Here is a 57,671-nt window from a genome sequence, read left to right as displayed (position 1 = left end):
TAACACCGTCTTTTCTGCCTCCACATTTTGAATACTCATGGACGCCACCCGCGCTCCGCTAAAAAGCGCTGCAACTCTTCCTCTGACGGTGCATTCTTCTCCCACTCCTCACACCTCGCCAAAAACTCCTCCGTCTCCCCCGTACTAACAGACGACTCCTTCTTCCGAAACTTAGCCGTATCCGCCTCAACTTCACACACTTTCGTAAAACCTTTCCCGTGCCAACCTCTCAAAATCCCCTTCACATAAGCAACCGTCCGCTTATTATTCTCAAACGCAATTTGAAGAGCCTTCAGCACAAGCTCCTCAGACAAATCTTCCATCCACGCACTCAGTTCCTCCACCGCAAACGGAGACAAACTACCAAAATGTTGCTCATAAAAAGAAAACACGCGACTTCCCGTTTCTTCCACTACAACCTCTTCTTCCTCTGCCTCCTCACAAATCGGATCAGCATCATCCACAGCCAAATCACCAGGCATACCGAAATGCGCTAAAAGCATCGGAACATTCAGCTCCTCCTCTACGCACTTCTGAAGAAACATATGTACAAACTCCTTATTCTTCACACCCTTAAGCTCACGAAGCACACACTTCTCCACATTCGTATTCGTCACAGGATTATAACGAAGCCAATTCAAAACGAATAACTCCCGAGTATCCGCATCATAAAGAATCTTCCCATAATCAATGAAGCGCTGCACAAGCTTATCAACAGTCTCCCGATTATAACCAGTCTCCATCTCAGCTAACCGCTTCGGAAAAGGAAAAATCCCGCACTGCGTCGTCTTCGAACAAGTCAACAAATACACATAAAAATACCGCTCCTCCGGCGTCAAATCCAAAACAAAATCATCCTGCCAAAAATTCACCTGCACATTACGATACACCGCCATCCTAATTCCTCCCGTCTCCGTTCAAAAATGAAAACCTCTTCATAATATATATGGGAGACTGAGCGGGTTTTTGGCGTGTTATTTTAAATTTTTTTTGACTACTACTACGGTGTTTGTTGTTGTTTTTGTTTTGTTATGTTTTTTCTTAGTGATTTATTACTTGGTAGGGGCTTGTAAGGGGCTTATGGGGGACTAGTTATCGGTTACTTCGATTAGGAAGACTCGATCTGAGAAGCCGCCTCTTTCTTTTGCTTTCTTTTTACGGATGTTGTTGATTTCTTCTAGTGTTGTGCCTTCGTGTTCGGCTAGGGCGTTGATTAATTCTAGTAGGTCGGATAGTTCTTCGAGTTTATCGGGTTTTGTTTTTGCTTCGATATATTCGGTTAGTTCTTCTTGTGTTTTTTTGCAAAGTTCTTTTATGTATTCGTCTTCGGATAGGATTCTTGTTGTAGGTGTTTTTCCATTAGCTTTTATGATTTGTGGGATTTTATTTCGGATTAGTTTGTTGTAGGTTGGCATGTGGGTTTCCCTCCGTTTGATTTTTCTTCTATTATAATGGAAAAGCAGTTTAACTAGGGGTTAAACTGCTGCATTGCTTCTTTTATATAGTTTTCTTCTTCAGTTGTGAAGAGGGTTGGGAATTCGGATCGTGGAAGATTTGATTTTTGGATTATATCCTCTATATCACTTTGAGGTGTATCAAGATAGTTCGTTACCTCTTCAATTAAGCTGAAGAATTCCTTCAAGGTAACTTGAACTTCATGATAACTCGGATCCTTCTCTTCTTCCTTATACTTTTTCAACTTCCCTATCACATCCATAAAACGCCGATCAAACTTTTCTTTTAGTTCCTTATTATTATAAAAAGCTCGAACACTATCCGTTGAAAGGTGTTCCTCCAACCATTCCTTATTTTCCTTCTCCCATATAAAAGTTTGCAAAAACGAAGAAAACAAAGCGACATCCACTCGTTCTTCCTTTTGAAACTTCTTCGTCATCTCATCCATATGCGAAAGCACCTTCGCAATTCTTTCTTGCTCCGCCAAAAGCAATTCCCTTTGAAAACGTATTTGTCTTAAAAATTCTTCCGTCTCTATATCACGCTGCAATATAATATTTTGAATTTCCCCAAGCGAAAAACCGAGATGCTTAAACGATTGAATTTGCTGCAGCACATACAAATCATCTTTCGTATATAACCGATGTCCACCCTCAGTATAATCGCTTGGCTTTAATAAATTAATCTTGTCATAATAACGAAGCGCCCGCACCGTAACATCCCCAACACTTGCAAACTCACTAATCATCCACGCCATACCATCACCTACTCCGATAACTTCTCTTTCACATACTGAATCATATGAGAAAAACTCATCTCATTCTGCCTACAATATTGAAACAAACCTACAACAAGCAATACAAAAGGAACATTCCCTCTATAACGATTTTCATACTCACTAGTACCATCATAAAAGCACTCATACTTTCGTCTTCGTAAAACGATATAAATCGCAATAAATAACACTGCGACCACAATAAAAATCCGCTTTCCCCTTATCTCCACTTCTTTTTTCATCACCTATTCTCCTTCTACTACATACTTATCTTCTTTAAATAACGGAATTCGAATGTAATAACGATAAGGTTCATTGCGCATTACTTTCCACACAACAATAATTACTTGAATTACCTCAAAGACAAATACACCCCAAAACAAAACATCACTAATACGTGAACTAATATTAAATAGAAAAAAGATTAACAAATGAAAGTTAAATGCTTTTCGGCAATGAAATTTGTACACCTCATTTTTCCGTGCCAGCGTAATGTACATGAATAGCGGTGAAAAGATTCCTATTGCGGCTGAGAGTAATAGCATGATGATGGTGTTTCTTTTTTCTTTTGTGGTGGTTTTCATGATTGGTTGCTTCCCCCCTTTTTGTTTTGTCTTCTTTAGGTTAGGGGGTGACGTTGGGGTAGGTGCAAGGGGAATTTTAATTTAAAAACAGCAACACTTATTTCAGTGTTGCTGTCCTTCTTTCAAAATATGTATGAAGACGATATTCACATATCTCCTTCGTCCATTCAAATAAGATCTCTTCATCTTCTTTTCTAACATCCATATTTAGAGAAAAGAAGTTTTCATCAAATGATAATAAACCTTTTGAGCTACCACTCCATTTTGTCATTGGCATTGTAGCGATTAGTTTACTAACTTTTTCTTCATCATATTCCCACATACGTTGTGCTTGCTTGTCACTAAAATCTATTTTCTTGCGGTATTCTTTTTCCATTAAAAACTGATGGAAGAATGGTGCAACTTCTTCTGATGAGATAGGATGGTACCATCTTTCTTTTCCACGTTGCAACATCGCCAACAATAATAGCATTTTATAACTTTTTGCCATTCCTGTTTTTTCAACTTCTTGCAACCACGCTTCACAATGTAAAAACACTGTTTTTTCAAGTTCTGTTAATTCATCATTCCATGCTAAAAAGCCAACATATGATTTAAACTCTTGGCGATATTCTTTACTCTCTTCTATACCAAGTTTATGTAATTCTAAATATGTAGGTCGACGTCCAAGATCCATTTTTACAGTTTGATAGCTATGTTGCAATTTTTCTTTTCTCGGCATTTTCTTTTTCAGTAATTCATCTAATAACTGCTTTGCTTCTAATTCAAATTCTACTGTACATCCATCTGGCAATATATTTTGTGTACCATTTCCTTTCGTCTTTCCATCATCCACTCGAAGCATTTGTATCTTTATATCTGCATTTCGATAATTTGCAATTAAATCAATTACAACACAATACTCCTTATGCTCATGCAATCGTAAACCACGACCAATTTGTTGTGTGAAAATTGTTAATGATTCTGTTGGGCGAACAAATAAAAGTGTATCGACAGATGGAATATCAACACCTTCGTTAAATAAATCTACTGTAAAAATAGCATCTAGTTCATTATTATCCAGCTGTTTAATCGCATCTTCTCTCGAAATATGTTTTGTTTCCGAATGAAGTGAAATTGTACTATAACCGTTCTCATTAAAATATGTAGATAAAAAGACTGCTTGCCTAATACTAGAGCAAAAGACAATTGTTCTAGTTTTTTTATATTTCTTCCAAGCTTCTAAAATATTTAAGGCGAGTTCCTCTCTCAACTGCACTTGCGCAAGTTCCTCACGATCATACTTATTGCCTATCCAACGTATTTGTGAGTAGTCAGTATCATCATGTACTCCATAATAGTGAAATGGAGATAACCATCCACGCTGAATCGCTTCCATAAAATCAATTCGATATGCAACGTTCCCATCGCAAATCGAATAAATATCACGAAAATCATTTCGATCTGGTGTTGCCGTTATTCCCAATAAGAAATTAGGATCAAAATAATCTAGTACTCTTTGATAACTGTTAGCTGCAGCATGATGGAACTCGTCTACAATAATAAGGTCAAAATCATTAGGTGAGAAGTTTTCTAAGTGACGCTTTCTACTCAACGTTTGAATAGATGCAAAAACAACATCCTTCTCGCCTTCCTTTTTCTTTCCATTATAAATCCCCGTAGTCTTATTATCGATTACACGTAGAAAAGATTTTTCTGCTTGATTTAATATTTCTTCTAAATGCGCAATAAATAAAACTCTCTTAAAACGTTTTGCAAAAAAAGCAGCTAAATAAGTCTTACCAAGTCCTGTTGCCATAACAACCATCGCTTTGTTGTATCCTTCTTCCAATACATTCTCTAATTGTTCCAATGCAGGTAATTGTGCAAAGCGTGGTGCAATCTTTGTTTCATATACAGCTGATTCCTCTAATTCAATTTCTACTCCTGATCTCGCAGTATAATCCTCTTGTCCCGAGGGAATCATCATTTCAATCTCTTCTTGCTTTGTCCAAGTTCGGACTAAACTTGAATGAGTTGTATGAAATTCTTCATACTCTTTACGATATTGTTTAATTGTTTCTATATTAATAGGCTGAGTTACTTCATTCATATGAATATGTAAAAATTGATCAATTGCCTCCGAAAAAGCTTCCTCTCCAACACTCTCTTTCACAAGCAAGCTCCATTCCACACCACTTGTTAGCGCGGAACGAGACATATTAGAAGAACCAACAATCATAACTCCGTCGCTCTCATGCTCAAATAAATAAGCCTTCGGATGAAATGATTTTCCTGCACTCCTCCACAGTCGAATATCAATATCAGGATGAATTTCATACAAATTCTCTAACGCGTCTGGTTGCGTAATATACAAATAATCTCCTGTACAAATCTTAATATCTACATTCTTTTCTGCTGCTTTCCGCAAAAAAGGGGCTAAAACATCTACGCCTGATTTCATAACAAACGAAGTTAAAATATATATCGATTTTGCATCATCCATATAGCGCTCTAGCTTATGGATCAAATTATTCGTAACGAGCTGGACATTAGTCATCATGTACCTCAACTAAAAAAATTCTTTCCTGAAAACCACCACGCTTTTCGGCCTTCTGTTTACGTACTTGCTCAACATCCTCTAACGTTACGCCTTCATATTGTGCCAATGCATTCACTAACTCTAATAAATCAGCTAATTCTTCTACTTTATGCTCTTTACTTTCAGCCTCTAAATACTCAGCTAGCTCCTCTTGTGTTTTCTTGCTCACTTCTTCTATATATTCTTTTTCATTCAGTATTCTAGTTGTGAATGTCTTTCCGTTATTCTCAATAATTTCTGGTATGCGATCTCTTACTAATTTGTTGTAGGTTGGCATTTGAATCCCTCCAGGATTAGGGTTTTAATGCTCTAATTATACCATATAAGATTTAGTCCTTTTCTTTCTGTTTACATGGGATAGCTACTTAAACCATACATTTTAATCCAATAAATAAGGCTGTATCAAAAACATACTACGATGTCATTTTGATACAGCCTTATCTTATCTACTAATACTACTATCACACTAATCATTTTTGAGCTATACAAGCATTAAAAATTCAATCTACCTACAAAACATTACTATCCTTTAAATAATCATAAAGCTTATTATCAACCGATTTCTCCATAATCATATTCATCGTAACAACCGGTAGTTCTTTTCCATTTTTATCTTGCATTTCAGTTTGTTCTACACTTGCTTTATCAGGTCTCGCTTTTCCTAAATAGTAAAAGTCGCTTCCCTCGTCATCATCTTTTTTCACAAAAATATGAACATCAATATTATTTTCTTTAGCGTCAATAATTGCTTGAACTTCCTTCGATTTTAATGTTCTATTACTTCTTGTATACCATTTAAGAACATCTTGATTAAGGAATTCATCACCGTAGTCCACACTGGATTCTACCTCATCATTTTTATGGTATGTAATAAATATTGGACAAGTATAATATTTTGTCTTATAACCATACATAGTTGAGCTCTCATCATTATGCCAATTTAAAAGTTTACACACATCTTTTCTTGAGTATTTTTTATATACAGTAAGGTTACTATCACACTCATAGTTTTTGCTCTTTTCCTTCGCACTTCTAACGATGTCCATAACCATATACTTAAAGTATTCATTTTGTTCTAAGCTTTTTCGAATAGAATCATTAAACATATATGTCTTATTGTTCTGTAAAGAGATAATTGGCTTTTCTCCATATTTCTTTTGACTGTTTTGTGAGAAAAACTCTAATTCAAAAATTCGTTGTACTGAAGTAATCGTTTCATCATCTGTTAAGCAATTAGTTTCTTCAAGTTGTTTTATATACTCATCCTTATCAACTTTTTCTTGCTTTAATAATAAGTCTAACAAAACGATTTCGTTTTTACGTTTTCCATTTAATACTTCCAATGAAAGCATTGTTAAAACTTTGTTTTCGTACTCTGTTAATGTAGGCACAGCTTCTTTCATTTTCAATAGGAACTGATAATAGTTCGAATATCCATCTACAAGTACAACTGGATCAATAGAATGGTTTACTATAAAGTCATATAAATATGGAATTTTTCCTATTCTATTTTTCAACTCACCAAACGCTTCCTTTAATACTTTCATTGCTGTTAAATTACTATTATTAATAGCTTTAAAGATTTGTTTTTTCGCTATCTCCTCAAAGTTAACTGTTGAAATACCTTTAATATAACTCGTGTCATTTGTATATCTGCGTATATTATCTTTATTTTGTGATCTATCTCCTGAAAGGGCAATTGGAATTAAATAGTTGTTTTTATAGTTTCCAATGAAATCAATAATCGTAACAAAATCTTTTGAATCATGTTTTCGAAGTCCACGCCCCAATTGCTGTATAAAGATAATACTTGATTGAGTTTGTCTTAACATAACAACCTGATTCACACTCGGAATATCAATTCCTTCATTAAATATATCTACCGTTAAAATATAATCAAGTACGCCATTTTCTAATTGATTCACGCGCAATTCTCTTTCCTCTTGAGAATGATCTCCTGTTAATGCAAATGTGCGAAAACCTCTATTATTTAAGGCGTGTGATAATTGTTCTGCTTCATCTTTTCGGCTGCAAAACATTAATCCTGTTACCTTTTCACCAGAAAAACCGTAATATTTTACTTTTTCCACTATATGATCCACTCGCTCTTCCGTAACAAGTTTAGATAAAACAGTAGTGTCATCTATCTTTTCACCATTATATTCAAAATCAGTTACTCCAAAATAATGGAAAGGACAAAGCATATCTTCTTCAAGTGCTTCTTGCAATCGAATTTCATAAGCAATGTTGTAATCAAATAGCTCATAAATATTAAAATTATCTGTACGTTCAGGTGTAGCGGTCATTCCCATTAAAAATTTCGGTTTAAAATAATTAATAACTCTATGATAAGAACTAGCACCTGCTTTATGAACTTCATCTATTAAAATATAATCAAATAACCCAGGATCAAATTGCTGTAAATTTTCTTCTTTTGAAATGGTTTGGATCGTCGCAAATAAATATTTAGCATTTATTTGTTTATTTGACCCTGATAAAATTCCAAAGTCCTCATCTATCCCACCAAGAACTTTTTGAAAATCGGATTTCGCTTTATTTAATATTTGCTCTCGATGAACAATAAATAACATCCGTTTAGGTGAAAAATTTCTGACATCAAATGCTGAAAGATATGTCTTCCCCGTTCCTGTTGCAGAAATAACTAAGCCTTTTTCTTTTCCAGCGTCTCGAATAGCTTGTATTTCTTGTAACGCAGCTTGTTGCATTTTATTTGGGGTAATTTTCAAAGCTTCTTCAATTGAATTATGATATTGACCAGGTAATTCTATAACTCGATCTAGTAACTTATTTTCTACAGCTTGCTCATATATTGTTTCGTAATTTGCAATCAACTCTTCAGTTAATAGTTGAGAATGCTCCCAGACTTCTTCAAATTGATTTTTAAAATGCTGTACTATCTCTCCATCTTCATGCGATGTTAACTTAACGTTCCATTCATAGTTTACCTTCAAAGCATGTGCAGTCAGATTTGAACTACCGACAATTAATGAACAATGTGTTTTGTTATCAAATATGTATCCCTTTGAATGAAAACCAGATAAATTTGTTAATCTTACTTCTACATTTTCAAGTTTCATTAACTCTCTAAACACTTTTGGTGTATTAAAGTTTAAGAATGTAGATGTTAATATACGTCCTTTAACCCCTTTTTGTTTAAGATCAAGGAAATGTGATTTTAAAGTCGCTAGCCCACTTTCCGTAATAAAAGCCACCGAGAAAATAAACGCTGTACTATTTTCAAGCTCTTCCAGCAATGAGCTTAAAACATTTTCATTTTTTTTCGTATTGTTTACTAATAATTTCGGCTTATATATTCCAGGATGATTATGTTTTTGATCAATAAACCCTTTATATAAAGACCCCTCTAATTTTCGAATAAAATTCTCCATATGATCACCATTATGACAATTTTTTATATTAATTGTATTACTCACTGATTTAAAGTGCAAATTTATTACAAATATAAAAAACTATCCGTATAAAACGAATAGTTTTTTCAAATTACTTTACAATCGATTCTTTTGATAATTTCTCAATAGTCGGGATATCCGCAGGTGCCCACTCTAAAGCTGCTAATTCATTCGGATATAACCATTTAATTGCTACATGCTCAGTTAAAACCGGACTTCCTTCAACAAGTTTACAATAGAAAGTTTTTAAATGAACGATACCAAAATCATATTCATAGGCTGTATAATCAATTTGTTCACCAATTTGCACACTACAATGCATTTCTTCATCAATTTCACGCTTTAACGCCTCTTGAGGTGTTTCTCCCTCTTCTATTTTTCCACCTGGAAATTCCCACATAAGAGGTAGCGATTTAGCTGGTCCTCTTTGTGCACATAAAATTTTCTCATCTTGAACAATTACCGCTCCAACAACATAAATATTTTTCTTCATTATGTCCTCCTTAAATCTCACAGAAACTCTATAATTTACGTTTCCACATCTTATAGACTGAAAAATGCCTTTTATATCTTTTAACGACTAATAAATTTTTAATCAGTGAGACAGACTTTATCTATTCCTATCTGGTACCTTAAATGTAATTAGCCTAACACTCTCATCTCTTTTATATTATATAGAAGTAACTACAAAAATAAAGCATGATTGAATACTTTCCTCTTAAGCCTCTTTTCTCACCATCTCTTCATACCTAAAACTACTCTCCTCCAAAAACCCCCTACTCTCCCCACTCCCCTTATAAAAACTCTCCCAACCCCGCTCCCTCAAAGTCCCCTTCCAACTATCACTCTCAACCATTCTTTTAATCACATCATCCCAATAAGCAACCTCTTCTTCCGTCATATCTTTCGGGCCCATGATCCCTTTCCAGTGCTGGAAGATGACGTCGATTCCTTGTTCTTTCCACGCCGGGATTTCTGGTAGTCGGTCTAGTCGTTTTGGTGCGGATACGGCTAGTATTTTTATTTTGCCGGCTTTGTATTGTTTTTCGGCTTCGGATAGGGTCATGGTTGCGGCGCCTATTTGTTTGTTCGTTAGGGCGTTTATGATTTTTTCTTTGTTTTCGTAGACGAAGAATTGTAGTTCGGCAGGGTTTATACCGAATGCTTTGCTTACTTGTACGAAGGATAGGTGATCGTCGTTTCCTAAGCCTGGGGCAACGCCGAGTTTAAAGTTTTTCTTGTTTTGTTTTAGTTGTTCCATGAGTTCGTTTGCGTTTTCTATGTTTGAGTCTTTTGATACAACAACGACTTCCCAGTCCGATGCTAATGTTGCGAGCGGTGTGAAGTCTTTATAGGTTAGTTTACTGTGGCCTAGTAGGTTGTTCGTTATGAGTAAGCTTGAGTTAATCGCTAGTACGTGACCGCCTTTTTGTTTCGTATATTTCCATCCGACATCACCGCTGCCACCTACTTTGTTTGTGACAGTGATCGGTTTTGTGAAGATTTTTTCTTCTTTTAGCGTTTTTTGCATCGCTCGTGCTGTTAAGTCCCATCCCGCTCCTTGAACGTTCGGCGCAACGATTTCTACTTCTTCTATGTTTACTGTATTCGTTTGCGTTTTTTCCGAAGAACAACCAGCTATTACTCCTGTCATAATCCATATACATAGTAATAATCTTTTTTTCATAGTCCTCGTCCTATGCGATATTTTCGTTCTGGTCGTCCGATAATGCCGTATGTGTACTCTACTGTGCATTCGTTTGTCACTACTAAGTATTCTAAGTATCTTCTTGCGGTTGTTCGGGAGGCACCCATTTGTTCTCCCATTTCTTCTATTGTAATGCCCTCTTCGAATCCTTTTATAATCCCTTTCACTTTTTGTAGCGTTAACGGATCCACACCTGTCGGTAAGTTTTTTATGTCTTGTGTTTGCGAAATGCCGAAGAAGTTATCGATAAGTGCTTGATTCACTTCATTGTTACTATGTAATAGTTGCTTCTTTCTTTTATAGTCTTCAATTGTGCGAACAAATTTTTCTAACGTGACCGGTTTTATAAGATAGTTGCTTACACCATTTCGAATTGCTTTTTCTAACATATGATTTTCATTTGCCGCAGTAACCATAATGACGTCAACGTTTGGAAAGTCTGCATGAATTTTCGGCAATAAATCTGTTCCGATTCCGTCTGGTAAATAATTATCTAATAGAAGTAAATCGATTTCTTCCCTTTGTAGTAGTTCCATCGTTTCTTTTGCGTTCAATGCTTTTCCAATCACTTTTACGTCCTTTATTTTTGATAAAAACTCTTCCTGAATTTGCGCGACGCGGAAATCATCTTCTGCAATTGCAACCTTCAACATATGCCCATCCCCCTGTTTGTCATGTAATTTCTCTCAATGTTTTCGGAAGGTAAATTGTAAAAATAGCTCCCCCATTTTTCTCGTTTTGAATCTCAATTGTTCCCCCTAGTAGATCTACCATTTCTTTTACGTTTGCTAGTCCATAACCACGATTGTTTCCTTTCGTTGAAAAACCTTTTTGAAAAATGGTCGTTATTTTTTCTGCCGGTATCCCTATCCCGCTATCTATCACTTCAAACACAATATCGTGCCCAATATCCGTAACGAAGAAGGAAACATTCTCTTCCTCTCGTTCGCTCACCGCATCAAACGCATTGTCGATTATGTTTCCAAGAATCGTAATAAGGTGCGAAACTTTTATATGGTCTGGTAACGGATGAAGTGCACTATCTCCTTCAATATGAAAATCGATTTTCTTCTCAGATGCTGTTCCGATTTTCCCTAATAAAATAGCTTGTACTTTCGCATCATGAATTTGATGAAATAAAATATGGTTTTGGCTTTGATGAATATTAGATTCTTGTTGGATAAATTCAATCGCTTCTTTGTAATGTCCTAACTGAAGTAATCCCGATAAGACGAAAAGCTTATTTGTAAATTCATGTGTTTGAGCGCGTAAATCCTCGGAATACTTTCTTACCTCAGATATTGTGTTCACAAGGTTTTGCAGTTCTGTTTTATCTCTAAAACTACATACAACGCCTACCGTACTGTTATTTTCAAGTATCGGCGTCCTATTTAAAATAAACACTTTATCTTGAAACGCGATTTCTTGATCGTTTTCTAACACTCTTTCCATATTAAATTCTGGTAAAACTTTTGAAATGTGCTGCTGCATATAATCATCATTTACATGTAGCATTTCTTCTGCCGACGTGTTCATCATCGTAATAAAACCATTTTGATCAATGGCGATAATTCCTTCTTTTATAGATAGTAATATCGCACTTCGTTCCCTGTATAACGCCGCGATTTCATTCGGTTCCAAACCGAGTGTATCTTTCCGAATGCTACGTGCTAAAAGAATACCGCCAACAATTCCAGCTAGTAATACAGCTAAGGAAAAGAGTATAATTTCTTTCGTTCTGCTCAGTATGTTAGATTCAATACCTTTTATTAAAAACTCTACTGTCACAACACCTACTACTTGATCGTAGTCTCCGTTATGAACAATAATGGGCGCCTTCGCCATTAAAGCAGGACCACTTTCCCCATTTCCTTCGAGCGTATAATAGCCACCAAAAGTGAGTGCTTCATAGTTATATGGATTGTTACTCTTTGTGCCAATTAACTCCGAATTAGAATGGGAATACATAACCCCAGAGCGATCTTCTATAATGACATAATCTGCACCAGCTTGCTCACGAACTTGTTCCGCAATGGATTGAATCGTACTTTTATGCTCGTTATTTTGAAAGGCATCTTTTATAGCTGGCATAAAAGAAAGAGATTTAGCTGTTTGCAGTGCTAGCTGCTCCACTTGGCGCTTCGTATCAACGGACTGAATGTAAACAAATATTCCCGCTAATAGGAGAACGACAAATAAAATTAACGCGATAATTAAGCTTACTATTTTCGTTTGCAATGATACTTTGCTTGATTTTTTCATGCTTCATATCCTTTGATAAAATATTCAAAACTATCAATCTCCTTTTTCTATTATTATGACAAAACTGAAAATGAAGCAACTATTAAAAATATCCATGTACATAAAGTACAAAAAGAATAAAATTGTCATAATATTGCGATTCCATTCTATAGACAGTACAATTCAACTACAATGAACACGCTTTCATATATACCTTTTATTACTAAGCAAGAGGAGGAATGAGTATGGCTCAAGCAAAATCTAATCGAGTCGCCGGCAATATTTTCAAAGGTTCAGTCGGCAATTTAATTGAATGGTACGACTGGTACGTTTACTCTGCTTTCGCCGTTTATTTTTCAGCAGAGTTCTTTCCTAAAGGCGATCCAACGAGCCAATTACTGAACACAGCGGCTATTTTCGCAGTTGGATTTTTAATGCGTCCTATCGGAAGTTTATTAATGGGACGTTATGCAGATCGGCACGGACGCCGGGCAGCATTAACGCTTTCGATTACAGTTATGGCCGGTGGTTCTTTAATTATCGCCTGTACACCTAGTTACGAAAGCATTGGGATTATGGCACCAATTATTTTAGTTCTTGCCCGTTTACTACAAGGATTATCACTTGGCGGAGAGTACGGAACTTCCGCAACGTATTTATCTGAAATGGCTAGTAGTGGTCGCCGTGGTTTTTATTCAAGCTTCCAATATGTAACGCTCGTTGCTGGACAAATGGTTGCGTTAGGTGTTCAAATTGTTCTTCAGCAATTACTAAGCGAGCCGGATATGAAAGCTTGGGGATGGCGTATTCCATTCATTATTGGAGCGATGGGCGCAGTAGCTGTATTATGGCTTCGCCGCACAATGGATGAATCAGAGCAATTCTCAAACATAAAATCACAAAAACGCGAAAACGCAGGAACCATTAGCACTCTTATGAAACATCCGAAAGCAGTATTAACAGTAGTCGGCCTAACACTCGGAGGCACTGTTGCATTCTATACGTACACAACATATTTACAAAAATTCATGGTAAACACAGTCGGCCTTCCGAAAGAAGTTGTAAGCTGGATTAACTTTGTCGCACTACTTATTTTCGTTGTGCTTCAACCGATTGCGGGGCTATTATCCGATAAAATTGGACGCCGCCCACTATTAATAGCTTTCGGTATTCTCGGAACATTACTAACAGCACCAATCTTCTTCTTCATGGAAAAAACGACACAACCAATCGTAGCGTTCTTGCTTATGATGGTCGGTCTCATTATCGTTACTGGTTACACATCGATTAACGCAATTGTAAAAGCAGAACTCTTCCCAACTGAAATTCGCGCACTTGGCGTAGGTTTACCATATGCGTTAACAGTTGCGATATTCGGTGGAACAGCAGAATTCATCGCATTATGGCTAAAGAGTATTGGAATGGAATCGCTATTCTACTTCTACGTAGCTGGATGTATCGCGATCAGCTTTATTACGTATTGGCGTATGGATGAGTCATCGAAGACTTCGCAGATTGAGGCGGAGCTTGGTGGTGGGGATAGTTTAGTTAATAATAAATCTAGTTAAAACTATGTATTCTATGATCTTCGTTTATCTGAAAAAGTATAATTCATTAATGTGCAACTCAAAAACCTCTACTTATATGTAGAGGTTTTTAACTTTATAACAGCAGATAAAAAACACCTTATCCTTTAGCAATTGAACAGTTAAAAAAGAACAAGTTGATTTACGGGACAGGTCTGTCAAAAATCAAAAAGAATTCATCGATCAATTTTTGGAACTTGCAGCATAAGATACACTTCCATTAAGAATCTATACGCTTTATTACCTTTTATTCTATTTTTGCACTAGAACCTTCTTTTTTGCTTTGTTCTTTGAGATATGCTTTTTCTTCTTTTGGAGTAGCTAATCTTTTTGCTTTTCCAGTACTTTCTCCACCTGCTTGCTCCCATATGTAATTATGTTCCTCAACCGCTTGAGAGAAATCACCTTTTTCCCAACGATTTAAAATCTCAACATATTTTTCTTTTTCAATTATTTTATCGCTTTGATCTAACAAGTGACGAAGCTTTTTAATATTCTCAGGAGACATTACGATAAAACCAATCTTTTTATCAGCTATTACTTTTTGATGCAACATTTTGTGCATAGAGTCAATTATGACACCCTCAGAGTTGACCAAATCGTCAATTTCCTCACCTTTGGCATCAACGGTTCTCTCTTGTATTTGCTTATTGTCACTTCCGGGGTTGAAAAACATTCCTACCATATATCCTATAAATATACCAAATACCACGATACTGACTACAATCATCAAAAAATTTTTCCATCTACCCACTTGCAATATCACCTCTATAAAGCACTTTAATATTTGCACTTTGTAGTAATTGGAGCATAAACTTAACAACTATTCTATATTTTGTATCTTGTTCAAGAACATTACAATCATTTTTCATCTTTTTTTCTCTTCCTCCGATAAAAAACTTATGTTTTCAATCAATCTAATAACATTGATTTATATTGAAATCAGTTAATATAGTAAAATTAGGAAATAGTATAAAAATAAATCTTTCTATATAAAGAGCCATTCCAAATCAAAAGATAGTACAACGAAATGTTTAAAGAACAATGTATGTAATGGGCAACAAAAAAATCCTTACAATTATATCGAACACAACTCCGATTATATCAACATTTCAGCACAACATATCGACTTACCGAAAAATTCCGCGGAAACTAGCAACCTACAAGAACCCCCTCTAAAATAGTTGTTATATATAATCAAAAATGTAGAATGAGATTGAAGATAAAAAATATTTTTAGGAGGTTATCATGACATTTGATGAATTGAAAAAAAACAAACCAACAACATCATGGGTTGAGTATGATGAAGATGGAGAATTTTTTACTGAAGAAAATATAAGTGCAACAAATAAGGTTCTTGATACTTACATTAACAATTTACAGCAATTAGGAGAGAACCCAACCGAAGTCGCAATAATGCAAGTTGTTAAAGAGGTAGTTATTAAACTAAATGAATTAAATATCGAACATGACCATTTTATCGAAACAATGGAAAGAGAAGATCTCTATGAATTTATCGATACAGCAGCACGAATAGCTGGCTTAGAATCCGAAGAAGATATAACAGAAGAATGGCGAGAATGGTAAACAAGCGCAATTTTAATAATGAAATGCACGGTGGTATAAAAAAGGACACCGTTTGAGATCCTAAGCTTAATAGGAAAATCAGCGAATTAGCTACCAATGGCTTCATAAAACAGATGCCATTGGTAGTTCTATTTGAGCAATCTAATCGTTTACCTTTAATCCTTAAATCCCCAACCAGAGACTAAATAGTTTTGAGTTTTGTTTATTGTAACGCGGATTACCTTCTTCTTATCATTTTTAGAATAACCTTCTACATCAATAAAACCATCACGTACTCCATGTAAAATCTCAACTTTAGTAACTACAAGATCTATATTTTCTTTATCCTTCATATGATTTATTGCTACTTTTGAAGCTTTATCTTGAGTAATATTTTTGCTATACATTGCGTAAGATGTGTAGCCTATTATTAATAATAAAATTGTAAAAATAGCAATATTCACCCTATTTTTCTTCTTCAATATATCCTCTCCTTAAGAAGATTTATAATATAACTATAAATCTTTTTTGAGGGGATGGAAATATAAGAGGTTCAGTTTCAAATAAGAGCCTTTGCCATTTTGCTAGTAGTAGTTATGGTGATACTTTTACAGAATTTATGAAATTTAGAAACCTGTAGAAATAAATGATGCAGTTCTTCATAACTCCCAAAATAACTTTGATGCAACTGTTTACTTTTCTTGGTTCTTGGAAAGGGCCAAATGTTATTACCCCTCAATCCAAACAAAAAAGACCACCAAAAGGCAGTCTCAAAACTCAATCTTATTCCCTATTCCCTGCTCCACCGCCTTCTCATACAAATACTTCGCAACAATTATATCCACTACCGCTAAACCAACCGATTTAAAAATAGTAATCTCTTCATCGCTTTCGCGGCCAGCTTTTTCTCCGCTTATAATTTGTCCAAGCTCTGCGTGGATGTCGCTTGCTTCAAATAAACCTTCCTGTATCGGAACTTGAAGGTCTCCTGTTTCTTCTAATGCTGCTTCTTTTGATTCGACTACTACTTTTGTTGCGCTTGCGATGGCGTGAGATGGTAGTTCTTGCATGTTTGGCCTGAATGAACCGACGGCGTTTACGTGGACGCCTTTTTGTAGTTTTTCTGAGAAGACTGGTGTGGATGCGTTCGTAGTTGTGACGATGATGTCTGCTTCGCTTATTGCTTCATTTGGATTTGTGTGAACGTAAGCAGGTTTACCAAATCTCTCTTGTATATATCGCGCAAATGCATACGCTTTTTCTTCTGTGCGATTGTATAAAATGACTTTTTCAATATCTCTAACCGCACATACTGCTTCGGTAATTCCCTTCGCTTGTTCTCCTGTCCCGATAATACATAAAGTTTTTGCGTTATGACGAGCTAAATATTTTGTCGCTACTCCTGATAAGGCGCCTGTTCGAATCATCGTTAAGTAGGATCCTTCTAAAAGTGCGAGCGGTTCTCCCGTTTGAAAGTCTGATAGCATTACAATCCCGTTTATCGTTTTCTTTCCTATCTTCTTGTTCTGCGGGACTACTGTTACTACTTTTAAACCGAGTGCTTCAAGTCCTTCCGCTACTGAAGGCATAATTAATGCCGTATTTTTCTCATTCGCAAATGGTAGTGAAGTACGTATTGGTGTGATCGTTCTTTCTGCGGAAAATTCTTGTAAAGCAAGCGCCGCGTATTCAATGACTTCATTCATATTTACTAAGTTTCTTTGTTCGTTCGCGCTTATGACTAACATATTTATTCACCCCCTCTTCTTATCCTAACAAAAATCCCCGATTCAAATCATCTCTCGGATCTACAACGAACTGATGAAATCCTGTAATAAATGCATTCCCCGTTACTTTCGGAACGACAGCTTCGTATGTATCTACCGCTGTTACCGACAATACTTCTCCTTCGAATTTCCCATCAGTAATACATTCGTGGACGAAAATTTCTCCCTTTTGTAAAGTATCTTTTGCAAAAAGAGTTGCAATTCTTGCGGAAGTTCCTGTGCCACAAGGAGAACGATCTACTTGTCCATCAGCGAAAATTGTTACATTTCGTAACGTAGCGTCTCTCCCTTTCGGTTCATCTGAAAAAATAACGCCGTATATTCCTTTTAACCCTTCTTCAAGCGGGTGCTTTACTTCCATTCGGCTCTCAATGTAGTGCTTAATTTTACCGCCCCACATTTGAATAGCAGGTAAGTCTTTGAAATCGACTTTCAAACCAAATTCTTTACTATCTACTACCGCGTAAAATGCTCCACCAAACGCGATATCTACTTGAAATTCATAGTCATCTATTTTAATAGGAACGTCTTTTTTGTATACAAATGAAGGAACGTTTTCAAATGATACGGACTCTACTTCGCTACCATTAAATTTTGCATACGCAATCACTTCACCAGCAGGGCTATCAATAATGAACTTTTGTTTTTCACCTGTCACTTCAAACATACCTGTTTCAATTCCTACTGTAATAACAGCGATAATGCCATGCCCACACATCGTACTCCAGCCTTCATTGTGCATAAATAATACGCCAAAATCAGCGTGAGCACTTGCCGGCGGTGTAATAATACAACCGTACATGCCGTGATGCCCTCTCGGTTCATACATAAGAACCTCGCGAAGATGATCCAAATGTTCCATACAGTATGCACGTCTTTCTAACTGCGTTTCTCCTTTTATTTCTGGCACGCCGCCTGTAATAATTCGAAGTGGTTCCCCAGCTACGTGCGCATCAATCGTTGTATATATTTTACTAACCTTCATTTCAATCTCTCCCCTATATGTTGATACTCTTTTTATTGCAAATATCATGCCAACGCGTAGGGTATAAATTTGTATACATTGTGTAAAAAAACATACAACACTGTCTATTTTTTTATACAGTAGACAGTCGGTGAGTATTAACCCCGAATCAGTCCTGCACTCACAAAATCCAAAACAAAAAACCCCGAAAACTCAGGGTGTGATGCTGTATAGACGAGGTTATCATCCCTTTTAAAATAAGTTTCCAAAATCAAATTTATATTTCACTCGGCAATTTTTCCCACTCACTTAAATACATGACATCTTGTTTTACGTTTTTCTTTTCAGGGAGTAAACATAGAAATTCTAAAGAATTACCGTCAGGATCATAAAAATAAAGATTTGCAGTAGGTGTCCAGGTTTGGACCATAGGCTCGGAAGGTTCAAGACCAAAAGCGGCCCTTGGGTTTATTCCTTTATTAAGAAGCCATTCCCTTGCATGAATGATTTCTTCATAGTTAACCTTGAATGCAAAGTGACTTGTATGGAATGCTTCTTCTGATACCTCCCAAATACCCAGCATTTGTTCCCTCTTATGTTCCTTATCAAACCAAAAGAATGCTACACGTCGTTCTTCAATAGTACGAGCATGAAATAATCCGAGTTTAGTATAAAACTCTTTTGCCACTTCTAAATTTTTCGTTTTAACATGTGTTTCATATAAAGTACCTGGAAACAAAGCATATTCCTCCTTTATATTTTCAGAAATTCTTACTATAAAGCCTATTTTAAGAAGCTAAAAATAGAAGTGATATCGTATTCTTTTCAATTTTGTAACCCTAATGCTTAACAAAAAGTTCTCGTTTTCACTCCCAATAACCACCAACTAAAAATAGATGCCCCCTGATTCACCACCCGATTCCACACCTCGCCTTATCATCCAACTCCCCCACAAACGAACTCTCACCAAAATTCAAAATAAAAAAGCCCCCGAAACATCGGAGGTATATATTTTAAGTAAACAGTCTAATTAAAACGAACTCTCAATTTATGAAATATTATACAATTTCCATAAAAGGTTTGATTACTTTCTACTATTTAACTATTCCCCTTTACGATAGTACCCATTTGCAATATATACATATAGCATTCCGAAAGGGGCAATAAGCGGGCTAAGCATATAAAGCATTAAAATCTTAAATGCCTTCCACATCAACATAAATAGCAATGGTAAAATAATAAAATGGCCACCCATAAGTGTATTTATCAAGTCATCCCAAACAATTGTTGCAAAAGGAAATAAAAGTCCAGCCAATACAATATATATTGCCAGCGAAAATGAAACTTCACTTACATATAGTAAAAACCCGGATACAGCTATTGAAATAATATATGATTTTACCAAATACTGAGTATCCACCCCATAAAACATTTTTCTGATAAATTGTATCATTTCGGAAATAGCACCTCCTAACATTCCATTTTATTCCTTATTTTAACATATAAAAGTCGCTTATTGATGTTTTAATTAGAATTTTCAGAAATAACTTTAAAGAAACAACTAAAAAACTATTGATTTTCGAAATGAATTTTTATTAAAACATTCAAGAAATTCATATGTTACGAAATAAAGAGAGAAGCTATTTTGACAAAAGGTTATTAAAATAACTTCTTATCTAACAGATTAAATTTTCATTAAAATCTAATCAAACCCTAACCGCCACCACATCCGGCACCCGCCTTACAATCTCCTTACCAATCTTTATACTAGCCGTTGCCGCTGGAGACGGAGCGTTGCAAATATGCAGAGAATTAATGCCAGGAATAATGCAGAAGTCATCAACCATATTGCCGTTTGATAAGATGGCTTGTGCCCTTACACCTGCATGCGTTGGGACGATATCTTTTTCTGTTAGTTCTGGTATTAAGCGCTGTAAGCTTTTTAGGAATGATTGTTTACTGAATGAGCGCACCATTTCTTTTATGCCTTCTTTCATGTTTGGCATCGCCATTTTCCAGAAGCCTGTGTATGTCATTGTTTCCATGAAGTCTTTTATGTCGAAGTCTTTTTTTGTGTAGCCTTCGCGCTTGAAGCTTAATACTGCGTTTGGGCCTGCGTGTACGTCTCCGTTTATCATTCTTGTAAAATGAACACCTAGAAATGGAAATTCAGGATTTGGAACTGGGTAGATTAAATGTTTTACGAGATGACGTTTTTCTGGGACGAGTTCATAGTATTCACCGCGAAACGGAACGATTTTCATATCTGTTAATATGCCTGTCTTTTTCGCAATGCGATCGCTATGTAAGCCGGCGCAGTTAATGAGAAATTTCGTTTTAAATGTTCCTTTGCTTGTCTCAATTGTGACGGCGTCTTTCTTCTCTGTAATACGCTCTGCGGCTGTTCCTACATGTACTTCTCCGCCGCTTTCCTGAATGAGGCGAGCAAATGCATAACTGACTCCTTTATAATCAGCAATCCCGCAGGAAGGAACCCGGATTGCGCCAAGCCCTTTTACATGCGGTTCAATTTCAACTAATTCTTCTTTATCTATTTTTGCGATATGTAAATCGTTTTGTAAGCCTCTCTCATATAAGTTATGTAAAAGAGGAAGTTCTTCTTTTTCTGTTGCGACAATTACTTTTCCACACATGTCATAAGCGATGTCATGTTCTTCACAAAATTGGACCATCGCTGCATTTCCTTCTTTTGCAAACTTCGCTTTATAACTTCCTGGTTTATAGTAAATGCCAGAATGAATGACACCGCTATTATGTCCAGTTTGATGATGTGCGAGTTCCTTTTCTTTTTCAATGATTGCAATTTTCGCATGAGGGAATTTTTTCGTTAAAGCCATTCCAGTTGAAAGGCCAACAATTCCTCCGCCAATAATTATAAAGTCATACATCCTACTTCCCCCTTAATAGTATAAAAGGCAGGTCTCTTTGTAAGACCCGCCGTACATATTATTTAGAAAAACAACCACGTTGACGCATTAGTTCTCTATATAAACCTTTATTTTTTTCGAATGCCGCTCTTCCGTGCATCCAAAACAAATTATTTAAAAGAACTAAATCACCAACTGGTAATTTTAATGCATGTGTTGCTGGTGAGTTTTCAACTGAATACGATAAATCTTTTAGATAGTTTGCTTGTTCAATATTATCTGGATACGCAAACTGATCAATAAAGCAAATACACGGTGCGTTATTTACATCAAAAAATGTTTCACGATAGACGATTTCTTGCGAGTTTTTACTTGGTGGTGCTTTATACGTAACTTTAACAGATGCGAGCGAATGATTTCTAAATTTCTGAAGATCTTCCCAATCGTCTAAATGTAGTAAACGTGATTCCCCGCCTACTGCATTTTGCTCTTCAATCTTCATCATAAGAAGCCAATCTGTCGGCTCATCAACGAATGTTCCATCTGTATGAAGTGTAAATAATCGGTACGCTTGGCGAAGATAGGAATCACTACTATCCGTATCTTTCACATTAAATCTAGCATAATACGTTCCTGTCATCGCATCAAAGTTTGGCGTTCCAATTAAATGTGTTAATGCTGTCGCAAATTTCACGTAATCTGCTGGATCTACCGTTTCGCCTTGTACCCCAATCGTAAATCCGCCCGTTTCACGGTCATGAATAATGCCGCGAATGTTATCCATAAATGATTGCCCAAAGATCTTTCTCATTCCGTCAGCAAGATTAAATCGAGAATAAGGAATGTATTGTAATGACTGCTCTGAATACTCTTTTACCTCTTCAAAAAATTGCTTAAGCAACTGCTGATTTAATACGATATGATATAAACGTTTATGCTCTGGATGAGGAACAATTTCATACCCCTCATATTTTTTTGCAAACTTCATCTTCGCACTTTGTTCTGTAATAATCGACATTTCAATTCCTCCCTAAATGAAATATGAAGAACGTATTGACGCTTTTTACAGACAGTTATCCTTATCTTCTTTATGCTGAGATTCGGTCTTACTGCCCTAACAGCAAAAAGCCAGTCATACGTATCCACGACATAACAATCGCAGATACATACAACTGGCTCATAATTACGAGTGTTCTTTAATCTCTTAAAGTACAATAATAATAGACAGTTCATATGAAAATATGTGTAAAACAGATAGGCAAGATCGAATTTAGAGAAGGCTAATTTCTCGAATGGATCTTATTAATTAAATGATAATTCAAAATATTCTAACTGTCAATTCGTTTTTTATTATTTTCTCTACATACTTTACACATTTTACAAATCCCTTTGCTTTCTGCACATCCTCTTTTTTTCGTCTCTTGTTTTACAACCTGCACTTCATTTAACTTTTTCATATTCCTTGCCTCCTCAATATAAAAAGCCAGTCGTATCCCTTTAAAAGAAATACAACTGGCTCTTGTTTATGGTAGTAAAGTGAAACTTTGATCAGTGGGGACGTAGTTCATCCCCACTGATCATTAGTTTCACTAATCGGACATTTACGGGCAGTTAATCTCCAGCTATGTTTATGAGCTGGAGGTCTTACTGCGCGTTAATGTCGGGTAAACTAGACAGTTTTTATGGTGTTGTTTCCTCGTACTCACCTTGTGGCTGTTCATCATTTAAATAACTTACATATTGGCGGTGCAAATCTTTTACTGCACTAACTATCGCATTTTGCGCTTTTCCTTGATAATGATCCGTAATATCTTGAACGATTTCTTCGATACCGTCTCGTAAACTATGTCCTCTCAAAATTTGAGCGACGAAGTCTCTACCGTGTTCTGTCGCAAGCGTACATGATGCTTCAATAATGACATGATATTTATGATCTGCCTCAATTGTAATTGTTAATGTTTCATACATACTGCGAACAGCCATCCCTTTCGGAAGTCTCGAATGTCCCGCCATAAAAAATGTCCCTTTACGCATATTTCATCCTCCGTTACTATGTTTTTTAGTATTTATACTTGATCTACGTAGACTGTCTTGATTCTCGTGTAAAATTCTTTCGCCGCTTTTCCTTGTTCACGCGGTCCAGCACTAGAGTTTTTCATTCCGCCAAACGGAACTTGCGGTTCTGCTCCTGCAGTTTCTGAATTCACATGAACCATTCCAACTTCCATATCATCAATGAACCTTTGCGATAAACTTAAATTGTTCGTACAAATCGATGCACTTAGTCCATATTCTGTATCATTCGCTAAAGAAACTGCTTCTTCATAACTATTCACTTTAAATAAACATATAACTGGTCCGAAAATCTCTTCTTTTGCAATACGTGCATCCCCGTCTACATTTTCAAAAATAGTCGGTAACACGTAACAACCATTCTGTAATTCTATTTCGTTCGGTACACTGCCTCCATACAGTAAAGAAGCCTCTCCTTTTCCTACTTCAATCATCGATAAAACAGATTGCTGTTGTCCCTTTGAAACGCACGGGCCCATAAATGTATTTGGATCTAACGGATTTCCAACTGTAAGAGCTACCGTACGCTGCAACAGTCGATCCTTAAACGCTTCATAAATACCCTCTTCGACTATTACTCTACTTGTTGCGGTACATTTTTGCCCGGTTGACATAAACGCACCTTTTATCGCAATCGTTACCGCCTTCTCAATATCGGCATCCTTTAATACAACTAACGGATTTTTCCCACCCATTTCTAATTGAACCTTTTTCCTCGTTTCAACGGCTGCTTTTTGAATGATGTTTCCAACGTGATTAGAACCAGTAAAAGACACCGCCTGTATATCTGGATTTCCCGTTAATTCTGCTCCAACTTCAGATCCTTTTCCGAATACGCAATTGATAACTCCAGCTGGAATACCAGCCTCATGAAAAGCATTTACAAGATGGTACACCGATTTTGGCGTCACTTCCGCCGGCTTAATGACAATCGTATTTCCGTATATAAGTGCCGGCGCCATTTTCCACGCTGGAATGGCAATTGGGAAATTCCATGGCGTAATTAATCCCACCGAACCTACAGCTACACGTTTACTGTAAAGCATTGTACTTTCATTAGTAGACGGGATAATCTCTCCGATTGGTTGATTTGCTTCTCCTGCATAATATTCAAGAATGCTAATCGCCCGCTTCGTCTCTCCTATTCCTTCTGCAATCGTCTTTCCTTCTTCATTCGTTACATCCTGACCGATTTCATTTACCTTTTCTTTTAAAATAGCTGCCGCTTTCCATAAATAACTCGCTCTCTCTTGAAACGATAACTTTTGCCATGTATGAAAAGCTTCTTTCGCTGATGCGATTGCGACCCTCGTATCTTCTACTGAACTAAACGGAAATTCACCTAATACTTCCCCGTTATGCGGATTATAGTTTTTTACATATGCATTCGTGGAAGGTTCTTTCCATTCACCGTTTATATAATTGAAATACTTCATTCCCCTGCCCCCGCCGTTTTTATTTTGATAGTTTTGCAATTGCTGCTTCTAAAATAGTAAGTCCTTCTTCAAGCTGTTCATCCGTTATAACGAGAGGTGGTAAGAAGCGAAGTACGTTACTATAAATACCTGCGCTTATCGTAATAACCCCTTTACTATGCGTTTCTTTCATAATCGCTTTCACTTCTTCTGACGCTGGCTCTTTCGTCCCTTTATCTTTTACAAGCTCAATGGCAGTCATAGCGCCAAGGCCTCTCACATCACCAACTATTTCGTATTTCTCTTTCCAGCTATGAAACACTGTCATCATACGCTCGCCAATTTCTACAGCACGATTTACTAAATTTTCTTCTTCAATTACATCTAAAACAGCTAATGCAGCCGCGCAAGCAGCCGGACTTCCTGAGAAAGTACCACCTAATTGACCTGGTCCAGGTGCATCCATCAAATCTGCTCTTCCTGTTACTGCGCTAAGCGGCATACCAGCAGCAATTGATTTTGAAAAAGTCATTAAATCAGGAGCTACGCCGAAATGATCCATTGCAAATAAACTTCCCGTACGAGCAAAACCAGTTTGAATTTCATCTGCAATCATAATGATTCCATACTTATCACAAATATTTCGAACACCTTGTATGAACGTAGTCGTCGGAACGATAAACCCGCCTTCTCCTTGAAGCGGTTCCAAAATAATCGCAGCGATAGTATCACTTGCTACTTCCTCTAACATAAAGCGTTCGAAATATGCTAAAATTTGCGCGTCTACTTCTTCTTGCGTCAATCCTTCGTCAGCGCGGTAATAGTACGGATATGGTAATTTGTATACTTCTGATGCAAACGGACCAAATCCATGTTTATATGGTTTCACCTTACTTGTCAGTGACATCGTTAACAGTGTACGCCCGTGATATGCACGCTCAAATGAAACAATCGCACTTCTTCCAGTAGCTTTTCTAGCAATCTTCACCGCATTTTCTATCGCTTCCGCACCGCTATTAGCAAACATCGTTTTTTTCTTACAATCACCTGGCGTTAACTCATTCAGTCTTTCCGCCAGTGTAATATAACTTTCATAAGGTGCTACGTGAAAACAACTATGAATAGAAGATTCTACTTGATCTTGAATTGCCTTTACTACTTTCGGGTGACAATGCCCGACATTTTGCATACCAATTCCGCCTGCAAAATCGATTAATTCATTGCCATCTACATCCGTAATAATTGCGCCTTTTGCTGACTGCACATACAACTCTGTAATATTGTAAGGCCCTTCTGGCACCGCATTCTTTCTTCTTTCATGTAATATGCTAGATTTTGTAGTTGTAATATCCTTCTTCTCTTTCAACATAGTATATACCCCTTTTCTTATTCTTTTTCTAGGCTAATTTCCGAATCTTTTATCATCGTAAACTCATTCAACTTTTGCTTATCTATTTTTCTAACCCTTAAAAAGTAACTGATGATTACTAGGATCGTAGCTAGTAATGTCATGTAAAACTGCATTCGCATATCTGCTATAAACGCTTGTGAAACAAATATCGTAATAATCATCAAAAGCGTTGCATATGTGAGATAAGGGAATAACCACATCTTCACTTTCAGCTTCCCAGCCCCTTCGAGTTCCCTTTCTCGTCTTAACTTGACATGTGAAACGGCAACGAACATATACATCAGCATCGTTACCCCGCCCGAACTATTCGCTAAAAATGCAAACAGTTTATCAGGAGATATAAATTTCAACATCGCGCAAATAAATGCAAATACGATACTCGCATAAATTGCGATAACCGGCGTCCCTCTACTATTTAATTTTGAAAAAGCAGAAGGAGCATCACCTTTTTTTGCAAGTGAAAATAACATACGCGAACTCGTATAAATCCCTGAGTTCATAACAGAAAGTAGTGATAAAAATACAACACCATTCATAATTTCTGCGGCTGCAGGTACTCCTGCCATATTAAATAAACTTGCATACGGAAGTTTTAATAATTCCTTATCCGTCCACGGAATAAACAGAACTAAAATCGTTACTGATCCGACGAAGAAAAGCATAAGACGCCATACTACACTATTAATAGCTCGTATAACATTCTTCTCTGGATTTTCCGATTCTCCGGCTGCAATCGCTGCAACTTCACTCCCTGATAACGAGAATGAAATAAACACAACGCTCAGTAAAACAGGAACAATTCCGTTCGGGAAGAAACCGCCGTGTTCTGTAATAATAGAAAGAGTCGGTCTATCTACCCCTGGAACGAGACCAAAGAACATCGAAATTCCTAAAATTAAAAACGCAACAATCGCCACCACTTTAATAAACGCTAACCAATATTCAAACTCACCGTACAATTTTACTGAATACACATTCGTCATCGTCATTAATAGAACCATACATAAACTCGCGATCCATGCTGGAATCGAAGGAAACCAATTATTGATCATTACGCCTAAAAGCACCGCTTCAATTGCGATAATAATGACCCAGTTAAACCAATATAACCATCCGATCGTATACCCGGCCCACGGTCCAATTGCTTTGTTCGCATACGTTGCGAAAGAACCACTATCAGGATTTTCCGCTGCCATCTCTCCTAACATCCGCATCACGAGCACAACCATTAAAGCACCAATAATGTAGGACAAAATCGCTGCCGGCCCCGACGATTGAATAATCGTTCCACTTCCTACAAACAAACCGCCCCCGATAACCCCGCCAATTGAAATCATTGTTATATGCCGTGTTTTTAAATCTTTCTGTAACTCCTTTTTCTCTTTAGCCAAACAATTCACCAGCCCCTCCATTAGCATGAACGTGCGCCACACCCCATTGATAACGCTTTCTTTAAATCCTCTCCTATTTTAAGTAAAAAATAAAAAGAGCCAGAAAAACAACGCATACAACCGCATTGAATTTTACTGCCCCTATCCTTATGGCTCGTCCTCCTGCTAAGGAAGTTCAAGTGGAAAGAAGTTCCGCTATTTTCTTTTCAAAACATATACCCGGGCTTGCAGAGAGGCTAATCACTGTCATCCGATAATAAGTTAATCATAATACAAGTAGACAGAATATTCAATAATCACTTTCGCAAATTTCATGAATAATAAAGAAAATTCTCTCCCCCCACCACATATACTGTTCAAAAGCAAAAGGAAGTGATCCAATGTACTACGGAACAAAAGGTTGGTACGTAGCTGAACTAAAGAAATTAGGCGTGCGCTATCATGAAGGACGCAAACTAGAAAGTTACCGCGGACACGTCTTGCGTAATTTACTCATTGCACAACAAGAGAAATTAAAAGAACAGTAACATTCTAATGTAACGATATCGGCGATTCTCGGAATATATCAGCGATTTTTTAAATTTATCAGCGCTTCAACACAATATATCGGCGGTTTTTTAAATTTATCTATCTACACTACCAACCAATCACACATCAATACAAAGCAAAAAAGGTCACCCAAACGGGTGACCTTCTTTTCTTATTCACAAACAAGAATTTGTCTAGTAAATGATCCTTTTCTTGTGATACAGTGATCTGTAATTTCAAATCCTGCTTCATGGATCATATCGTCCATTGTTTCCATCGTGACAACGACTACTTTTTTAGCGATGCGACGCGCGCTTGAAAGAATCGAGAATTGATCTTCTGGTGTTGCGTGCGTAAATAAGTCATATGGCATATCGATAATTGCAACGTCGTAGTTCTCAGTAATCTCCTCGATTGGGCCTTTTGTTACTGTTCCTTCAAACCCAAAATGCGCGATGTTTTTTCTCGTTCCAAGAACCACGAGTGGATTTATATCTCTACCAACGATATTTATCCCCATAGAAAGTGCTTCTACTACTACTGTTCCAATGCCGCAGCACGGGTCAATCGCTCTTACTCCCTCTGGATTAGGCACCGCAATATTTGCAACTGATCTCGCAACACGTGTGCTAAGAGAAGTCGAATAGCTATGTGGTTTTTTTATGTGATGATACCAAACTGGTTCGCTTTCTACATAGTGTCCGAAGTACCAGCGTCCTCCAAGAGGAACAATCCCGAATACACGCTCTGGATTACGAACGTCTGCTTCTCCTTCAATATGCATGCCAAGGTCTCGTTCAATGAGACGTCTTTCCCCATATTCAATTTTATTTTCTCCAACCAGGTCATTGATTTTAACGAAGATAACTTTAAACGACGCCCCCGCCAAATCAATTTGTTCCACTTGTTTTAGAATACTTTCTAAGTCGTCTCCTTCATACATAACCTCAACGCGCTCTTTCATAAACGCACTTCTACTCGGATCAATTTTGACATTACTTTTCAGAATATTAACGTGAGACTCCATTCCAAAGAACGAGCGCATTTCCAAGTAACATAAAGCACGCTCCTCCTCGCGAAATGCATACGTATATATACATGCAGGTGTTTTACTATGATTATTCAATCTATGATCATCCTCTATCGTTTAAAATTGTTATGATTACAATTGCTACAATACTTTTTCGTATAAAATTAAATGATATCACATGCCGGAAATAAAGAGAAACGTTAATAAATAAAAGAGACTGCCTTTTGGCAATCTCTTTTTATTTATTAACGGAAAGAAGATACGCTATTACCTTTTGCTTCGTAATAATCTAAAATACCTTGATAAATCGCTTCCGCTGCAGCTTGTCTCTGTTTTGGTGTAGCAATTTTATCTGCATCACTTTTATTATCTACAAATGCTAATTCTGTTAATACAGCTGGCATTGTATTTTCTCTAGTTACGTATAAGTCCTGATGTTTCACACCACGATCTTTTGTTCCAAGTGCTGCTACAAGACGGTCTTGAATTTTTTGTGCTAATAACTTACTGTCTTCTACATGCGGATTCGTTACTTTTGCTCTTGCTGACTGATAATATAATGTTTCTGTACCTTGTCCATTTTTCTCTGCAGAACCATTAGCGTGAATACTTACAAAAATATCTCCATTATGTTCCTGAGCAAACTCTACTCGTTTTTTCAATGAATCTGTTGAGTTTACTCCTGGACGTGTATTATCTGTACGAGTAAACATAACAGTAAATGGTGCCTTTTGCTCAAAGATTTTCTTTAATCGTAATGATACATCTAATACAGTTTCACTTTCTTTCTCATAATAACCAACATTACCTGAGTCAATTCCACCGTGACCTGGATCAATAATAATTGCTTTACCTTCTAAGAAGTTCTCTTGTTTTACTGGATTTAATTGATTTTTATCAACCCACTGGAAACCAGCGCCTACGCGGATACGAATCCAGCTGCCACTCTCTTCCATAACCGTTACTGTTTGTGCATCATATGTACCTAGCACTTTAGAACTATGTGAAGCTGTTTCATAAGTAGTAAATCCTTCATTAATCGTTTCTGTTTTTTCTTTTAGAGGTGTCCACTTCTCACCTTTACTTGTTACAATTTTCAACCAGCCGTCCGCTCTTTGTTCTGTCACTTCAACCATTTGTGGCTTATGCTGAACGTCAGTAATACCAGATGATAATGATGGTTGATGATATGTAATAAAGTTTCTGTTCATATACATTCTTTTTGATGTATTTGTTTTATTTTCATCAGCCTTTGCAATGAACTGAGCTGCTTCTGCACGAGTTACAGTTCCTTCAGGATTCCAGCCATTTCCCGTACCATTAGAAATCTCTAAGGCTACTAAAATATTAGCTTGTTTCTTACCCCAATGAGGTTCCAAATCTTTAAACTGTGTTGGAAGTTCTCCAATAATTTTCTTATCTAATGAGTATGCTTGTACTAACATAGATGCCATAGATGCACGGTTAATTTGGCTTGATGGATTGAATTTACCAGTACCATCCCCATTAATTACACCTGCTTTTTCCACTGCAGCAATGTAAGGGGCTGCCCAATGGTTTTGTGCATCTTTAAAAGATGGCTTTGCTTTTGGATCAACTGGTAAACCAAGAACGACTGCTAAAATTTTTGCAGCTGATCCTCTATCTACTGCTTCAGATGGAGAAAACGTTCCATCTGGCTTTCCATCAAGCGCTTTTTTTCCTACTAAATAATCAACTGATTCTTGCGCCCATGTAGGAACATCCGAAAACTTCTTCGCTGCTGCGAAACTACTTACTGGAGACGATAATAAACTTGCGGCTAAAATACCTGCCGCGACTGCACGATACTTCATAAAAAATAATACTCCTCTCGACAATCATCTTTTTAATAACGCGTAATCTTAATATATAAATTTCGACAAATCCGAACAAAAAAAATTAGTGCGCCTCTATCATTTTATAATACTCGAATTATGTAGTAAACCTACTTTCTTAATATTGTAAAATAAATTACAATTAATTTACTTTTTATTAAATAAAGTCGATTTCTCTGCAAACAAAAATAGGCTACTAGAAGTAGCCTATTTCTTTTCTTATTCTGCAATCATCTCTGATAATACATATGCATAAACAAGTGCTTCTGTATGTGCAATCGAACTTTCATGTGTACGCTCAAATGCATGAGAAGAATCAATACCCGCTCCAATTAATGCATGTTTCACATCAAATCCAGCGTGAATCGCAGCTGATGCGTCCGATCCATAGTACGGATAAATATCTACTTTATATTCAATATTGTTCGTTTTCGCAAGCTCTACTAAATGTTTACGTAGTGCATAATGATACGGACCACTAGAGTCTTTTGCACAAATAGATACTGTATACTCGTTAGATGCTTGTCCATCACCTAACGCCCCCATATCAACCGCTAAATATTCAACCGTTTCTTCTGGAATATTAGAGTTACCACCGTATCCAATCTCTTCATTGTTAGAAATTAAGAAATGAGTTGTATATGGTAATGTTACGTTTTCATCTTGTAATCTCTTAATTAATTTTAATAGAATCGCAACACTTACTTTGTCATCTAAATGACGTGATTTTATGTATCCACTCTCTGTAATTTGAACGCGTGGATCAAATGAAACGAAGTCTCCTACTTCAATTCCTAATTCACGTACTTCATCAGCTGAAAATACGCGCTCATCAATACGAACCTCAATATTTTTCTCATCGCGTTTCGCTTCACCTGCATCTTTATATACATGTACAGATGTTTGGTGCATTAAAATCGTTCCTGTATACGTCTTGCCACTTGATGTTTCAATTTCGCAATATTCCCCTTCTACAGAGTTCCAGCGAAATCCGCCAATCATAGAAAGACTCAGACGACCGTCAGGCTTAATTTCTTTTACCATCGCACCTAACGTATCAACGTGTGCTGTTAATAAACGGTGCTGTGCATCATTTTTCCCTTTTACTGTTAAAATAAGAGCCCCTTTATTGTTACGCTTCGTTTCTACATTCCACTCACTTACATAGTTTTCAATAAAACGAATAATTTTCTCTGTATTTCCAGACGGACTTGGAATAGAGACAAGCTCCTTAATCAATTCCATCGTTTCTTTCGCATGATGTGCCATTGTCGTTTCCTCCTCATTTTTTCTATTATTTAGTATACCGAATTTACTATAAATCCTCTACTCATATAGCTTAATTTTCTAAATTATAGTAAAATTCACTTTAGTATACAAAAGGAGTTATAAAATATGAATATATCCAAAAAACATGCACACATTGTACTCACTTGGTTTTTAGCATCATTATTTTGTTTACAAGTTTCTTATGCAGTTCATACTACTACTTCTATTACAATTGGCTGGGTATTAACAGCTATCTTCTTCATTATTAGTTTATTTGCAACAAAAAAGCATAGCGTTAATGCGTAACGCTATGCTTTCCCTATAAAACTATTCTTCTGAAACATCTAATAAATAAATGCCTCTTTCAAACCCGCCACGCTCTATTTCTTTTTGCTTACGAAGACGTTCTATGTCTTCAATTGTTGCACCTTCTGCACGCGCTAATGAAATGATCACTTCCAGTGCATCCGCAAGAGAATCAAGCGCATGTTCACGCTCTTTCATAGAAGCAAATTCACGAATTTCTTCTGTTCCAATTTTCGCTAAAGCTTGTATGTATGCTTGTCCTGTTAATTTTTGTGCTGTATATGTTTTTCCAGACATTAAAATCTTCTCTGGAACACGGTCTCTTACTAACTTGTTATATGCTGACATCATTCATCCTCCTATGTTTAATAGCATCCGAGCTCTGCTGTATAGAAAAACCATTTCTTCGTCACGCATGCACTAATCATATCAATTCCTGATCCTTTTGCTCTTACGTGCGGAAAGAAATAGTGCTCTGATCCTTCTTCTTCCTTACCATATAAAGTTTGGTACTCAGCTGGAATTGCTTCTTTTTTCACAACTTTTTCTTTCGTCACCCCGCCAGAAAACGCAACGCTTGGATGTCCTTCAAAAAACAAAGCAGCTCGCACCGCCATAGATGGTGTACTATGCAAAGCATAATATGCTATTACAATCATGCTGATAACACCGATAATTTTTTTCATATATTACTCCTTAAAAAAAAGTGCTAACACAATTATACTAAAATGTGTTAGCACTTTCTCCCCTTTACCCTAAATTAACCGGCAGTAAAACTACCACTACACTTTATTCCCCTTTAAATGCCGGCAAACGTTTTTCTAAAAATGCGGCAATGCCTTCTTTATGATCAGCTGTTTGTCTCATCGCATATTGACCGCGTTTTTCAAGCTGCAATGTTTGTTCTAAATTGGAGCGATTTACTTCACATAAAATTTGCTTCGTTTGAATCATTGCTTTAATTGGCTTTTGTGACCATTCACTAATTTTTTGCTTCACAGCCGTTTGGAAGTCCTCGCCAATTACTTCATCAATTAAACCGATATCCAGCGCTTCTGTTGCTGATAATTTCTTTCCTTCCCAAATAATTTGCTTCGTCATATTTTCACCAACGCGCTTTTGAAGGAAGAAATGGCCGCCTCCATCTGGAATTAAAGCGATTCCAATAAAGTTCATCGCAATAATCGATGATATATCTGCCATCACATAGTCAGCTGTTAGCGCAATACTTAATCCAAGACCAGCAGTTGGTCCATGAATAGCACTAATAACAAGCTTCGGCATCGTATATAAAGTCACGACAACTTCAGAAATAGTATTCATAATACCATCAAACTTGCTTTCATCATTACTTGAAAGCATCGATTTAATATCTCCACCCGCAGAAAAACCACGGCCGTTCCCGCATAACACAACAATATGCGCCGAACTCTCCGCTACTTCTTTCAGTTTTTGTAATAGCTCTTTTAACGTTGGCTCATCTAATACATTTAACACCTCTGGGCGATTGACCATAACCGTTGCAACGCGCCCTTCATACTTCACAACAACAGATTCTGTTTTACTTGTTACTTCCATTATATATACCCCTCTTTTCCACATAAAGATTATACTTATATAATTATAGAAAGGAGGTGAAAAACCCTTCTTTTTTCTTAATTTTCTGTCTAATAATCTCGTAATTTGTATATAACCTTGTATAAAACATACAATTTCGTTGAAAAATATAGAAATTAAAGTCGTTTTATCCCCTCTCTTCATCTATTTACCATTACAATGAAATGGTGTATTCTTAAGTCTGATATAAAAATTAAATATAGAAATTCATTCCCCTTCCTATTAATAGAGGGGTGCTGAAATAAAGGAATGAAGAAATGGAGGAACATATGGTTACTAAGTTAAAACAGACGGATAACTACTTCCCGCATTTCCTACTGCTATTCATCGTGTTTCAACCAATTTTAGATTTATTAACGTCTTTTTCAATCTATGTATTGCACATGAGCGCAACAGTCGGAATCGTAGTCCGTTTCGCCTTTATGCTTCTTGCATTAGGTTATCTACTTCTTCATCATAAACAACAAGGTGCGAGAAAATATATTCTTTATTTATGTCTCTTTGGCATCGTACTCGCAATCGGCCTTGTGAATAATTTAATGGTCAAATCTCCAGTTTCATTTGGAGAAGAAGTGAAATTTATTTTGAAAAGTGTATATCCAATTGTACTACTGTTTGGATATATTATCGCACTGAAAGAACTAAAGAATAACGAATTTGCGTTTCATAAAATCATTACGTATTTCTTATATGCAACGTTAATTTTAAGTATTTCAATCATCGTGGCAATGTCAACTGGTACAGATTTCCCAAGCTATCCGAACTCAAAGATCGGTTCAAGAGGATGGTTCTTTGCTGGTAATGATTTAAGTTCCATTTTCGCAATTATGTTCCCAATCGTTGTTTTATACTCGGTACATAAAACAACTTCTTTCTCAAAAGTGTATTACTGGATTCCAACTGTACTTGCGATGTATGCAAGCATTATGATCGGAACGAAAGTAGGCTATGGTGCCATCGTTATTACACTTGGCATCGCTCTTTTCTTCTTATTCATTGAATATATGATGCATCGTAAAAAAGAAGGAAAAGGATTTACATATCTTGTAAACACAGTTGTTGCTGCTGTCGTATTAGGTGGTTTATTCGTCCTTACACCGCAAACCCCTATCGCAAAAAACATGAGCATCCACTTACAAATATATGAATACAAAAAATCAGTACAAGACGAAAAGGATCGAAAAGAAGGAAAAGAAGTTAAAGAAGAAGAACATAAGCAGGGTGAACTAACAGACTCTGAAATGAAAAGTTTAATTTACAGTGATCGTGACAAGTTTTTAAAAGTATACAAACAATACTATAAAGAAGCACCACTATCTCAAAAACTCTTTGGAATGGGCTACGCTGGTAACTATACAACGAAAATGAAGTTAGTCGAAATGGATTTCCACGACCTATTCTTCGCATTCGGCATTGTCGGCTTCCTTATGTATTTACTGCCGCTACTTTATTTCGGTATTAAAATATTCATTCGCTTGATCACAAACTTCAAGAAACTATTTAGCGTAAAACATATGCTACTAGCTAGCACACTCGTCCTATCGCTCGGTATCGGCTTTATGTCTGGACACGTATTAACAGCACCAGCCGTTAGTATTTTCTTTGTTGTGATACTTGCTTACTTAATTGTTGATTTAGAAATAGAATAAGAAAGAAGCAGCATCCATTTGGATGCTGCTTCTTTCTATTCCAATCCTTTACCGCCTCTAGCATTCAAAGTACTAATTCTTTCTGCTCCAGTAATCATTGGTTTTGCTCGCTTTATTAAATTTTGTGTAGACTCTAATGTTAAAGATGCTTTATGTGCTTCTTCATTACTCCATACTTCAAAAACGTATACAGCATTCGGCTCGTCATCAGAAGTACTTACAATATACAACTCACAACTATGAAGTGAGTTCATCGATTCCGCCGCCTCTAGCAAAATATTCGTTAATTCTTCCCGGTTACTTTCTTCCACAATAAACTTACCATACAATCCGAATTTACTCATTCTTCTCCTCCCTAATTATGCCATTTCTCTTATCTCAAAATTAATAATTCCCATAAATCACTCAAATACCTTCTTTTTCATTAAAAAAACACTTAATAGCACACCTTTCTTACGTATAAAATTAGAAACCATTTATATAGAATAATCATTTTAATCGATTTATTAACATGCTAAAATATTAAAGGCACTATTATATAAAAGAATATATAATAGATATGTCGGTTTTTTTGTACGAAATGTATTTCGAAAAAGTGAGGAGAGTCCTTTGGTATTTAGTAGTTCGATTTTCTTATTTATCTTTTTACCTCTCGTATTATTTCTCTATTTTATAGTGCGTGCAGAGCTACGTAATTTCGTATTACTTGCATTTAGTTTAATTTTCTATGCATGGGGCGAACCGCGTTTCGTTCTTTTAATGCTCTTTTCAATCGTATTAAACTACTGCTTTGGCCTACTCGTGCATCATTATGATAAACGAAAAAATATGAAAGTCACATTTTTAATTATGGCTGTGGTCGGAAATATTTTATTACTTTCTTATTTTAAGTATATTTCATTTTTCACAGACATTTTAAACAATGTATTGCACTTATCTATTCATGTGGAACCTATCCCACTACCAATTGGAATTTCATTTTATACATTCCAAGCGATGTCCTATGTCATTGATATATACCGTAAAGATGGGGATGTTCAAAAAAATCCACTTAACTTAGCGCTATATATCTCTATTTTCCCTCAGCTTATTGCCGGACCAATTGTTCGTTACAATATTGTCGCTGAGCAAATTAAAACGCGCATCCATTCTTTTGAACGATTCACAGAAGGTATTCAAATTTTCGTTCTCGGACTAGCAAAAAAGATATTAATCGCCAACCAAGTTGGATTTGTCGCTGATAAAATCTTCGCCTTACCACCATCTGAAATAAGTGTTGGAACGGCATGGATCGGTATTATCGCCTATACCCTACAAATTTATTTCGATTTCTCAGGGTATTCTGATATGGCAATCGGACTTGGAAAAATGTTCGGATTTGATTTCCCGAAAAACTTCAACTATCCGTACATCTCTAAATCTATTTCAGAGTTTTGGAGAAGATGGCATATTACACTCGGCTCTTGGTTCCGCGATTACATATATATCCCTCTCGGCGGAAACCGCGTTTCAAAACTAGCGAATTATCGTAACCTTTTCATCGTATGGGGGTTAACAGGTTTATGGCACGGGGCGAGCTGGACATTTATCGCCTGGGGCTTATATTACGGCTTTATTATTTCAATTGAAAAAGCTGGATTCGAAAAAATATTAAACAAACTATGGAAGCCGCTGCAACATGCATACGTATTAGTAATTGTTATGATCGGTTGGGTCTTCTTCCGAGCTGACAACTTCGCTTACTCGTTCCAATATTTAAAAGCGATGTTCGGCATAGGTGGGCAATCTTTCATCGATGACAATACAATGTTATACGTACATGAATACATCATCGTATTTATCATCGCCTTTATCGCAGCGACACCAATTTTAAAACGAATTAAAAACATACTAGAACTTGCACCAAAAACGTATATGTTCACAATGCAATTTATACGTCCTATATTATTACTAACATTATTTATGATTTCGGTTATGTACTTGATTAACTCAACATATAATCCATTTATTTATTTCAGGTTTTAACTGATGTAGGAAGGAAAAGTTATTATGAAAAAATTGGGGAACCTCATCCTGTTTATTGGTTTTCTCACCATTATCTTTTCATTTGGCATATTATCGTTACTCAAAACAGACCGAGACATTTCACCAGTTGAAAATCGGCCGCTCGCTCAAAAACCAGCACTTACGAAAGAAGCTCTCCTAACTGGTAGCTTCTTTAAAGATTTTGAAACATACACAAATGATCAACTAATCGGACGAGATGAGCTTATTAAAAACTATACGGTTGCTCAAATTAATATGGGCAAATCTCTCATTAACGACATTATTTTAACTGATGATAAATGGCTCCTAAAAAACCCGGCGTGGACAAAAAAATATAATGAAATTGACCAATCCATGCCTGCTATAAATGACTTATCTCAGTTTTCAAAAGAACAAAACGTTGAGTTTTACTTTGCTTTACCACCGTCAAAAACGAATGCATTATCATTTAAATTACCTTCTCATATTCACACATATGCAGAGGAAAATTTAAATTATTTTCTAAAGAAACTTCCAGCAGACGTAAAGCCAATAAAACTTATGGAACACTTGAAACAGAACTATACAAACGAAGAAATACAGGACATGTATTTCAAAACAGATCACCATTGGAATATGGACGGTGCCTTCTTAGGCTACCAATATATAATGAACACAATCGGGCAACAATCTTCTATATATAAAGGAAAAGAAATAAAAAAAGAAGACTACACTCGTACATGTGCGCAAAATAAACATTTAGTTGGAAGCTTCAACAACCAGCTATACCAACTCATTGATGCCAATGGTGAAAAATTGTGCTACTACACACCGAAAGACGGTTTCAACTTCACAAGCGTAAATGCAAAAGATGTGAAAGGTACTGTTCATCAAAACTTAGATGACATATACGGCGTAGAAAAACAAAAAGATACAACATCATACGCAGGTTATTACACGGATGACTATCCAGAAATCGTCATCGAAAATAACAATGCACCAAATGAAGTACGCGCCTTAGTCCTAAAAGACTCATTCGCAAACGCAATCGTGCCACACTTAGCACAAAGCTTTAAACATACATCTATCCTCGACCTGCGTCACTATCACGAAAAAGATGTATATCAATACATTAAAGACAACAATATTAACATGGTATTGTTCGTGTATAGTGATTCGAATTTGAGTGGGGATATGTTTAAATTTAAGAAATAAAGAGAAGCCTCTTGTATTTTTACAAGAGGCTTCTTTCTATTAAAAAATCAGTGGGGATGAATCCCCACTGATTTTTCACTTTATCTATAATCAACTTATAGATTTGGGTTGTTAAGAACGTTCACGTGTACAGCTTGTGAACCGATTTCGCTTGTTAGAACATCTTTCTCGCCTAATACTTTGAATACTAATGTACCTTTGTCAGTGTACTTAGTAGTTAAAGTATTGTAAATGTCTGACTTGAAGTTTGGAAGTACAGAATCACTTGTTTGAGATACTGTTACATAACCAAGCTCTTGATCAGATAAGTCGAAGTGTGCATTACCATTTGTATCAAGGTAAAGTTTACCTTGTTCGTCACCAGATTTTACAACGCGTACTTTATGTTGTGTATCTTTCGTTAAGTTAATACCTTTTACGATATCATCAAGGTTACTCTTCTCAATCTCTAATACAGTACCGATGTTGATTTTCTTCTCAACAAAGTTTTCTGTTTGAACTGGTTTGAAGTTTACAGATTTAATAGCGATTTTCTCTTGAACGATTTCAACTGTCGCTTTACCAGCAGTTGCACCATTTTTCGTTAAGTGGATATCAACTTTACCTGGTTTTAAACCTTTAACAACAACTTTATTTCCAACAATGTCAGCTGTAGCTACTGCTGGATTTTTAGATTCAACTACATAACCTTCTAAGTTTTCAGGATCAGAATATACGCGATCTGAAGTGTACTTAGATAATTGATATGCAACTGTGTTAGAAACATTTAGGTCAAGTTTTGTATCAGGTGATTGGCCATATTGACCTACTTTAGATACAAGTTCGAAGTTTTTAAATGCAACGTTACCTTCTGTTACGTTCACATATAATGAACCTAGAGTTTCGCCGTTAGCATTTTGGAAGTGAACTGTTCCTTCGCCCACTTCATTACCTGTAACACCAATTGTTTTTGTACCGATTGAACCAGAGTCAGTCGTTACTACATCTAATCCACCTTCTGCAACTACACCTGTTTTCGGAAGAACTTCTTTAATTGCAGCTGTGTTAGCACCAAATGGATCGCCATATTGGTCAGTTGTTACGAATGTAACCGGTAATGTTTTATTTTGAACAACTTGTAATTTATCTGGATTAGCTTTTACTGATTTTAAAGTACGAGAATCAGTCGTTACTTTGAATTTAACATCTTTTGTAACTTCGCCTACTTTAATAGTAAGTGTAGCTTCACCAGCAGCTTCAGCTGTAATGTAGTTGTTTACTACAGAGATAATGCCGTGATTTGAAGATTTAATGCTAATTGAGTTTGGATCAACTACTTTATCTTCTCCAGCAATTGTAGCAACTACGTTATGGATCTGTGCTTTTTCACCAACAACTAACGTTTGGCTGTTTAGTTTGAAGTCTTTTCCAGTCAATTTATTACCGTATACTACACCGTTTTTATCTGCATCTACCGCAAATACAGTATTTTTAATTGCAGAAGCTGGTGTATCAAGGTTTTTCACTGTAATAATACCAGTGTTAGAAACTGTTAGACCACCGCGTTTTGTAACTTGTACTTCTACTTTATAGTCACCGTGTGAAAGACCAACACCAAGTTTACCTGTAGCAGAAGTTGCCTCTCCATTCTCAAAGATGTATGCTGGTGAACCGTCTAAATTATTTGCTACAAATTTGACGTCATGGTCTGCTAAGTTTAAGTATTCAACATCAGCGTTACCTTTTTCGTCGTTTAATTTGAAGACAACTGCTTGACCAGCACGATCATCATCAAATGTAAGTTTTTCTACTGCTAATTTTTTCACTTCGTATACGAATTTCGTTACAAATGATTGATTTTTCACTTTTACAGTAAGATTTTTATTTGGAGCTACTTTACCACCAAGTGTTACAACTGCAGAAGTACCATCAGCACTCGCTTCGATTGCAACAGCTTTGTCTCCTTCAAGAGTTACATCATCAGCAGCAAGTTTTTCTAAACCAGTACCTGTTAATGTTAATTTCGTTGGTTCAGAAACTTTCACATCAGTTACATATGCTTGTGCATTATCTTTTTTGCCATACTTTTTATCTGCTACTGCGATAAATTTAGCTGCTTCTGCACGAGATACAGATTTATTTGGCTCCCATTTGTTTCCTCCTGTTCCTTCAGAAAGTCCAAGGTGGATTAGAATGTTAGCTTTTTCTTCACCCCAATGATCTAATAAATCTTCAAATTTTGTAACTAACTCGCCGTTAACTTTATCTTTTAAATTATAAGCACCTACTATCATAGAAGCGAAAGAAGCACGGTCAATCTTTTTATCTGGAGAGAAGTTTTCTTTACCATCACCTCTAACAACACCCGCTTTTTCAACAGCTGCAATGTATTTAGAAGCCCAATGATTTTTAGCATCTTTGAAAGATGGTTGTGCACCCTCTTCAACTTTTAAACCTAATGTAATTGCCATAACTTTCGCAGCAGAAGCACGATCAATCTCTTCAGCTGGAGCGTATGTACCATCTGGCTTACCTTCGATTGCACCTTTATCTACTAAGTAATTGATAGAATCTAATCCCCAATGACCAGCTGGAACGTCTGGGAACGATTTACCTGCTGCTGCTACTGGAGAAACAACACCTGCTACCATTGCTGCTGTCATTGTACCTGCGATTACTTTTTTGTAAGAGTTAGTCTTTGCCATTTTATAAATTTCCTCCTTCAGGAATATGCTACTAGTTTCATATCATATTAAATTTGAAAACTAGCTAGATAGAAAAGCCATAAAACAATAAAAACATAAACAAAAATACTATAATGAAAAGTAGTTCACATAAAAAAATGATATAAACCGGAAGATGTAAATATAAGGTTTAAATACCATTTTCTGAAACAAGTTCATCATACTATACAAAACTGTTCGTTATCAAGAACTTTCTCAAAAGAAGATTCGACACATTCTGATAATTCAGTCTTTTAATTGTATTATTAGGATATCAATAATACTTACATATAGAAATGAATAAACTGTTTTCCTATAAACCACTCTCACTGCGCTTCGTATATTTTTCATATCGAATACACAATTGGAATTATAGCACATATTTCCACTTCATCACTTTAATATTTTTTACAATAAATACAATTTTCAGACTTTATTCGACTGAAACTATTGCATTTCGACATTATATTCTTCTTTTCGAATGATTTTTTAACAAAAAAAGGATTAAATTTACAAATATTTTACATATTCATGAGGTGTTCTTCTATTTTCGAAAACGCTTTCTATTTGTTTCTCAATAGCATAAACTATTAATTTGTAAAATATGATCTATTTTGCAAAGAGCATTATATAAGAATTTTAATATAAAAAAAGAGTCCACATGTTGTGGACTCTTTTCATTGAAATAAATTTCAATTAGCGAGTTGCTGTTACTGATTTGAAAGCAGCAAGTGCATTTCCTGCTTTGTCAGTAGTCTTGAACTCATATTTAGCATTATTTTCTAGTTCTTTAGCTTTTACTGTTACTGTACCAGTTGCTAAGTTAACATCTGCTGGAGCTGTTACTTTAAGAACTACAGTTTCTGCTTTTTCGTCAGCTTTTGCTACAGTTAATGCTACACCGTTTAAATCAACTGTGAAGTCATTTGTATCAATGTTTACAGCTTCAGAGAATGTTAAAGTGATTTCTTTAGCATCAACTTTTGTAATTTTAGCTGATTTGAATTCAGGAGCTTTTGTATCTACAACATTTACTAATAAGTTTGTTGTACCCATTTTTACTCCGTCTTTATTTGCAACGTTAGCTACTGTGAATTTCACTGTTTCTGTTTTTTCGAAAGTGAATGTTTCTGGTAATTCAATTGTTACTGATTTTCCATCAGCATTAACAACGATTAAAGTACCTTCTGGTAATTTAGCACCAGCTAAAGTGTAGTTGTTTACATTAGAAGCTGAATCAGCGCCTTGGCCACCTTTTACTTCTTTATCAAATGTTACTGTAAACTTAGTTTTGCTATCTGCAACACGCTCAACTTTAGTTGCTTTTGGTGCTACTTCATCTTTTTTACCTTCATCTTTTTTCTCTACAACTTTTACTTCTTTAGTAAATGCTGCAGATTCATTACCAGCTGAATCTTTTACAAATCCTTTTGTAGCAGCAACTTTATAGTTACCTTTTTCTGTGAATGTTAATTTGATAGCTTTTTTATTATTCTCAACTGCATCTACAGTTACATCTTTAGTTACATCTTTACTTGTATCTAAGTTAATTACGCGAAGTTTTCCTTCTTGCGCAGTTACTTCTTTATCGAAAGTAAGTGTTGCTGCTTTATTTTCATCAGCTTCAACTTTTACGAAGTTAGGAGCTACAACATCTTTTGTAACTTTTACTTCTTTAGTTACTTTAGTACCTACATTGTTAGCTGCATCTTTGTAACCAACAAATTCAACTGTAAGGTTTGCAGCTGTTTCTTTATCTGTAAGAGCTCCTGGTACTGTAACAAGTGCTTTTGTAGTATCTTGATCAAGTGCAATTGTAGCATCTTTTACTACTTTATCACCTTTTTTAACTACTACTTTACCTTCTGCAGAAAGTTCTTCTGAGAATGTAACTTCTAATGTAGCTACGCCTTCAGCAAGTTCTTTCACTTTAATTTCTTTAACTTCTGGAGCTGTAACATCTTTTTCTACTTTGTAAGTAGCTTTACCTTCGTACATTTCCATTGTGTTACCAACTAAATCTTTAGCACCAGTTACGATTACGTTAAATGCTTCACCGTTTTTAACTACAGATGCAACATCAGCTTTTGTTAATGTAACTGTATTATCTTCAGGTGTAGCTGTGAATTCCTTACCGTTAATAACAACAGTAACTGCATCTTTGCTTAATTTTTCACTGAATACAACTTTAACATTTCCGTCTGGAGTAGATACTGTAGATACAGTTGGAGCTACTTCATCGTTAAAGAAGATTACTTCTAATGCTTTTGGAATGTCTTTTCCATCTACAGATTTAACATCTTTAACATGTGCAACATAAGCTTGTTTATTTACAAGTGCATTTTTTAATGTAATAGTTGCTGATTTTTTATCTTTGCTTAACTCAACTTTTTCAATATCAAGTTCTTTTGAACCTTCTACAACTGCAATGTTTGCAGCAGTTACATCTTTAACTTCAGTACCGAATTTAACTTCGATCTCTTTAGCGTTGATTGCTTTAATAGACTCAACTTTAGCTTCTGCTTTTTGTCCGAACTGCATGTCAGTCTTAGCAATGAATTTAGCAGCTTCTGCACGAGTTACAGCTTTATCTGGCTCCCAACCATTACCAGTACCATTAGTGATATCTAAAGCAACTAAGATGTTAGCAGCGTCTTTACCCCAGTGTTTTTCTAAATCAGAGAATTTAGTTTCTAATTCTCCGCTTACTTTACCATCTAATTTGTATGCTTTTACGATCATTGTTGCCATAGAAGCACGATTAATTTGGTTGTTTGGATTAAACTTACCAGTTTCATCCCCTTGAATGATGCCAGCTTTTTCAACAGCTGCGATATATTTAGCAGCCCATGAATCTTGAGCATCTTTGAAAGTTGGTTTTGCACCTTCTTTAACTTCTAAACCTAATGTAATTGCCATGATTTTTGCAGCAGAAGCACGGTCAATTGCTTCAGTTGGAGCGAATGTTCCGTCTGGTTTACCTTCGATTGCTTTTTTTGCTACTAAATAATCAATGTACTCTGCACTCCAAGAACCAGGTTGAACGTCTGGGAATGATTTTCCTGCTGCTGCTACTGGAGAAACAACACCTGCTACCATTGCTGCTGTCATTGTACCAGCGATTACTTTTTTGTAAGAGTTAGTCTTTGCCATTTTATATATTTCCTCCTTAGGAATGTAATACTAGTTCCATAATGTTTTAAATAGATATTCTATTTATTTTTGAAACTAGTAGATATAAATGTGGTTAAAGTATTCTTTATACAGAATAATAGAATATCCCGTATTACAGAATCATAAAGAAATCATACACCCTTTTCATCCAATTTAAAACCTTAAATTCGACAAAAAAGTGAATTTTCACAATTCTAAACGGTCGTTTTATCGACTTTCATTTCAAAAGACTCAGATTATATAATCAGAATATTTTAAATAAATAGGAAAACGCGTCAGAATTACATTTTTAACAATCTTCTTATAACCATTTACAACTATAACAGAAAAACCTTTCCAATTTCAATATTTAACTATGAAGATATTACGACATTAATCGACACTATATTTTTCTATAATTCGACATTTTTATTACGATCAGATTTTTCGAAATTACCATACCTATTTTCTTATAATTTACTAAATAAAACGCTAAATCCTAACATTACCTATATATTAATGTTAGGATTTTTAAACATACATCTTCTCTCTCAAAATTCTTTTTTTATGAGCATAATTTTACAACCACTTGCGTAATTCGACATTTTTCTACAAATATATTTTTTCTTTCGACATTTTCTTTTTTTCAAAAATAAAAAAGAGGATGTCCTCTTAAATTAAGATTCCATTCCTCTTTTTTTAAACTTTTTTGAATTCAAGTCACTTATGATGTATCGAGATGCTGTTGAAATTTGCTCTCGCAATTCTTCTACTCTTTGTTCCAACGTTTCTTGTACATATTCTTTTTGTTCTAGTTGCTTCGTTGCCACATTATACAAAGTTTCAGCTGTCCAGTCACCATCTACGTTTCCGATGATCGGCTGATTGACTTGTTGTAAAAATGAATCGATCTTTGGATCATATGAAATACCAACCATAGGGATATTAGCAACCGCAGATAGTATGAGCGCATGAAGTCTCATACCTATTAGAAGCGAACATTCCGACAAAATTGCAATTTTCTCATGAATATCCAGCTTATACGGAAGCATATGAGCTTCTTCTCCCATTAAATTAATAATATCGCGTGATGCATTTTGATCAAACGGTCCATGCATTGGTACGAATAAAATATGGTATCCATCACGCTTAAATTTTTTCAGCGTATCTGCTAGCTTCTTCATATAATCTTCTTTCGCATCCCAATACCTCACACTAACTGCAATTACTTTCCCTTGAATCGAATGTTTTTGCAGCCACTCCGATTTCATTCCTTCTGGTTGACATGCCAATACTGGATCTGGAACTAGTTCGATATCTTTCTTAATACCAATTTCTTTTAAATACAAAAATGAATCTTCATCACGAACTGATATATATTCCGCTTTTGATACTTGCCATTTCACTAATAAACGATTTTGTCTTTTCGTAATTGGGCCGATTCCTTGCGCATAAATATAATACGGCTTCTTCAAAAAACGAGCAATCCGCATAATACCTGTATAGTACAAAATACTTTTAATACTCGTTTTATCTTGAAGGAGACTTCCCCCTCCACTAATTAAGCCATTACTTCTCTTTATTTCCTTATAAATCGCTCTTATATCCCAGCGATTTACTGCCTCTACACCGTACATTTTTTTTGTATAGTCGGGGTCATTCGAAAGTACAACAAGCTCAAGAGTAGGATCCTCTTCATGTAGCGCTTTAATAATTGATTGCAAAATTGCCTCGTCCCCAACATTATAAAAACCATAATATCCTGATAAAACTAACCGCACTCTTAATCTCCTCCAACATTTCGCAATCAACTTTTTGTCATTCAACAAATTGCTATCAACTCTTTAACAAGAAAAGTTGGATAACTTTAAATTGATTTCTTTCACAAACATATAAATAGCCATACTCATTTATGAACAAATTTACTTACGTAAAAATGGAATTTGCTTTTTTGATATCCAGTTCAACTTTAATGCGCATATGCCATATATGAATAAGGCCACACAAAATGCTAAACCACTATATATTATTGCAATAAGTCTAGAATCTACCACATTTATGAAAGTAGATGTGAAATACAATCCTATACCTACTATACTAGATACTCCAATGACAGCAAAAAATCTCCTCACTCGAATCGAATAAGCCAATTCTTTTCGAATGTATATATAATTTACGATACAAATCATGATATATATGATAAGTGTACTATAAGCCGCACCAGTTATGCCAAATTGACTTACGAGTACTATATTTAATATGACTTTTACAAAACTCGCTCCAACAACTATCCACGCCGCTTGCTTAGAACGGTTAATTCCTTGCAAAATTCCTATTGATAATACCATAAGTGATGTGAAATACGAACTACCAATTAAAATAGCTAACATTCCGCTCCCTTTAGCATCTGTAAACAATCCAACATTTAACGGGATTGCAAGTGCCATGAACCAGATTGTTATCGGTGTTGTTAAAACATGAGCAAGCTCATTTGTTCGTTCAATTGTTTGTTTTGCTAACGCCATATCTTTCTTTGTTAATGCAGCAGTTAACAATGGGATTAACGGAAATACCATCGCACTTGCAAACACGACAATTAATTGTGTAAACGCAAAGCCACGACTATATATACCAAATTGTTCTTGAATCATTGTAGTGGATCCGTGTAGCATATGTGGAATCGTTACAGAATCAACTAAATTTAACACCGGCATCGATAATGCTCCAATTGCAATTGGAATCGAAACCCGAAGTATTTTTTTTGCATTATCTTTAAAATCTTGCAGTGAATATGTATTACTTTTATAACGATATATACTTTTTACATACTTCAATCTCAAATAGATAAGTGACGTAATTACCCCAAGGCAAGAACCAATCATTGCACCGCCTGTTACAACATCACTCGCTTTATTCCAATATACAAATAAGAATGCAATTGCTAACATAAAGAAAACACGAATGAACTGCTCAATTACTTGTGACACCCCGGTAGGAATCATATCTCCGAAACCTTGGAAATACCCTCTATATACCGCCATATATGGTGCGATTAATAAAGCAAACGAAGTAACAATTAATGGGAGTCTCGTATCTTGTCCACCAAGCATATTTGCAAACATACTTGATCCAATCATAATAACCGAAAATCCAAGCACTCCAAATATTACTCCAATAATAGATGCTGATGTAAATAATTTAGCAATCCCATCTTTATCATTCTTCTCATGAAGTTCAGCGATTAACTGTGATATAGCTAGCGGTACTCCCGCTACTGATAAAGTTAAAGCTATCATATATACAGGAAAAACAAGGCGGAAGATCCCAAGCACTTCATCTCCTGCTATATTTTGTAATGGGATTTGAAAAAAACTTCCCAACACTTTCGATAAAAACGTTGTAATCGTTAAAATCGCAGCGCCTTTCACAAACTTATTATTCATTTTCTAGCTCTTTTCTTTCAATATATAATTTCCATACATACTACATCATAAAACGAGATAGCTATATTCTTCTCTTTTTTGAAAAATTTCACTTTATCTCATTTAGCTATCATACCAAATTTCTTATATATTGAATACTCTCTTTCTTTCTAGGTTTTAAATATAGTATGTGCAATAACTTCTTATTTCTATCCAGTTTTTTCTTCAATTTACTACTTCTACTTATTCAGTATAAACATGTGCTATAATGTAGCTATTGTCAGTAAGAGGAGTGTTTACAACATGCTGAATTCGGTAAAAAAGCTGTTAGGAGATTCTCAAAAGAGAAAACTAAAAAAATATGAACAACTTGTTCAAGACATTAATAATCTAGAAGAAAAACTATCTGATTTATCTGATGAAGAATTACGTAATAAAACGATCACATTTAAAAACATGCTACATGATGGAAAAACAGTGGATGATATAAAAGTAGAGGCGTTCGCTGTTGTACGTGAAGCGGCAAAACGTGTACTTGGATTACGTCACTACGATGTGCAGTTAATTGGTGGTCTTGTACTATTAGAAGGTAATATTGCAGAGATGCCAACTGGCGAAGGGAAAACATTAGTTTCTTCTCTTCCAACATACGTACGTGCGCTTGAAGGAAAAGGCGTTCACGTTATTACTGTAAATGACTATTTAGCAAAACGAGATAAAGAATTGATTGGCCAAGTTCATGAATTTCTAGGTTTAAAGGTTGGATTGAATATTCCTCAAATCGATCCTGCCGAAAAGAAACTTGCTTACGAAGCTGATATTACATATGGTATTGGAACAGAATTTGGCTTTGACTATCTACGCGATAATATGGCTACTTCAAAAAATGAGCAGGTACAACGTCCCTATCATTTTGCTATTATCGATGAGATTGACAGCGTTTTAATTGATGAAGCGAAGACGCCTCTTATTATCGCTGGTAAGAAATCAAGCAGCTCTGATTTACACTATTTATGTGCCAAAGTTATTAAATCATTCCAGGATACCCTTCATTACACGTACGATGCAGAATCGAAATCTGCTAGTTTTACAGAAGACGGTATTACAAAAATAGAAGATTTATTCGATATCGAGAACCTATATGATTTAGAGCATCAAACTTTATATCATTATATGATTCAAGCATTACGAGCTCATGTCGCTTTCCAATGTGACGTTGACTATATTGTACATGATGAAAAAATTCTACTTGTAGATATTTTCACGGGCCGTGTTATGGATGGTCGCTCTTTAAGTGACGGTTTACACCAAGCTCTTGAAGCAAAAGAAGGTCTAGAAATCACCGAAGAAAACCAAACACAGGCGTCCATTACAATTCAAAACTTCTTCCGTATGTATCCAGCATTATCTGGTATGACAGGTACAGCAAAAACGGAAGAAAAAGAATTTAACCGAGTGTATAACATGGAAGTTATGCCGATTCCGACAAACCGTCCTATCATTCGTGAAGACAAAAATGACGTCGTGTACGTAACAGCTGATGCTAAATATAAAGCTGTACGTGAAGATGTTCTAAAACACAATAAACAAGGACGCCCGATTTTAATTGGAACGATGTCTATTTTACAATCAGAAACCGTTGCTCGTTACTTAGATGAAGCAAATATTACATATCAATTATTAAATGCGAAAAGCGCAGAGCAAGAGGCCGATTTAATCGCAACTGCTGGACGAAAAGGACAAATTACAATTGCAACGAATATGGCCGGACGAGGTACTGATATTTTACTAGGTGAGGGTGTTCATGAAATTGGCGGATTACATGTAATTGGGACAGAACGCCATGAATCAAGACGCGTTGACAATCAGCTAAAAGGTCGTGCTGGTCGCCAAGGTGACCCAGGTAGCTCTCAATTCTTCCTTTCTTTAGAAGATGAAATGTTACGACGTTTCGCACAGGAAGAAGTCGAGAAATTAACTAAATCACTGAAAACAGATGAAACAGGACTTATTCTAACTTCAAAAGTGCATGACTTCGTGAACCGTACACAATTAATTTGTGAAGGTAGCCACTTCTCAATGCGTGAGTACAATTTAAAGTTAGATGATGTAATAAATGACCAACGTAACGTTATTTATAAATTACGTAATAACTTGTTGCAAGAAGATACAAATATGATTGAAATTATTATTCCAATGATTGATCATGCTGTAGAAGCCATTTCTAATCAATATCTTTTAGAAGGTATGCTTCCGGAAGAATGGGATTTTGCTCGTTTAACAGCAAATATAAACGAAATTTTACCAGTAGAAAATATACCATCACTATCAGCGAATAATGTACATTCACCGGAAGATTTACAATCCGTTTTGAAAGAAACATTATCTCTTTATAAAGAGCGCGTAAATGAGCTAAATAGCAATACTGATTTACAACAGTCGCTACGATATGTTGCCCTTCATTTCCTAGATCAGAACTGGGTTAATCATTTAGATGCAATGACCCACTTAAAAGAAGGCATCGGGCTAAGACAATATCAACAAGAAGACCCTACTCGTCTTTATCAAAAAGAAGGTTTAGATATCTTTTTATACACATATGGTAATTTCGAAAAAGAAATGTGCCGCTATGTTGCAAGACATTTAGGTGTTCCTGAAAACGTACAATAACGAGGTGAAAGATTATGTTATCATTCCTAAAAAAAGCTAAGAAAAACGGAAAAGATACGACTGTCTCTAGTAATCAATTATTCGGACAAGAAGATACAAATACTGAAAATAAAACTGTAAAACCAACACTTTACTTCCACCCTAGCTGGGGTGCAGTAGCACAAGAACAAAAATATATTTATCAATTTTTACATAAAGAACTACCACGTTTACAAGAATATCAAATTTCTTTATCTGGAATTGAGATTGAAAAGCGTGATAATGGTTATGACGTAGCTGTATTTATTCGCAGCACTGTTCCGAAACCAATTTCTTTCGAAGAGGTTACATTAATTCTTCTAAATAAAGAGAAGAAACTATGCGCACGCAAAACATTTAACCTTTCTGCATTAGGAGATATTCCTGCAAATGTAAATATGCCATTTATTTTTACATTTGAGCAAGAGTCAATTACAGATGCTGCATTATCGCAAACAGATTGGGAATTAGCGTTTGAACTTGAAAGCAAGCATGGATTAGATTTAGATCCATCTTGGGAAGCTCAGTTACCTGAAGCAAGCAAAGACGCTTTACGTAATTTCGTAGACAATTTAACACCTCCAAGCGAAGGTGAAATTAACTTCCTAGGCCTGCAAGCTGCAAGAAAAGAAAACGGTGATTTACATACAACGCTTCTTATTCGTAACGGTTGTAAAGACAACATTCAACTAGAGCAACTTCCTCTTCATATTGAGGATGCCACGGGTGCAGTTGTTGTTAAAGGCGCTTTCACATTACCTAACCTTGAAATTAAAACAAACACTACAAAACCATGGTCATTTGTCTTCCCTGCTTCATCTATATTAAAAGAAGATATGGACCTATCTTCTTGGAAAGCACTTGTACCACAAGACTAATCATAAAGAGAGGCTGCTTCCAAAGCTGCCTCTCTTCGTCTTTTTTCATACAAAAAAGCCTGTTCAAAAAGATGGTCATCATATCTCTTCGGACAGGCTTTTTCTTTATGTAAAATTTATTTCGTTACTAATAAACGTTCAATATGATATTCAGCTTCTAATTTGCACATTTCATCTGCATGCTTCACTTTATTTCTCGTTAATTGCTCTACTTGCTCTTCGCTCGGTTTTTCATTAATAAACTCATTAATTTTTTCATTTACTTTCATTGCTAACGCTTGATGGAAATCTGGATGTCCTTTCAACTCGTCATCAACTTTATTGATCCAAGTTGATTTTGTGTATAAATACTGTTTCCACTGTTCAACAAATTGTTGCATATCAAACTTTTCTTCGTTCCATTCAATTTCTTTCATATACTTCTCAAAAGAAACAACAATTGAGCGTGTAATCCCAATCTTCACTCCGTGTGGTAACTGTTTGTACATCAATTATTCCCTCCAGCTTAAAGCTCTTCCTTCTGAAAAAAAAGGAATCTCAAAATTCATATACATTATTATAATATCACATACCTAATCTAAAATGTTACTATACTGCTAAGATTAATAAATGTCAATAATCATAAAAAATTGCGATATACAGATATTAAGTGCAATAAAAAAACACCCTCATACGAGGGCATTTCCTTACATAACATCAGCTTCTACAAACTGTAATTTATCTTTCTGCTCATTACTCGCCATCGTTACTAACGTTTTTTCAATATGAGTAGGCACTTGTTCTAGTGTCACACTCACTCCTGACTTATCCGACTGCTCAATAAAATTCAATAACGCCATAGCTCCGGATACATCCATATAGCGCGCATCTTTCATACGTAAAACAATCGGTGACTTCACATCTTGTAAAGTAGTAAAAATACGGTCTACTGATAGGAAGGAGAGCGGTCCTTGAATCGTATACGTCGCTTCCTTTTCTTTTACAATAGAAGCTTTACGTTCTTTACATTTCACCATGTATATAATGAACGACAGAATAATACCGAAAGCAACAGCGATCATTAAATCAAACTTCACTGTGACAACCATCGTTACGAGCATAACTATGACATCACCTTTTGGTGCTACATGCATTTTCTTCATGCTTTCCCAATCAAACATTCCAATACCCGTTAAAATTAAAATACCTGATAATACAGCAAGCGGAATGTATTGCACGACTGATCCAAGTCCCATAATGAAAATAAATAATATAACACTATGCATACTTGCTGAAAGCACCGTTTTACCGCCACTTCTTATATTTACGATAGATCGTACAGTCGCACCTGCCCCTGCTAATCCGCCAAACAATCCGCTCATCATATTACCGATACCTTGTCCGACCAGTTCTTTATTACTTTTATGACGTGTACCCGTCACATTATCCATTACGACCGATGTTAACAACGAGTCAATCGATCCTAATAAAGCAATACTAAGCGCTGGTAAAATAAGTTCTGCTATGCCTGCTCCACTTAAAGATGGAATATGAAGCGTCGGCATCGCTTCTGGAATCGTTCCAATCTTTTCAATCACCTTATTTAATGACAGGTTTCCGATAATCGGTAACTTCACTGTAAGTCCTTCTAACGCAGAAGAAAATAAAGGAAGCATAGCTGTCACACCAACTAATGCAACTAAACTAGATGGAATTGCCTTAATCCATTTTCCAGAAACAACCATTACAATAATCGTTAATACTACAAGTAGAAAACTATTTTGCACATGCTTCATTTCACCTAAAATAATAATTAATGCGATTCCGTTCATAAATCCTGAAACGACAGGATACGGAATGTACCGCACGTAAGACCCAAGCTTACATACACCGAATAAAATTTGAAACAGTCCCGCCATCATAAAGGCTATAAAACTCGCCTCTAATCCGTGCGTCGCAATAACCCCTGTTGCAATAACCGTAATCGGCCCAGTTGGCCCCGTAACCTGCCCAGGTGTACCACCAAATAACGCCGCAAATAAACCTGCAAAAATCGCACCATACAATCCGACTAATGCTCCCTCAGACGTTCCCGTTGCGGCAATACCAAATGCAATGGCAAGTGGCAACGCAACAATCGCAACAGTAAAACCTGCTAAACATTCCTTTGCTATTTTTTGAAACATATAATAACCACCTTCATATAAAGTCCATTTTCCATTGTACACCTAAAAAGATACATTCGTTAGTCCACTTTTTACAGTATCGTGACGTAAACGCATTCAATTATAAGCTCACGCCGCATCTTTGGAAACGATTATAACTATGGTATAATGAACAAATTAAATCTTTTATTATATATTTGGAGGCACTATGCTAACTTTTGAAGAAAAATTATCGATTATTGAATCTTTCCCTGAATTAGAAAGAAAGAACGTATCATTAAAACGTGTGAACTTTCACTTTGAAGAAAGTCGTTTAGATAAAAAGAACGTTGTTTATCATTTACATCCAAACGGAAACGGATTTGTATATGCAAATGGTATTAAAGGTTATAAAACGGATGATAAAGGTATGATTAACATCCGCGAGTTTTCAGCAGAAGAGTTACGTTCAGTAATTGAGCAATCAATTGAACTATTGTCACAAGAAGAAATCGTAGTTCCTGCAGAACCTGCAAAAGAAGAAGAATGGCATAACGAAGATGGTCATATCCTTACTCTTATCTCAGAGGATGATATGTGGAACGTGTACGCTGGTGTAAATTTAGACGGTACATTCAACTCTTATCCAGAAGCTGCGGAATACCTTGATGAAGAAGGTTTTTCACGTAAATAATACGATTCAATGAGGCTGTCCCATTTTTAGGGACGGTCTCTCTTATTAAGTAAGTAGGCTTTTTGGATCGTCCTCCTAAATGTATAGCATCAAAACTTCTTATTCTCACTATCCCCTATAAAAATTTGGATTTGACAACTATATGTCTCTGCATTGAAGACATCACTAACTAACTCCACTTCAATAAAACTCTCCACTTCTATATTATTTTCTTTTATATATTTAATCATAGTATTTCTACGTTCCTCTTCATTCTCTTTACTATACGCTAACGTTATATATTTCCCGCTCGGTAACACTTTTATATTTTGCATCTCTTCCATATGTACATCATCTCGTACTTTATTAAAAACATACTTCGGTTCTACATTCCAATTTTCATTTACATTGTAGAGAATTCCCATCTCCATTTCCATTTTCTCTTCATAATTTTGTACGATTTTCTCTAAATCGGAATAATACAGTAACTCCTGTAAACTCCCTACTTCTTTACAAGGCGCAACAACGACATAACGCTTTTCAAAAAATCCAATAGAGATTTCATCATTCTTTAATATTTCCTGCGAACTCCTTACTTTCGCATGTAAGTCATCAATCGTTTCCATTACCTCTTTCATTTTCTTTATATGATCTTCCGCTTCTTCTCTCTTCACTTGTAAAAATCGCAGTAATTTATCCGTATTACATTCCTTAAAGATCTCTTGCAGTTCTACTATACTTGTGTTCAGCTCTCTACAGCTTTTTATAATATCAATGTGAATAAATTGATCTATCGAATAATATCTATACCCCGTTGATTCATCAATATGCTTTGGAATAAGAATCCCCATCTTATGATAGTATCTTAGCGCTTTTATCGTAATATCCTTTATTTTTGCAACTTCTCCAATAGAAAATAACTTTTTCATTTGCATCTCTTCCTTTATATTTTTTTGCATACAACCATTGACTCTCCCCTTAGAGGAGACCTTACTATTTATAATAAGTCATTTACATTAATAAAGGGAGTATACAATTATGAGCACAGTAACATATAGAAGTCTTGTTAAGGAAGACTATGAGCCTATAAAACATTTAATCGGTGAAGCATTTGGATTTAATGAATTTATTACAGATAAAAATTTTTTAAACTCAGTATTAAACTTTTATTTACACAGTTGTATTTTAGGCAGTTCCTTCAGTAAAGTAGCTGAAAAGGATAATAAAGTGATCGGTGTCATTTTAGGCGATTCTGAAAAAGATAAAAAACGTTTAAAGAGATTTCATAACACCGTTAGCTTTGCCTATAACACGCTGAAACTATTCCTAACGAATAAAGAGAATAAGGAATTCTTAAAAGCATTTATAAAAGTAAAAAAAACATATAAAGAACTCATACAAGGAAAAGAAGATCAATTTCAAGGCTGTATACAATTATTTATCGTTTCTGAAGAATCGAGAGGTCTTGGTGTTGGAAAATATTTATTAAACGATTTGTTCCAATACATGAAAAAAGAAGAGGTAACATCTTTATATTTATATACAGATAACGCATGCAACTATGCATTTTATGACAGACAAAACTTCCAGCGTATACAAGAAAAAGCAGTTAATTTTGGACCAAAAGAAGATTTCAACGTGTTTTTGTACCGCTATAACTTTAACTCATAGTAATATGTGCACTTCCATGCTCTTTGCTACTTAGCAAAGAGCTATATTAAGTATGAACCAATAAAGCTTCCGCTATTATTGGTTCAAATCGATTTAAATAGAGAGAACTCACTTAAAAAGGAGCGCACAACATGGAATGGATTCATGAATTATTTCAGCAATATGGGTATTATGTAGTACTTGTCGGTTTACTTTTAGAATATATTGCGCTTCCGTTTCCAGGAGAGCCAACCTTAGCCTATGCAGGATTTTTATCACACCAAGGAGATTTGAGTCTACCCATTTTAATTGTGTTATCTTTCATTGGGACAAGTGTAGGTATGACCTTCCAATACTTTGTAGGAAATAAACTAGGCATGCCCTTCATTCAGAAGTACGGGAAATATGTATTTTTAACCCCCAAAAAAATTAATCTAACAAAAATGTGGTTCGATAAATACGGCTACTTTCTAATCTTTATCGCCTTTTTCATCCCAGGTGTCCGTCATTTCACAGGGTACTTTGCAGGAATTATCAACTTACCATTTCGCCGCTTTGCGATGACAATTTATTCAGGTGCTCTATTTTGGGTATCCTTCTTCTTAATCGGTGGTTATTGGTTAGGTGAAAATTTAGAAGAGATCTTCCAAATACTAAAGCAACACATATGGACAATTCTCTTCGGTATAATTATCATTACGCTAATCACCCGATTTCGTAAGAACATAAAGCATATGATTTTAAAAACAATACTTAATAAGTAAAGTTCTGATTAGCTACGTACGAAAATAAAAAAGCGGAGACCCGTAGTCTCCGCTTTTTTTACATGCATTTTGTTTCTGAACGAACTTTCATGTTCATTAGTTTTTCTGACGTCTAAACAATATCGCTCCGAAAAGTAATAAAAACATACCTGTCATAACAGAAGTAGCTTCTGTTGACACTCCACCTGTTTGAGGAAGAAGTTTTGATTTCTTATTATCTTCTTCACTCAATGATACTTCAGATTTATTTTGTACTTCTACTTTACT

52 protein-coding genes and 2 pseudogenes (1 of these 54 running past the window's edge) are annotated in these 57,671 nt (G+C 35.7%); 13 read left to right on the top strand and 41 right to left on the bottom strand.

Features of this window, described 5'->3' with window-relative positions; translation table 11 throughout:
• The 13 genes from dnaB to DN390_RS13590 form a co-directional block, all read right to left on the bottom strand.
• Positions 1 to 39: the start of a replicative DNA helicase gene (gene dnaB, locus DN390_RS13650; protein ID WP_147807569.1), read on the bottom strand. 1,248 nt of this gene lie to the left of the window's left edge; the window shows 39 of its 1,287 coding nt (coding positions 1-39); it begins with the start codon at positions 37 to 39; its stop codon lies off the left edge, out of view.
• Complete coding sequence (locus tag DN390_RS13645; RefSeq protein WP_098951411.1) at positions 36 to 896, bottom strand: DnaD domain-containing protein; 861 nt, start codon at positions 894 to 896, stop codon at positions 36 to 38. Before DN390_RS13645 ends, dnaB begins: the two co-directional genes overlap by 4 nt.
• A 192-nt stretch (positions 897 to 1,088) precedes the next feature.
• Positions 1,089 to 1,415: a nucleoside triphosphate pyrophosphohydrolase gene (locus DN390_RS13640; protein WP_147807568.1), complete on the bottom strand. Its 327-nt coding sequence runs from the start codon at positions 1,413 to 1,415 to the stop codon at positions 1,089 to 1,091.
• Between the two features lie 53 nt (positions 1,416 to 1,468).
• A complete protein-coding gene (locus tag DN390_RS13635) occupies positions 1,469 to 2,212 on the bottom strand; it encodes a MerR family transcriptional regulator (RefSeq protein WP_147807567.1) in 744 nt (247 codons plus the stop codon).
• A gap of 8 nt (positions 2,213 to 2,220) precedes the next feature.
• A complete protein-coding gene (locus DN390_RS13630) occupies positions 2,221 to 2,472 on the bottom strand; it encodes a hypothetical protein (protein ID WP_141525183.1) in 252 nt (83 codons plus the stop codon).
• A 3-nt stretch (positions 2,473 to 2,475) separates the two neighbouring features.
• The gene (locus DN390_RS13625; RefSeq protein ID WP_147807566.1) at positions 2,476 to 2,814 is read right to left on the bottom strand and encodes a magnetosome magnetite crystal formation protein family; all 339 of its coding nucleotides are present in this window, start codon (positions 2,812 to 2,814) and stop codon (positions 2,476 to 2,478) included.
• Positions 2,815 to 2,911: 97 nt separating this feature from the next.
• On the bottom strand, positions 2,912 to 5,353 hold the full coding sequence (locus tag DN390_RS13620; protein ID WP_147807565.1) for a DEAD/DEAH box helicase family protein: 2,442 nt from the start codon (positions 5,351 to 5,353) through the stop codon (positions 2,912 to 2,914).
• Complete coding sequence (locus DN390_RS13615) at positions 5,346 to 5,672, bottom strand: nucleoside triphosphate pyrophosphohydrolase (RefSeq protein WP_053565127.1); 327 nt, start codon at positions 5,670 to 5,672, stop codon at positions 5,346 to 5,348. The genes DN390_RS13620 and DN390_RS13615 overlap by 8 nt, the downstream gene beginning before the upstream one ends.
• Positions 5,673 to 5,904: 232 nt before the next feature.
• A complete protein-coding gene (locus tag DN390_RS13610) occupies positions 5,905 to 8,805 on the bottom strand; it encodes a DEAD/DEAH box helicase (RefSeq protein WP_147807564.1) in 2,901 nt (966 codons plus the stop codon).
• Between the two features lie 112 nt (positions 8,806 to 8,917).
• On the bottom strand, positions 8,918 to 9,319 hold the full coding sequence (locus DN390_RS13605) for a (deoxy)nucleoside triphosphate pyrophosphohydrolase (RefSeq protein WP_043938303.1): 402 nt from the start codon (positions 9,317 to 9,319) through the stop codon (positions 8,918 to 8,920).
• 225 nt (positions 9,320 to 9,544) lie between these two features.
• Positions 9,545 to 10,513 carry a tripartite tricarboxylate transporter substrate binding protein gene (locus DN390_RS13600; RefSeq protein WP_147807563.1) on the bottom strand — a complete coding sequence of 323 codons (969 nt, stop codon included), beginning with the start codon at positions 10,511 to 10,513 and terminating at the stop codon, positions 9,545 to 9,547.
• Positions 10,510 to 11,187, bottom strand: a complete 678-nt coding sequence (locus DN390_RS13595; RefSeq protein WP_147807562.1) for a response regulator — start codon at positions 11,185 to 11,187, stop codon at positions 10,510 to 10,512. The genes DN390_RS13600 and DN390_RS13595 overlap by 4 nt, the downstream gene beginning before the upstream one ends.
• A 19-nt stretch (positions 11,188 to 11,206) precedes the next feature.
• On the bottom strand, positions 11,207 to 12,796 hold the full coding sequence (locus DN390_RS13590) for an ATP-binding protein (protein ID WP_147807561.1): 1,590 nt from the start codon (positions 12,794 to 12,796) through the stop codon (positions 11,207 to 11,209).
• A gap of 224 nt (positions 12,797 to 13,020) precedes the next feature.
• Between DN390_RS13590 and DN390_RS13585 the strand changes: the two genes are divergently transcribed.
• Together DN390_RS13585 and DN390_RS31635 are read left to right on the top strand one after the other, a co-directional pair.
• A complete protein-coding gene (locus tag DN390_RS13585) occupies positions 13,021 to 14,343 on the top strand; it encodes an MFS transporter (protein ID WP_147807560.1) in 1,323 nt (440 codons plus the stop codon).
• A 139-nt stretch (positions 14,344 to 14,482) separates the two neighbouring features.
• A pseudogene (locus tag DN390_RS31635) lies at positions 14,483 to 14,569 on the top strand (IS6 family transposase); the annotation flags it as partial.
• A gap of 39 nt (positions 14,570 to 14,608) precedes the next feature.
• Here DN390_RS31635 and DN390_RS13575 read toward each other — a convergent pair.
• The gene (locus tag DN390_RS13575; protein ID WP_147807559.1) at positions 14,609 to 15,115 is read right to left on the bottom strand and encodes a PRK06770 family protein; all 507 of its coding nucleotides are present in this window, start codon (positions 15,113 to 15,115) and stop codon (positions 14,609 to 14,611) included.
• Positions 15,116 to 15,609: 494 nt separating this feature from the next.
• Here DN390_RS13575 and DN390_RS13570 point away from each other — a divergent pair, with 494 nt between their 5' ends.
• Entirely contained in the window at positions 15,610 to 15,948 is a 339-nt protein-coding gene (locus tag DN390_RS13570; protein WP_147807558.1) for a hypothetical protein, read from the top strand.
• Positions 15,949 to 16,103: 155 nt separating this feature from the next.
• On the opposite strand, the gene DN390_RS13565 is transcribed toward DN390_RS13570, so the two are convergent.
• The 12 genes from DN390_RS13565 to DN390_RS13515 all read right to left on the bottom strand — a co-directional run bounded on the left by DN390_RS13565 (position 16,104) and on the right by DN390_RS13515 (position 27,865).
• Positions 16,104 to 16,409, bottom strand: a complete 306-nt coding sequence (locus DN390_RS13565; protein ID WP_098608927.1) for a hypothetical protein — start codon at positions 16,407 to 16,409, stop codon at positions 16,104 to 16,106.
• 288 nt (positions 16,410 to 16,697) lie between these two features.
• The gene (locus DN390_RS13560; RefSeq protein ID WP_147807557.1) at positions 16,698 to 17,675 is read right to left on the bottom strand and encodes an ornithine cyclodeaminase family protein; all 978 of its coding nucleotides are present in this window, start codon (positions 17,673 to 17,675) and stop codon (positions 16,698 to 16,700) included.
• Positions 17,676 to 17,694: 19 nt separating this feature from the next.
• Positions 17,695 to 18,747 carry a proline racemase family protein gene (locus DN390_RS13555; protein ID WP_141541957.1) on the bottom strand — a complete coding sequence of 351 codons (1,053 nt, stop codon included), beginning with the start codon at positions 18,745 to 18,747 and terminating at the stop codon, positions 17,695 to 17,697.
• 208 nt (positions 18,748 to 18,955) lie between these two features.
• A complete protein-coding gene (locus DN390_RS13550) occupies positions 18,956 to 19,417 on the bottom strand; it encodes a VOC family protein (protein WP_098198865.1) in 462 nt (153 codons plus the stop codon).
• A 363-nt stretch (positions 19,418 to 19,780) separates the two neighbouring features.
• Positions 19,781 to 20,083: a hypothetical protein gene (locus DN390_RS13545; protein ID WP_240522521.1), complete on the bottom strand. Its 303-nt coding sequence runs from the start codon at positions 20,081 to 20,083 to the stop codon at positions 19,781 to 19,783.
• A gap of 301 nt (positions 20,084 to 20,384) precedes the next feature.
• The gene (gene lhgO, locus DN390_RS13540; protein ID WP_098608924.1) at positions 20,385 to 21,587 is read right to left on the bottom strand and encodes an L-2-hydroxyglutarate oxidase; all 1,203 of its coding nucleotides are present in this window, start codon (positions 21,585 to 21,587) and stop codon (positions 20,385 to 20,387) included.
• 58 nt (positions 21,588 to 21,645) lie between these two features.
• Entirely contained in the window at positions 21,646 to 22,584 is a 939-nt protein-coding gene (gene glaH / locus DN390_RS13535; protein ID WP_147807556.1) for a glutarate dioxygenase GlaH, read from the bottom strand.
• Between the two features lie 310 nt (positions 22,585 to 22,894).
• Positions 22,895 to 23,023: a hypothetical protein gene (locus DN390_RS31140; RefSeq protein WP_002159095.1), complete on the bottom strand. Its 129-nt coding sequence runs from the start codon at positions 23,021 to 23,023 to the stop codon at positions 22,895 to 22,897.
• Positions 23,024 to 23,246: 223 nt separating this feature from the next.
• Positions 23,247 to 23,600: a DUF3870 domain-containing protein gene (locus DN390_RS13530; protein ID WP_002170612.1), complete on the bottom strand. Its 354-nt coding sequence runs from the start codon at positions 23,598 to 23,600 to the stop codon at positions 23,247 to 23,249.
• Positions 23,601 to 23,632: 32 nt separating this feature from the next.
• A complete protein-coding gene (locus tag DN390_RS13525; RefSeq protein ID WP_098288964.1) occupies positions 23,633 to 25,075 on the bottom strand; it encodes an aldehyde dehydrogenase family protein in 1,443 nt (480 codons plus the stop codon).
• A 19-nt stretch (positions 25,076 to 25,094) separates the two neighbouring features.
• The gene (gene gabT, locus DN390_RS13520) at positions 25,095 to 26,423 is read right to left on the bottom strand and encodes a 4-aminobutyrate--2-oxoglutarate transaminase (protein ID WP_061687413.1); all 1,329 of its coding nucleotides are present in this window, start codon (positions 26,421 to 26,423) and stop codon (positions 25,095 to 25,097) included.
• 17 nt (positions 26,424 to 26,440) lie between these two features.
• Positions 26,441 to 27,865: an amino acid permease gene (locus tag DN390_RS13515; RefSeq protein ID WP_098288963.1), complete on the bottom strand. Its 1,425-nt coding sequence runs from the start codon at positions 27,863 to 27,865 to the stop codon at positions 26,441 to 26,443.
• Between the two features lie 318 nt (positions 27,866 to 28,183).
• Here DN390_RS13515 and DN390_RS13510 point away from each other — a divergent pair.
• Positions 28,184 to 28,383 (top strand): annotated as a pseudogene (locus DN390_RS13510) (YflJ family protein); the annotation flags it as partial.
• A gap of 173 nt (positions 28,384 to 28,556) precedes the next feature.
• On the opposite strand, the gene DN390_RS13505 reads toward DN390_RS13510, so the two are convergent.
• The 3 genes from DN390_RS13505 to DN390_RS13495 form a co-directional block, all read right to left on the bottom strand.
• Entirely contained in the window at positions 28,557 to 29,510 is a 954-nt protein-coding gene (locus tag DN390_RS13505) for a TRM11 family SAM-dependent methyltransferase (RefSeq protein ID WP_147807555.1), read from the bottom strand.
• A 149-nt stretch (positions 29,511 to 29,659) separates the two neighbouring features.
• Positions 29,660 to 31,249, bottom strand: coding sequence for an N-acetylmuramoyl-L-alanine amidase (locus tag DN390_RS13500; RefSeq protein ID WP_147807554.1), 1,590 nt, complete (start codon positions 31,247 to 31,249; stop codon positions 29,660 to 29,662).
• A gap of 240 nt (positions 31,250 to 31,489) precedes the next feature.
• Entirely contained in the window at positions 31,490 to 32,539 is a 1,050-nt protein-coding gene (locus tag DN390_RS13495) for a M42 family metallopeptidase (RefSeq protein ID WP_147807553.1), read from the bottom strand.
• 126 nt (positions 32,540 to 32,665) lie between these two features.
• Between DN390_RS13495 and DN390_RS13490 the strand changes: the two genes are divergently transcribed.
• On the top strand, positions 32,666 to 32,845 hold the full coding sequence (locus DN390_RS13490) for a hypothetical protein (RefSeq protein ID WP_147807552.1): 180 nt from the start codon (positions 32,666 to 32,668) through the stop codon (positions 32,843 to 32,845).
• Between the two features lie 21 nt (positions 32,846 to 32,866).
• Here the strand turns inward: DN390_RS13490 and DN390_RS13485 are convergent, their stop codons facing one another.
• From DN390_RS13485 to DN390_RS13475, 3 genes are all read right to left on the bottom strand, one after another.
• A complete protein-coding gene (locus tag DN390_RS13485) occupies positions 32,867 to 33,193 on the bottom strand; it encodes a nucleoside triphosphate pyrophosphohydrolase (protein ID WP_060629731.1) in 327 nt (108 codons plus the stop codon).
• Between the two features lie 17 nt (positions 33,194 to 33,210).
• Positions 33,211 to 33,531 carry a hypothetical protein gene (locus DN390_RS13480; protein ID WP_147807551.1) on the bottom strand — a complete coding sequence of 107 codons (321 nt, stop codon included), beginning with the start codon at positions 33,529 to 33,531 and terminating at the stop codon, positions 33,211 to 33,213.
• Between the two features lie 103 nt (positions 33,532 to 33,634).
• On the bottom strand, positions 33,635 to 34,447 hold the full coding sequence (locus tag DN390_RS13475; RefSeq protein WP_147807550.1) for an enoyl-CoA hydratase: 813 nt from the start codon (positions 34,445 to 34,447) through the stop codon (positions 33,635 to 33,637).
• A gap of 284 nt (positions 34,448 to 34,731) precedes the next feature.
• Between DN390_RS13475 and DN390_RS13470 the strand changes: the two genes are divergently transcribed.
• On the top strand, positions 34,732 to 36,111 hold the full coding sequence (locus DN390_RS13470; protein ID WP_147807549.1) for an O-antigen ligase family protein: 1,380 nt from the start codon (positions 34,732 to 34,734) through the stop codon (positions 36,109 to 36,111).
• Positions 36,112 to 36,146: 35 nt separating this feature from the next.
• Here the strand turns inward: DN390_RS13470 and DN390_RS13465 are convergent, their stop codons facing one another.
• Positions 36,147 to 36,455 carry a putative quinol monooxygenase gene (locus DN390_RS13465; RefSeq protein ID WP_147807548.1) on the bottom strand — a complete coding sequence of 103 codons (309 nt, stop codon included), beginning with the start codon at positions 36,453 to 36,455 and terminating at the stop codon, positions 36,147 to 36,149.
• A 265-nt stretch (positions 36,456 to 36,720) separates the two neighbouring features.
• Here DN390_RS13465 and DN390_RS13460 point away from each other — a divergent pair, with 265 nt between their 5' ends.
• The gene (locus tag DN390_RS13460; RefSeq protein WP_147807547.1) at positions 36,721 to 38,136 is read left to right on the top strand and encodes an MBOAT family O-acyltransferase; all 1,416 of its coding nucleotides are present in this window, start codon (positions 36,721 to 36,723) and stop codon (positions 38,134 to 38,136) included.
• 24 nt (positions 38,137 to 38,160) lie between these two features.
• Entirely contained in the window at positions 38,161 to 39,351 is a 1,191-nt protein-coding gene (patB1, locus tag DN390_RS13455) for a secondary cell wall polysaccharide O-acetyltransferase PatB1 (RefSeq protein WP_147807546.1), read from the top strand.
• Between the two features lie 95 nt (positions 39,352 to 39,446).
• Here the strand turns inward: patB1 and DN390_RS13450 are convergent, their stop codons facing one another.
• The 4 genes from DN390_RS13450 to DN390_RS13435 all read right to left on the bottom strand — a co-directional run bounded on the left by DN390_RS13450 (position 39,447) and on the right by DN390_RS13435 (position 48,649).
• A complete protein-coding gene (locus tag DN390_RS13450) occupies positions 39,447 to 42,035 on the bottom strand; it encodes an S-layer homology domain-containing protein (protein WP_147807545.1) in 2,589 nt (862 codons plus the stop codon).
• 714 nt (positions 42,036 to 42,749) lie between these two features.
• Positions 42,750 to 45,206 (bottom strand): S-layer homology domain-containing protein, encoded by a 2,457-nt coding sequence (locus DN390_RS13445; protein ID WP_147807544.1) that lies wholly within the window; start codon positions 45,204 to 45,206, stop codon positions 42,750 to 42,752.
• A 677-nt stretch (positions 45,207 to 45,883) separates the two neighbouring features.
• Positions 45,884 to 46,987, bottom strand: coding sequence for a polysaccharide pyruvyl transferase CsaB (gene csaB / locus DN390_RS13440; RefSeq protein ID WP_147807543.1), 1,104 nt, complete (start codon positions 46,985 to 46,987; stop codon positions 45,884 to 45,886).
• A 141-nt stretch (positions 46,988 to 47,128) separates the two neighbouring features.
• The gene (locus tag DN390_RS13435) at positions 47,129 to 48,649 is read right to left on the bottom strand and encodes a putative polysaccharide biosynthesis protein (protein ID WP_147807542.1); all 1,521 of its coding nucleotides are present in this window, start codon (positions 48,647 to 48,649) and stop codon (positions 47,129 to 47,131) included.
• Between the two features lie 282 nt (positions 48,650 to 48,931).
• Here DN390_RS13435 and secA2 point away from each other — a divergent pair, with 282 nt between their 5' ends.
• Positions 48,932 to 51,298 (top strand): accessory Sec system translocase SecA2, encoded by a 2,367-nt coding sequence (secA2, locus tag DN390_RS13430; RefSeq protein ID WP_098296729.1) that lies wholly within the window; start codon positions 48,932 to 48,934, stop codon positions 51,296 to 51,298.
• A gap of 14 nt (positions 51,299 to 51,312) precedes the next feature.
• Complete coding sequence (locus DN390_RS13425; RefSeq protein ID WP_147807541.1) at positions 51,313 to 52,194, top strand: accessory Sec system S-layer assembly protein; 882 nt, start codon at positions 51,313 to 51,315, stop codon at positions 52,192 to 52,194.
• Positions 52,195 to 52,310: 116 nt separating this feature from the next.
• Here the strand turns inward: DN390_RS13425 and DN390_RS13420 are convergent, their stop codons facing one another.
• Both DN390_RS13420 and DN390_RS13415 read right to left on the bottom strand, forming a co-directional pair.
• Positions 52,311 to 52,682 carry a hypothetical protein gene (locus tag DN390_RS13420; protein ID WP_060629718.1) on the bottom strand — a complete coding sequence of 124 codons (372 nt, stop codon included), beginning with the start codon at positions 52,680 to 52,682 and terminating at the stop codon, positions 52,311 to 52,313.
• A 198-nt stretch (positions 52,683 to 52,880) separates the two neighbouring features.
• Positions 52,881 to 54,359: a SulP family inorganic anion transporter gene (locus DN390_RS13415; RefSeq protein WP_147807540.1), complete on the bottom strand. Its 1,479-nt coding sequence runs from the start codon at positions 54,357 to 54,359 to the stop codon at positions 52,881 to 52,883.
• 187 nt (positions 54,360 to 54,546) lie between these two features.
• Here DN390_RS13415 and DN390_RS13410 point away from each other — a divergent pair, with 187 nt between their 5' ends.
• Complete coding sequence (locus tag DN390_RS13410) at positions 54,547 to 55,011, top strand: hypothetical protein (protein WP_000955004.1); 465 nt, start codon at positions 54,547 to 54,549, stop codon at positions 55,009 to 55,011.
• A gap of 89 nt (positions 55,012 to 55,100) precedes the next feature.
• On the opposite strand, the gene DN390_RS13405 is transcribed toward DN390_RS13410, so the two are convergent.
• Positions 55,101 to 55,949: a MerR family transcriptional regulator gene (locus DN390_RS13405; RefSeq protein WP_147807539.1), complete on the bottom strand. Its 849-nt coding sequence runs from the start codon at positions 55,947 to 55,949 to the stop codon at positions 55,101 to 55,103.
• A gap of 79 nt (positions 55,950 to 56,028) precedes the next feature.
• Between DN390_RS13405 and DN390_RS13400 the strand changes: the two genes are divergently transcribed.
• Positions 56,029 to 56,661, top strand: coding sequence for a GNAT family N-acetyltransferase (locus DN390_RS13400; RefSeq protein WP_147807538.1), 633 nt, complete (start codon positions 56,029 to 56,031; stop codon positions 56,659 to 56,661).
• A 131-nt stretch (positions 56,662 to 56,792) separates the two neighbouring features.
• The gene (locus DN390_RS13395; RefSeq protein ID WP_147807537.1) at positions 56,793 to 57,404 is read left to right on the top strand and encodes a DedA family protein; all 612 of its coding nucleotides are present in this window, start codon (positions 56,793 to 56,795) and stop codon (positions 57,402 to 57,404) included.
• Between the two features lie 96 nt (positions 57,405 to 57,500).
• On the opposite strand, the gene DN390_RS13390 is transcribed toward DN390_RS13395, so the two are convergent.
• Positions 57,501 to 57,635, bottom strand: a complete 135-nt coding sequence (locus DN390_RS13390) for an LPXTG cell wall anchor domain-containing protein (protein ID WP_255443961.1) — start codon at positions 57,633 to 57,635, stop codon at positions 57,501 to 57,503.
• Positions 57,636 to 57,671: the final 36 nt, after the last annotated feature.

It is taken from the genome of Bacillus sp. SH7-1 (assembly GCF_008042405.1).
Taxonomy (GTDB): Bacteria; Bacillota; Bacilli; order Bacillales; family Bacillaceae_G; genus Bacillus_A; species Bacillus_A thuringiensis_N.
This window is presented reverse-complemented; position numbering and strand designations above follow the sequence as displayed.

What these genes read in the sequence shown, in the direction of transcription:
- secA2 (WP_098296729.1), top strand. Translation starts at nt 48,932, where the DNA reads ATGCTGAATTCGGTAAAAAAGCTGTTAGGAGATTCTCAAAAGAGAAAA.
- DN390_RS13605 (WP_043938303.1), bottom strand. Translation starts at nt 9,319, where the DNA reads ATGAAGAAAAATATTTATGTTGTTGGAGCGGTAATTGTTCAAGATGAG.
- DN390_RS13600 (WP_147807563.1), bottom strand. Translation starts at nt 10,513, where the DNA reads ATGAAAAAAAGATTATTACTATGTATATGGATTATGACAGGAGTAATA.
- DN390_RS13630 (WP_141525183.1), bottom strand. Translation starts at nt 2,472, where the DNA reads ATGAAAAAAGAAGTGGAGATAAGGGGAAAGCGGATTTTTATTGTGGTC.
- patB1 (WP_147807546.1), top strand. Translation starts at nt 38,161, where the DNA reads ATGAAAAAATTGGGGAACCTCATCCTGTTTATTGGTTTTCTCACCATT.
- DN390_RS13590 (WP_147807561.1), bottom strand. Translation starts at nt 12,796, where the DNA reads ATGAAAAAATCAAGCAAAGTATCATTGCAAACGAAAATAGTAAGCTTA.
- DN390_RS13635 (WP_147807567.1), bottom strand. Translation starts at nt 2,212, where the DNA reads ATGGCGTGGATGATTAGTGAGTTTGCAAGTGTTGGGGATGTTACGGTG.
- DN390_RS13480 (WP_147807551.1), bottom strand. Translation starts at nt 33,531, where the DNA reads ATGAAAAAAATTATCGGTGTTATCAGCATGATTGTAATAGCATATTAT.
- glaH (WP_147807556.1), bottom strand. Translation starts at nt 22,584, where the DNA reads ATGTCGATTATTACAGAACAAAGTGCGAAGATGAAGTTTGCAAAAAAA.
- DN390_RS13465 (WP_147807548.1), bottom strand. Translation starts at nt 36,455, where the DNA reads ATGAGTAAATTCGGATTGTATGGTAAGTTTATTGTGGAAGAAAGTAAC.
- DN390_RS13435 (WP_147807542.1), bottom strand. Translation starts at nt 48,649, where the DNA reads ATGAATAATAAGTTTGTGAAAGGCGCTGCGATTTTAACGATTACAACG.
- DN390_RS13585 (WP_147807560.1), top strand. Translation starts at nt 13,021, where the DNA reads ATGGCTCAAGCAAAATCTAATCGAGTCGCCGGCAATATTTTCAAAGGT.
- DN390_RS13395 (WP_147807537.1), top strand. Translation starts at nt 56,793, where the DNA reads ATGGAATGGATTCATGAATTATTTCAGCAATATGGGTATTATGTAGTA.
- DN390_RS13560 (WP_147807557.1), bottom strand. Translation starts at nt 17,675, where the DNA reads ATGTTAGTCATAAGCGCGAACGAACAAAGAAACTTAGTAAATATGAAT.
- DN390_RS13570 (WP_147807558.1), top strand. Translation starts at nt 15,610, where the DNA reads ATGACATTTGATGAATTGAAAAAAAACAAACCAACAACATCATGGGTT.
- DN390_RS13410 (WP_000955004.1), top strand. Translation starts at nt 54,547, where the DNA reads ATGCTAACTTTTGAAGAAAAATTATCGATTATTGAATCTTTCCCTGAA.
- DN390_RS13615 (WP_053565127.1), bottom strand. Translation starts at nt 5,672, where the DNA reads ATGCCAACCTACAACAAATTAGTAAGAGATCGCATACCAGAAATTATT.
- DN390_RS13640 (WP_147807568.1), bottom strand. Translation starts at nt 1,415, where the DNA reads ATGCCAACCTACAACAAACTAATCCGAAATAAAATCCCACAAATCATA.
- DN390_RS13445 (WP_147807544.1), bottom strand. Translation starts at nt 45,206, where the DNA reads ATGGCAAAGACTAACTCTTACAAAAAAGTAATCGCTGGTACAATGACA.
- DN390_RS13450 (WP_147807545.1), bottom strand. Translation starts at nt 42,035, where the DNA reads ATGGCAAAGACTAACTCTTACAAAAAAGTAATCGCAGGTACAATGACA.
- DN390_RS13625 (WP_147807566.1), bottom strand. Translation starts at nt 2,814, where the DNA reads ATGAAAACCACCACAAAAGAAAAAAGAAACACCATCATCATGCTATTA.
- DN390_RS13415 (WP_147807540.1), bottom strand. Translation starts at nt 54,359, where the DNA reads ATGTTTCAAAAAATAGCAAAGGAATGTTTAGCAGGTTTTACTGTTGCG.
- DN390_RS13620 (WP_147807565.1), bottom strand. Translation starts at nt 5,353, where the DNA reads ATGACTAATGTCCAGCTCGTTACGAATAATTTGATCCATAAGCTAGAG.
- DN390_RS13645 (WP_098951411.1), bottom strand. Translation starts at nt 896, where the DNA reads ATGGCGGTGTATCGTAATGTGCAGGTGAATTTTTGGCAGGATGATTTT.
- DN390_RS13500 (WP_147807554.1), bottom strand. Translation starts at nt 31,249, where the DNA reads ATGAAGTATCGTGCAGTCGCGGCAGGTATTTTAGCCGCAAGTTTATTA.
- DN390_RS13405 (WP_147807539.1), bottom strand. Translation starts at nt 55,949, where the DNA reads ATGCAAAAAAATATAAAGGAAGAGATGCAAATGAAAAAGTTATTTTCT.
- DN390_RS13475 (WP_147807550.1), bottom strand. Translation starts at nt 34,447, where the DNA reads ATGTGGAAAAGAGGGGTATATATAATGGAAGTAACAAGTAAAACAGAA.
- DN390_RS13530 (WP_002170612.1), bottom strand. Translation starts at nt 23,600, where the DNA reads ATGCGTAAAGGGACATTTTTTATGGCGGGACATTCGAGACTTCCGAAA.
- DN390_RS13470 (WP_147807549.1), top strand. Translation starts at nt 34,732, where the DNA reads ATGGTTACTAAGTTAAAACAGACGGATAACTACTTCCCGCATTTCCTA.
- DN390_RS13400 (WP_147807538.1), top strand. Translation starts at nt 56,029, where the DNA reads ATGAGCACAGTAACATATAGAAGTCTTGTTAAGGAAGACTATGAGCCT.
- DN390_RS31140 (WP_002159095.1), bottom strand. Translation starts at nt 23,023, where the DNA reads ATGAAAAAGTTAAATGAAGTGCAGGTTGTAAAACAAGAGACGAAAAAA.
- lhgO (WP_098608924.1), bottom strand. Translation starts at nt 21,587, where the DNA reads ATGTATGACTTTATAATTATTGGCGGAGGAATTGTTGGCCTTTCAACT.
- DN390_RS13525 (WP_098288964.1), bottom strand. Translation starts at nt 25,075, where the DNA reads ATGAAGTATTTCAATTATATAAACGGTGAATGGAAAGAACCTTCCACG.
- DN390_RS13610 (WP_147807564.1), bottom strand. Translation starts at nt 8,805, where the DNA reads ATGGAGAATTTTATTCGAAAATTAGAGGGGTCTTTATATAAAGGGTTT.
- gabT (WP_061687413.1), bottom strand. Translation starts at nt 26,423, where the DNA reads ATGTTGAAAGAGAAGAAGGATATTACAACTACAAAATCTAGCATATTA.
- DN390_RS13495 (WP_147807553.1), bottom strand. Translation starts at nt 32,539, where the DNA reads ATGGCACATCATGCGAAAGAAACGATGGAATTGATTAAGGAGCTTGTC.
- DN390_RS13595 (WP_147807562.1), bottom strand. Translation starts at nt 11,187, where the DNA reads ATGTTGAAGGTTGCAATTGCAGAAGATGATTTCCGCGTCGCGCAAATT.
- DN390_RS13555 (WP_141541957.1), bottom strand. Translation starts at nt 18,747, where the DNA reads ATGATATTTGCAATAAAAAGAGTATCAACATATAGGGGAGAGATTGAA.
- DN390_RS13485 (WP_060629731.1), bottom strand. Translation starts at nt 33,193, where the DNA reads ATGTCAGCATATAACAAGTTAGTAAGAGACCGTGTTCCAGAGAAGATT.
- DN390_RS13425 (WP_147807541.1), top strand. Translation starts at nt 51,313, where the DNA reads ATGTTATCATTCCTAAAAAAAGCTAAGAAAAACGGAAAAGATACGACT.
- DN390_RS13420 (WP_060629718.1), bottom strand. Translation starts at nt 52,682, where the DNA reads ATGTACAAACAGTTACCACACGGAGTGAAGATTGGGATTACACGCTCA.
- DN390_RS13490 (WP_147807552.1), top strand. Translation starts at nt 32,666, where the DNA reads ATGAATATATCCAAAAAACATGCACACATTGTACTCACTTGGTTTTTA.